Raw genomic sequence first — 55,888 nt, forward strand, 5'->3', positions numbered from 1 at the left:
CGCCCCCGGCAAGATCGGGACGATGTGCGGTAGCGCTCGGCGGCAGCTGGTTACCGTAGACGCGCGAGAAGTTCACGCCCGCCTGTTCGAAGATGGCGCCATCGCGTAATACGCGCGTGCGACCACCGCCACCGGCGGGACGCGTCCAGGCATCTTCTTCGAAACGCGCCTTGCCGTCGATCTGCTCGATCGCCGCGCAAATGCGGTCTTGCAACTCGCGCAGGAACAGTTCGGCTTGGTCGGCTTGCTGGCTCATGGGGCGGTCCGTCGGCGTGCAAAGGCCGCCAGCTTAGCAAGCGTGGCGCGCGGGCCGCTGCGGCGGCGCGTCGCGCATCGCATCAACTCAGTCGTGCGCTGATGCGGCGATGGCCGATCAGACGCGCCCAGCGCATGCCAATATCGATCCACATCAGATAACCCGACTCGGCCAGCAGTCGCACGACGTAACGGCGGTTGAGCACCAGCCGCGCTTCGGCGGCGACCGGCACACTGCGAAAACCCAGCCGTTGCGCCAGCAGCTGGCAGCGCGCGAGATGGTAGCGACTGGTCACCAGCGCGACCGGCGGCAGCACGCGAGCCACGGGACCGTCTTCCTGCAGCAGGCTGCGTGCATGGCGCAGGTTTTCCAGCGAATCGACCGAGGCCTGTTCCAGCTGCATCACCACGCCCGGCGGCAGCTCGTGCTGCTCCAGCCAGCTGCGTCCGGCGGCCGCCTCGCTGATGGCCCCGCCGCTGCGTCCGCCCAGCAACAGGACGTGTTCGGTGTGGTGCGCACGCATCAGCGCCAGCGCGCGCAGCAGGCGGGCCTGATAGTCCTTTTCGGGCGCGTCGCTTACCAGCCGCCGACCGAACACCAGTACGGTCATCGGCTGTCCCGGGGCGACCGGGCTGCGCGCCGCCACCCGCCATACATGAACGAGATAGCCGACCCACACCAGCCCAAGACTCAGGGTCACCGCGGCCACCATCACCACGAAGGCGTGCAGTACGTCCCGGTCGCTGAGATAGCGCCAGGGGCCACGCTTCAAGGGGGCGGTGATCGGCGGCACGGGGCAGGGCACGGAGGGTGGACGGCGCAGTGTCCCACGGGGACCGGCCGGGCGTCGTGCTCAGCCGTCACGCCAGGCGTAACTGGCGGTCAAAAAGGCGCTGACAAACATGAACGCGATCCAGCGTGGCGGCTGTCCAGACTAGGAAATGTTTCAGTCGCTCGTTAGGCTCGCGCGATGTCAGTACCGATCCAACCCCTTGCCGTAAGTGCCTATACGGTCACTTCAGCGCTCGGCCAAGGTCTCGAAAGCCATCTCGCCGCCCTGTCTTCCAGCCATGGTGGCCTCCGTGAAAACGACTTCAGCAGCGCTCCCCTGGCGTGCTGGATCGGCCGTGTCGATGGCGTCGAAGAGGCTGAGCTGCCCGCGGCGCACGCGTCGTGGGAATGCCGCAACAACCGCCTGGCCTGGCTGGGGCTGCAGCAGGACCGCTTTCTCGAACAGGCGCTGGATGCACGCCAGCGCTACGGCGCCGCGCGCGTCGCGCTGGTGCTGGGCACCTCCACGGCGAGCATCGGCGCCACTGAGGAGGGCTATCGCCACCTCGATGCCGACGGCCGGATGCCGGCGGAATTGCGCCGCCCGCTGATCCACGCGCCCCATTCGCTGGCCGGTTTCGTGGCCGAAGCGCTCGGGCTGGAAGGCCCGTGCCTGACCGTTTCCACCGCGTGCTCGTCCAGCGCGAAAGTGTTCGCCACGGCCGAGCGGCTGATTCGCCTTGGGCTGGTGGACGCGGCCATCGTGGGCGGCGTGGATACGTTGTGCGACAGCGTGCTGTTTGGCTTCAACGCGTTGGAGCTGGTGTCGCCCGAACCGTGTCGTCCATTCGACCAGGCGCGTCGTGGCATCTCCATCGGCGAGGCGGCGGGCTTCGCCTTGCTGGAACGCGTGGGCAACGCGCCACACGCACCGCGCCTGCTCGGTTACGGTGAATCGAGCGATGCGCACCATATGTCGACGCCGCACCCGGAAGGCGTCGGCGCCGAGCTCGCACTGCGCGACGCGCTTGCGCGCGCCGGCTTGCGTGCTGAGCAAGTGGACTACATCAACCTGCACGGCACGGCGAGTCTGAAGAACGACGAAGTGGAAGCCGCCCTGATCGCACGCGCCTTTCCATCGAGCACGCGCGCCAGCTCCACGAAAGGTTTCACCGGTCACACGCTGGGCGCCGCAGGCATTCTCGAAGCGGTGTTCGCGCTGCTGGCGATCCGCCACAACATGGTTCCCGGCAACCTTGGATGCACCGATCCGGATGAAGCCTGCGGCCCGCAACTGGCGCTGCAGAGCGAGCAGCGCAGCGTCAACGTGGCCTTGAGCAACTCGTTTGGATTTGGAGGCAATAATGCCTGCCTTGCCTTCGGGAGGGCGCGGGCATGAGTGCGCTGCAGGTCCACGTGGAAGGCATTGGCCTGTGGTCGCCGGCGTTGGGCGATTTCGCGGCGCTGAAGGCGCAGCTGCAGGGCTTGCCGATAGCCGCACCGGCTGCACGCCCACCGGCAGCGACCCTGCCCGCCAACGAGCGACGCCGTGCACCCGAGAGCGTGCTGCTGGCCGTCGAAGTGGCGGGCCAGGCGGTAGCCATGAGCGGCCGCGCGGCGAGCGAACTGCCTTGTGTGTTCGGCTCCGCCTATGGCGACCAGCTGATTTCCGACTATATGTGCGCCACCCTGGCCAGTGCGCCGGCCGAGCTGTCGCCCACGCGCTTCCATAATTCCGTGCACAACGCGCCGGCCGGCTATTGGACGATTGCGACCGGCTGCCAGGCGTCATCCAGCGCGATTTCCGCGGGTCGCGCCAGCGTCGGCGCCGGCCTGCTGGAAGCGGCCACGCTCAGCCTGACGGAACAGCGCGCCGTGCTGCTGGTGTGCAGCGACATCGCCGGCACCGGTCCGGTCGGCGAGATGAGCGGCACGCGCAGCTCGTTTGGCTTTGCGCTGGTGTTGTCGCCCACGGTCACGGCGGGCACGCTGGCGAGCATGGCCATCGAGCTCGAACCCCACGCCGACCATCCGCTGCGGCCCGCACCGGCGACGGGCGCGTGGTACGAAACCAATCCGATTGCCGCATCCGCCTGGCCGCTGATGCAGAATCTCGCTACAGGCCACGGTGACTGCACCCTGGCCGCCGCCGAAACCCTGGCGTTGAGGGTTGTGCTGGAGACACTTGCTTGAATACGTCCGCTGCCCGTTGGTGCGTGCTGATTCCCTGCCTCAATGAAGAGGCGGCGATCGGCGAAGTGGTCCAATCCGTGCTCGCGCTGGGCGTCCCGGTGATCGTGGTCGACGACGGTTCGGACGATCGCACGCCCGAGATCGTGCGCGAGCTGCCGGTGACCTTGCTGCGCCATCCGCAACGCAGCGGCAAGGGCGAAGCGTTGCGCACGGGTTTCCGCGAAGCGCTGCGGCAGGGCTTCGATGCCGTGCTCACCATGGATGGCGACGGCCAGCACCTGGCCGACGATATTCCGCGCATCGCGGCGGCGGCGCAGCGCTATCCCAATCACATCGTCATTGGTGCGCGCCTGCTCCAACGCGAACAACAGCCGAAGGGTCGCCGCCGCGCCAATGGCGTGGCCGACTGGGGCATTTCGTGGGCCTGCGCGCAACCGGTGGCCGATACGCAAAGTGGGCAGCGCTGGTACCCGCGCGGCGCGCTCGATCTGGTTGATCTGCCGGCGGAAAATTTCGTGTTCGAAGCGGCCATCCTGATCGCCGCTTCACGCGAGAAAGGCATGGGCGTGGTGTCGGTGCCGATCGCATCGCGTTACCAGGGCGAATTTCGCATCAGCCACTTCAGCCCGTTCCGCGATGTCAGCCGCATCACCTTCTACACGATGGGGCAGATTTTCCGCCACGGCGATGTGCTGGCCAGTTATCGGCGCTCGCGCGCCTCGCGTCCGGTGGTGTTCGACGTCGCGGTGACCTGATCGGGCATCGCCGTTTCAGGCCATGCCGCCGTTGACGCCGATCACCTGGCCGTTGATGTAGCCGGCGGCGTCGGAACAAAGAAACGCCACCAGCGCCGCGACCTCTTCGGGTTTGCCGGCGCGTTGCGCCGGGACGATTTCGCGAATGCGCTCGGGTGGGAATTGCTCGCCGATCATGCGTCCTTCGATCACGCCGGGCGCCACCACGTTTGCAGTGATGCCACGTGACGCCATCTCGCGCGCCAGCGAGCGCGTAGCGCCATGCAACGCGGACTTGGCGGCCGCGTAATTCGCCTGGCCGCGATTGCCCATCTGCGCCGCCACCGAACTGACCGAGACGATACGGCCGAAACGCGCACGCGCCATCGGCAGCAGCAGCGGCTGGGTGACGTGGAAGAAGCCGTGCAGCGATACGTCGATCACGCGTCGCCATGCATCTTCGGACATGCCGGCCAGCGGACTGTCCTCATGAATCCCGGCGTTGTTCACCACCGCGTGCACCGGCCCGTCGATCAGCAAGGTCTCCAGCGCATGCCGTGTGGCCGCTGCGTCGGTCACATCGAAGGCTACTGACTGCGCCGCACCGCCGGCGTCGCGGATCGCGGCGGCGACGTCATCGGCGCGAGCCAGGCCCGTATTGGCGTGCACGATCACGTGATAGCCGCCTGCCGCGAGCGCTTGCGAAATCGCCGCGCCAAGATCGCCGCTGCCGCCGGTCACCAGCGCGCGACGGGGAGAGTGGAGCTGGGTCATGGCCGCCTCGGCATCAGGGAAGAGGATGAATGACGGCAGCGCGACCGCTCACCAGCAAGCGACCGCCCTGTTCGACGCGAAAGGCATATTGTGCGCCTGCATCGTCAGCGTAGAGGCTTTCGGCATGGACGTCCAAACGGCCTTGTGCAGGATCCACCCATTCGATCGCCAGCGACACATCGCGCAGACTGACCAGACGCCCAGGCCGCGCCGCGTTCGCGCCGCGTTCGCGCGCCAGCAAGGCGCCATGCACCGCCATCGCCTGCGCGCCGTATTCGGCCAGATGCACGGCATGCAGGCCAGCGCTACCGCGAAGTGGATGGTCCGCCAGCGCGTGAGTCTCGCTGATCGCGTGGATGGTCGTCTCGTTCCAGGCCACCACGGCGTCGAGCAGACACATCGCGCCCTGGTGGGGAATGAGGTGGGCCCAGTCAGTCTTGGCGAGCATGCGGTGCCATCAGGATCGAAAGGCAGAAGTGAAATGCCACGCCCAGGGCGACGGTGAGGCCGATCGCGCGCAGCACGGGGATGGTGCTCCAGGCCAGCATGCCGAACACCAGCAAGGCCGACAACACGCATACCAGCGTCGCGTGCAGCGTGCGGCGCTGTTCGGCCGCATCGCCCGTATCGCGTTCAAAAAACAGCGCGTAATGCAGGCCCAGACCCGCGGCCAGGATCAGCGCGACCAGGTGGAAGAGCGAAATCTCCACGCCCGACACGCGCTCCACTGCGAGCACAAGGAACGTGGCCAGTGTCATCGGCGCCAGGACGTGCCAGGCGCGCCGCACGCTGCGCAGCGCCACCACGATGGCAATGACCAGCAGCACGGTGGCGCCGAGCAGCGCGTGGAGAATGCGCGCGCGGTAATCCACTACCAGCGATTCGGCTGCGCCCTTGAGATCCAGCAATCGCACATCGCCGCCGCTGTCGCGCGCGAGCGCCTGCAAGGCATCCACATCGTGCACACCGCTCAGCGTACCCAGCCCGAGCCAGCGCCCGTCGCGCTGCATCAGCATCGCGGAGACGCGCTGTCCCAACGGCGACGAAGCGAACTGTTGCGGCGTCAGCAAGGGCAGGCTGCGCGCTTTCTCCACATCGTTGACGAAGGGGTCGAACAGACCGGCCTGGAACGGCATGCCCTGTTCGGCCTCCGCCAGCGCACGGGTCAGCGTCTCGCGATCGGGCAAGGCTTGTTGGCGCGCGCGCTGCACGGTCGCGCTGGGCAGATAGTGTGAAGGCAGTTCCACCGCATCGACGGCGTGGCGCGCGACCATGGCGTCGACGGCGGGCTCCAGTTTTTCCGACAGCGCCAGCACGCCTTGTTCGTCCGGCGCCTGCAACACCAGCAGATAGCGCACATCCGGCGCGCCCAGCGCCTCGCGCAGTCGCGCGTCGCGCAGCAACAGATCACGCGGCAATGGCGTCAGTGCCGACAAGTCGTTCTGCCAGAACGGACCCTGAGCGAACACCAGCATCAGCACGGTGGCCGCGGCCACCACCAGAGGAATCCAGCGTGGGCGCGGCAAGCGGTCGACGAATCGGCGCGCACGGATCAACCAGCCCATCTCGGCGACATCGCGCACGCGCTCTGGCAACAGATACGGCAACAGGTAGCGCGTACTGAAGCCCGCCACCAGCAGGCCTGTTACGGTGAACACGGCCAATTGCTGCAGGCCGCTCACACCGGAGGCAAAGAAAGCCGCATAGGCAATGCAGGCCGAAGCGATCGCCGTCAGCAACAGCGGCCACAGATCGCGCACGCTTTGCACGGCGTTCTCGCCGGCGCGGCGATGGCTCAGCACACGTATGGGATATTCCTGGGCCACGCCAAGCAGGGTGAAGCCAAACGCGAGCGTGATGCCGTGTACTTGCGGAAACAGCAGCACCAGCGCGGCAATGCCCGCCAGCGCGGCACTGGCGATCGGCAACGCAGACAACAGCAACGAACCGATGCTGCGATACGCCAGCAACAGCAGCACGATGAAACCCACGGTGGAGATGCGCCCAATCCACTCCGCCTGCCCGCGCGTCTGCTCGCTCGCCACGACGCTGAAGTAGCCCGGCCCGCTGACCACCAGCGACCCGCCGGCGTGATCGGGCAAGGCATCGAAGGCGCGATGGATGCCATCAATGGCCTGCGACTGCGCATCCGGATCGAAGCCTGCCGACCGCGTCAGCACCAGCAGCAAGGCCTCGTGCTGCGGCGAAAACCACACGCCCTGCACGAGCTCGGGCGACTTCGGCGGCGACCAACGCTCGGCCAGCTTGAGCACTTCCAGCGTGGGGTCGCGCGGCAACAAGCCCTTCAGCAGCGAGGCCGCGGGCGACGACAAATCGTCCAGGCGCTGTTCCAGCTCATCGCGCAGATACGGGGTATCCATGCGCTGATGATCCAGCGTGGACGAGAGCAGGTAGCGATAGGGCAGCAGGGCATCGTCGAGTGTGCCGATGTCGAAGCTGCCGTTGAGCACCTGCGTGTAACGCTGATCCTTGCGCAGCGTCACCGCCAGTTGCTGGCTCAGTGCAGCCAGTTGCTCATCGGACTTGCCGCTGATGGCGAGCAGGAGCAGACGCGAACCCGGCCCCTCGCCCACCTGCTCCATCAGCAGGCGCTGATCGGGCGTGGTCGGCGCAGGCATGAAGCTGCGCAGATCGGTGCTCACCGTGAGGTGTCGCGTAACGAACAGGCCAAGCACCGCCAGCGTGGCCAGCCAGAGCACCAGCAAGGTCACGCGGCTGCGACGCACGCTCAACTGCCCCGGCAGAGTGCGGTGAGTGCGTCGCGCGTAGGCGCGGTCGGCATCTTGACGGCGTAGTCGCCGAGCAGGTCGATGGCGATGTCGCCATCGGCTTCCTGCATGCGCATGCAGTGCGGCTCGTTGCCGCTGCCGTCGATATCGATGCGGCTCACTGTTTGCGCGAGTTTCGCGTCGCGCGGCGTCAACGTCAGCGTCCAGTGATCGGCGCCATCGGCGCTGTGCTGCACGGTGAATGCCTGTTCGAGGCGCGATGAATCGCCGCCCAGCAGGGCCACGAAACTGTCGAGCAGCAGCTGCAACTGCGGCGCGCGCTTCAAGGAGAAACTGCGCGGCGAACGGCCTTCGCGCTGCTGCGTCACTTCACCGTCGCCGATGGTCGACACTTCGCGCGTGGGATGTTCAACCGTGCGCTCGAGCTTGTCGCCACCCAGCCAGGCCAGCTGTCCGGAAACCACCAGCGGCTTGTCCAGCATCTTCATGAAGCGCGCTTCGGCAAACGCCGTGCGGGCAGGCGCCGGGCGGCCGAGCGAGGCCACCAGCGCGCGTGCCGTGGCGGCGTCTTCAGGCGCCGACGCGTTCGCGTTCGTGTTCGCGCACAGCGACAGCGTCAGGGCGCACAGCAGTGTCCACGTCTTGCTGCCAGAAGTCATAGAAGTTGAACCAGTTGTAGGGGGCAACCCGGATGTAGTGTTCCACGCGACGGGCGAAGCGGGCGATCACGGCGTCCAGCGCCTGCGCGCGATCCTGTCGCGGAATCTCGATGCGGTCGGCGAACGGCTCGAAAATGAGGCGATAGCGGTTGCCGCCTTCATACAGCCCGAAACACAGCACCACTGGCACGCGCAGACTGTGCGCGAGCAGCCAGGGACCGACCGGAAATGGCGCGGGCTCGCCCAGCAACGGCGTGCGTCGCAGCACTTCGTGTTCGCGTCCGCGATCGGCCAGCAGCGCGACCATGGCGCCTTGCTGGCAGGCCTCGGACATTGCCAGGGTGATCGAGGTACCGCCGGCAGAGGCATCGATGACACTGGCGCCCACCTCGGGTGCGAGCGCTTCGAGCAGCTGGGTCAGGGCCGGCGTCTTCTGCTTGTCCAGCACCACGCGCAGGTGGGTATCGGGACGACGCGCACTGAGCGCACGCAAAGCCTCGAAGCTGCCCTGGTGGGTGCCGAGCAGGAGCACGCCGCGACCTTCGGCAAAACTGGCCTCGAGCTGCTCCAGGCCCTCCACCGTCACGTCGAAATCCTTTTCGCCGCGGGCGAGCAGGAAGACACGATCGAGCATGGTCGAGGCGAAGCAGTGGATGTGCTTCATTACATGCCAGGGCGTGATCGGCTTGTGCAGCACGCGCTCGAGGAAACGGCGCGACGCTTCGCGCTCGGGGCCGCGGCGCCAATAGAAGTAGAGCGTGATCGGATACAGGATCGAGCGGGCGACCGGTCGGCCGCCATACAGCGCGATGGTGCGGATCAGCCAGATGGCGAGGCGTCCGCCGCCCTCAGGTCGACTCTGCCAGTGTTCGCTCATACCGTTCCCTCGACGGAGCCGCGCGCGAGCAGATCGTCGCCGCGATGAATCTCAAAACGCACGCGGCCCTGGGCTTCGGTAAGCGCAATCCGCGCCTCCTGTTCCGGCAGGAGTGGCGCCACAAACTTCGCTTCCAGCACGCGCGCCAGTCGCTGGCCACGCCAATCGCGCAAAGCCAGCGCGACCTGCTCCAGCAGCACGACGCCAGGCACCAGCGGCGCACCGGGGAAATGACCCGGCAGGCAGGCATGATCCGCGCCCACCAGAAACACGCGCTGAAAGGCGGCGTGACTCATGGCGAGACCGAATGATCGCCGCGCACCAGCGCCGGCCAGCGCGTCGCTATGCCCATGGCCAGCTCGTGAAAGCGCGGATGGTCCACATGGCGCAGATGCCAGCGGCGGAATACGTTTTCCAGCAGGAAGGCGCTGGCAATCAACACATAACCGCCCACGTGCACATAGGACTGCGCGATTCCCGCTGGCACCGGCCACGGCGAGGTCACGCCCAGCGAGCCAAGCAGGCCGCCCGGCTCCGCACACAGCAGCAACACGGCCAACACAACGGCCTGCGCTGCCGTGAGCAAGGTCCAGAACCAGGTGAGGTGGCGCGCATATGGCGCAATGCCCGGCACAGCCAGTCGCTCGGGACCTTCCAGTGCTTCGATGAAACGCGCGATCAGCGGCGTCTGGCCTGCACGCAGCGTGCGGCCAAACAGGGACGCCAGCAGGACATTGATGCCAATCGGCACGCATTCCAGCAGCAGCCCCACCATGCCGTGCAGCCACAGCCAAGCCATCACCGCCAGCGTGCCCAGCCACACGATCCACGGCAAGGCGCGGCGGGTGGTCAGCGCAGGGATCATCAACACGGTGAGCAACAACGCGCAGGCTGCCAGCGAGAAGCCTTGCCGATGCGTAAGCACGCCAGCCATCGCCAGCACCGGATAGCCGAACATCAGCGGCATCCAGCGCCGCGACGTCGATTTCGGTGGTGCTGCGTTTGATGACGACATGGGTTGCTCAGCCTGCATGACAACGAAACGGCCTGGACCTGGGTCTGCCGCGTGCGCGATACATCATGCCCGATAGTTCTTAAACGGCGCGCTGCCGTTCAATGTGCTCGGAGAGGGTGCGCAGGCTGGTGAAAATCTTGCGATTCTCGGGATTATCCGAGCGCAGCTGGAAGCCGTAACGCTTGGACACGGCCAGCGCAATTTCCAGGGCGTCGATGGAGTCCAGGCCCAGATCGCCGCCGAAAAGCGGTGCATCGGGGTCAATCTGGTCGGCCGTGACGGTTTCCAGATTGAGGCTGTCCACGATCAGCGTAGCCAGTTCGTGTTGTGCGGTGCTCTGCTCGGCCATGCCGTTTCCGTACCCGAATTCTTGCGTCTCTCCCCCAGAGCCGCAGGCCGGGCAGTGTACCATAGCGTCCCAGAGTCTCCGGTTGGATGCCCATGGTTCAGGGTTGTGAAAACGTCAGGCCGGCGCTGCGTCGCGCGCCGCAGGTGTCCTACCGGTGGGTCGATCCGGATGCGGTCTTGCAGGACGCCGGCACACTGGCGGTGTTTGGCTTTGGCACCGGCGCGGCGGGCAGCGCCGATCCCCGCTCGCTGCGGGTGGACCTGGAAATCTTCGACGCTCCCACGCCACTGGAGATCTGGCAGGTCGATGGGCCTGTCACGCAGGGGCGTGTGGGTGAGTTGCAATGGTCGAGCGGTGAGGGCTGGCTGTTCGCCGCCATCACGCTGGATGAAAGTCTCCATGGCAGATTGCGCGCCACGGCGGCGACCGCCTACGCGCAGCTATGCGAATTCGTCGCCACGCGCCGCGAACGTCACGTGCAGCGCGTCTGGAACTACCTGGTCGACATCAACGAAGGCGCAGGCGACACCGAGCGCTACAAGCAGTTCTGCGAAGGCCGGGCCGAGGGCATGGCCGGCTTCTTCGCCGATGGTTTTCCCGCCGCCACCGCGATCGGCCACCATGCTTCGGCGCCGCGCCTGCAGGTGTACCTGCTGGCCTGCGACGAGGCAGGTGAACGCGTGGAGAACCCACGCCAGGTCAGCGCCTGGCGCTATCCGCGCCAATACGGCCGCACGCCACCCAGTTTCGCCCGGGCCATGGCGCTGCCGGCGCAGGACGCACTGGCCATCTCCGGCACCGCCGCCGTGGTGGGCCATGCCTCGGCGCACGAGGACGACCTGCTCGCCCAGCTCGACGAAACCCTGGTGAACCTCGAAGCCCTGCTGTCCAGCGCCAACATGCCAGCCGGCTTCGACACGCAGTCGCCGCTCAAGGCCTATGTGCGCCACCCGACGGATGCGCCAGTGGTACGTGAATTCCTGCAGCAACGGCTGGCCGGTGTGCCGGTGCTGCTGCTCCATGGCGATATCTGCCGCAGCGAACTGCTGGTGGAGATCGACGGCTGGCGCTACGCCTGAGCGGCGTCAGCTCTTCCATCCGTCGGGCGAACGGCAGGCAGGAAACGCCTGGCGGAATCCTTCCACCATGAACCTCGCCAGCGCGGACTTGGCCGTGGGCAGGGCCGCATAGACATCGGAGAGCGCGAGTGCGCCGCGACCCGATTCCAGCGCCGACACGGGAACACTGCTCAGCACCGCCGCGTGTACGGTCAGCCCGCCAAGGCGATAGCGGAACAGCGCCGTGCAGTCATCCGGGCGGGACTGCCAGGTCATCACTGGATTGGTCTGGCCCAGATAGATCGGCGTGGCGTCGTGCTTCGCCGCCAGTTGTTCGCCCGCGCCCGGCAGCAGGGCTTCGGACTCCTGCAGCAGGCATTCCTCGCATGCCGGAATCACCGTGTAGCTGACCCAACCGGAGCTCGCACCTTCCGGCGCAGCGAACGTGTAGTGGGCGTTAGCGTCCACGCCGATGGTGGCGCGCTGCACGCGCCAGCCCTGGGGTACCGCCATCCAGCCTGCCACATCGCCGTAGAACCACTGCACGGCGTCCTTGGAAGGCGCCGGCGAAGACGGCAACGCAGGCAGTTTCGCCGGGTCTGGCCGGGTCCAGTCGCCTACGCCCGAATGCACGTCGATCAGCGTGACGGTGAGGCCGCCTAACGGAACCGTGCGCAAGGCGTAGTCGGTTCCCGCCGCCGAGCGGGTTTCAGGTGTGCCGGGCAACTCGCGCACGCCCGCCGCCGCATGAACCTGCGGCCCGATTGTCCACAGCAAAGCCATGGCGACCATCGCCATCGCGTGTCGGAACCGAAAGCGCATGTCCACCCCCTGTTGCGTCAGCGGGTAGCAGCTTATACGCGGGCACCCGCAGCAGGCGAGTCAGACAAAAGGCCGGTGTGAGGCCCTCTCGCTTCCCGTCGGAACTGCGCAGCGCGCCTGCCCGTGAAGGCGCGCAGGCAGCCAATCAGGACGCGGACTCTTTCGCGTAGACCGGATCGAGCTGCTTCAGGAACGCGTACACCTGGGCGTTGATATACGGATTGGCCCGCCCGCTGTCCTGATCGATGATCGCCTTGCCCCTGAACGACATCGTCTTCAACAAGCGCCCGGTGCTTGCATCGAACACATGCAAGGTCGCGCTGTAGCTGATCATCGGGCGCATGCTGCCGCCGCCCATGGGGTTGGCCGGCGCGGACAAGTCGGGCACGTAGCGCATGGTGATGCGATATGGCTGCGCCTGCTCCTCAGCGGGCGATGGCGTGCCCGTCATAAAGGCGCGATTGTCGGACGCCACCGTTTCCAGCGAGACATGCCGGTCGTCTGCCCAGCGATCGAAGGCGCGCTCAACGATCGCGCAATCGACCGTGTTGCTGGTGCATGCCAGGTAGGCGTGAAAGCGTGGCGCGTCCTGCGCGCCAAACAGCTGCACGGGTGCATCGCCGCTGGGCGCGCTGGCGCAGGCATTCAACAGCAAGACACCGAGCAAGCTACCGATCGAGATACCGATACGCATGACTACTCCTTGGCTAGCCTTGGGGAACCGCAACGCAGCGGCCATCGATCACGACGGCTTGGTCGGTCGCTTCCAGCCATGCAGGGTCACCTGCTTGGCGCGTGCGATGGTCAGCTCGCCGGCAGGCGCTTCCTTGCCGATCACCGAACCGGCGCCGATCGTCGCGTCCTCGCCGACGGTCACCGGCGCAACGAGCGCGCTGTTGGAACCGATGAAGGCACGGTCGCCAATCACGGTGAGATGCTTGTTGGCGCCGTCGTAGTTGCAGGTGATGGTGCCGGCGCCGATGTTCACGCCGCGGCCGATCAGGGTGTCGCCCAGATAGCTCAGGTGATTGGCTTTGCTGCCCTCGCCGAGTATGGCTTTCTTGGTCTCGACGAAATTGCCGATGTGCACGCCCGCCGCCAGCTCCGTGCCCGGCCGCAGGCGCGCAAACGGACCGATCGTGCAGGGCCCGTGCGTCACCACGCCTTCGAGGTCGCAATGCGCCTGCACCACGGTGCCGCTGGCGAGCTTCACGTCCTTGAGGCGCGTAAATGGGCCGATCTGCACGTCATCGCCGAACTGGACATCGCCTTCGAGCACGACGTTCACGTCGATCTCGACATCCATGCCGGCGCTGACCTTGCCGCGCACGTCGATGCGCAGCGGATCGGAAATACGCACGCCTTCCAGCGCCAATGCCTTGGCGGCACGCGAACGGTATTGCGCCTCAAGTTCGGCGAGCTGCCAGGGATTGTTGGCGCCGGCGGTTTCGAATTCGTCTTCGCATTCCACGCAGGCCGCCGCCCGGTTTTCGCCGGCCGCCATGGCGAAGATGTCGGTGAGGTAGTACTCGCCTTGAACGTTGTTGCGATCGAGTTTGGACGTCCATCGCTTCAGGGCCACGGCATCGGCCGCCAGGATGCCGGTATTGATCAGGTTCATCGCCCGCTGCGCGTCGTCGGCATCTTTTTCTTCGACCACGGCGCGCACGAAACCGTTGCCGTCGCGAAGCACGCGGCCATAGCCGTGAGGATGGGTGACTCGCGTCGCAAGCAGGCTCACCGTGCCTTCGGCCCGCACCAAGGACTCCAGCGTCTGCGTGCGGGTGAGCGGCACATCGCCGTAGAGCACCAGCACGGTGACGTCGTCGGGCACTTCGAGCAATGCCTCGCGCACCGCATGGCCGGTGCCTAGCCGCTGCGACTGCAACACCCAGTGCAGGTCGTCCAGTCCCTCGAACGCCGCACGCACCTGGTCGCCGCAATGCCCGTAGACCACATGGATCGCCTTCGGCTGCAGTGCGCGCGCCGCCTCCAGCACGTGGGCAAGCAGGGGCCGGCCGGCCAGGGGCATCAGCACCTTGGCCTTCTTCGACTTCATGCGCTTGCCCTCGCCGGCGGCGAGAACGATGACGTGCAACGGCGTGGTCTTGAGCATGGGATCCAACCTGTCCTTGACTAGCGGCGGAGGATAGCAGCCGAGGCTCAGTGCCCTAAGGCCCTGAGGATGTAGAACCTATGGCTATGGCAGGGCGTGTTTGGCCGCGCTGGCATCGGCAACCGGCTCGCCGTCTTTCCAGGCGAAGCGGAACACATAGTCCAGACTGAAGGGGCGCGTCTCGCTGCTCACTTCATGACTGTTGCCGTTGGCGTCCGCGGCCCACTGGCTGAAACGCAGCGGCTCGAACGTCCATTGCATGGCGGTCTCACGCACGGCCTGATCGAACAGGCGGACCTGCGCATCGGCCTGCGCTTCATCGGTGATGCGTACCTCGACCACCTTGCCTGCTTCGTTGACGACAAGCGTGGCCTCCACCTCCTGTGGCGGCAGGCGCTGACCGAGCAGGGCGGCCGGGTACGGCGGCGAGGGATGATCCCAGGGAATCGCCCCGGTAGAGATCTCACCCATGGCGAGCTGGTAGTGCTGCATATCGTCCTTGGCCAGGGACCGATACGAGGTGTCACCTTCAGTGGACGGCTTGGTCGAGGTGGCGTGAGGTACGTTCGCGCACCCGGCCAGCGAAGCGATCAACGCGACCAACAGGAACCTTGGGAACCTGTGCCAATCAGCTTGCTGCTTCGCATCCATGTCGTAGCCCCTCGCTGTCGAGTAGCCTCAGCATAAACAAAAACGCCGGCCCAGGGCCGGCGTTCTGCGGGGTGCTACCCGGGCAAGCTTGCTCAGTGCTTGAGCGTCTTGCGCATGCGCTCCAGCGCCTGCAGCTGGGTGATGGCTTGCGCCAGCTTGGCCTGCGCCTCGGCGATCTCGACTGCGTCGGTGCGATTGGCCAGGGCGTCTTCCGCTTCCTGCTTGGCGCGCTGGGCGGCCGCTTCATCCAGGTCGGAGGCACGTGCGGCGGTGTCGGCCAGCACGGTGACGACCTGCGGCTGCACTTCCAGGATGCCACCGGACACCCAGAACTGCTGACGCTCGCCATTGGCCAACACCACGTCCACGTGGCCGGGCTTCAGGCGGGTGATCAGCGGCGCATGGCGGGGCGCGATGCCCAGTTCGCCCATCTCGCCGGTGGCGACCACGAGCTGCGCGTCGCCGGAGAAGATCTCGGCTTCGGCGCTGACGATGTCGACACGGAGGGTATGACTCATGACGGTATTCCGGTGCGTTCGGTGAAAAGCAGACGATGCTGTGTGGAGCTAAGTGAAGCGCGGCTCGCGCGCTTCACCGTGTGATGCCTCACAGGGATCAGGCCGCCTTCTTGGCGCCCATTTCCTCGGCCTTCTTGATGGCCTCGTCGATGCCGCCGACCATGTAGAACGCCTGCTCCGGCAGGTGGTCCACGTCGCCGTCCACGATCATCTTGAAGCCGCGGATGGTTTCCTTCAGCGGCACGTACTTGCCCGGCGAGCCGGTGAACACTTCGGCCACGTGGAACGGCTGCGAGAAGAAGCGCTCGATCTTGCGGGCGCGCGACACAGCCTGCTTGTCGTCTTCGGACAGCTCGTCCATGCCCAGGATCGCGATGATGTCCTTGAGCTCCTTGTACTTCTGCAGCGTGCCCTGCACGCGACGGGCCACGTCGTAGTGCTCGGCGCCGATCACGTTCGGATCGAGCTGGCGGCTGGTGGAGTCCAGCGGATCCACGGCCGGGTAGATACCCAGCGAGGCGATGTTGCGCGAAAGCACCACGGTCGCGTCCAAGTGGGCGAAGGTGGTGGCCGGCGACGGATCGGTAAGGTCATCTGCGGGCACGTACACGGCCTGGATCGATGTGATCGAACCGGTCTTGGTCGAGGTGATGCGCTCCTGCAGCACGCCCATTTCCTCGGCCAGCGTCGGCTGGTAACCCACGGCGGACGGCATACGGCCGAGCAGTGCGGACACTTCGGTACCGGCCAGCGTGTAGCGGTAGATGTTGTCCACGAACAGCAGCACGTCCTTGCCCTTGCCCGACGCGTCCTTCTCGTCGCGGAAGTACTCGGCCATGGTCAGGCCGGTCAGTGCCACGCGCAGGCGGTTGCCCGGCGGCTCGTTCATCTGGCCGTACACCATCGCGACCTTGTCGAGAACGTTGGAGTCCTTCATCTCGTGGTAGAAGTCGTTGCCTTCACGGGTACGCTCACCCACACCGGCGAACACGGACAGACCCGAGTGCGCCTTGGCGATGTTGTTGATCAGCTCCATCATGTTCACGGTCTTGCCCACGCCGGCGCCGCCGAACAGGCCGACCTTGCCGCCCTTGGCGAACGGGCACATCAGGTCGATGACCTTGATACCGGTTTCCAGCAGATCGCTGGCCGCCGCCTGGTCGTCATAGCTCGGAGCTGCGCGATGGATGACCCAGCGATCCTGCTCGCCGATCGGGCCCGCTTCGTCGATCGGGTTGCCGAGCACGTCCATGATGCGACCGAGCGTGGCCTTGCCGACCGGCACCTTGATGCCTTCGCCGGTGTTGCGCGCCACGAGGCCGCGCTTGAGGCCATCGGTGGAACCGAGGGCAATCGTACGGACAATGCCGTCACCCAGCACCTGCTGGACTTCCAGCGTGATGTCGGTGCCGTCGACCTTCAGCGCGTCGTAAACCTGCGGCACCTGATCGCGTGCGAACTCCACGTCGATGACCGCGCCGATGATCTGTACAACTTTGCCCTGACTCATGGATGTGCTCCGGATGGATCTTTTAGTGTCTAGTGCGGCGCCGCTATGCGTCGCCAAATTTAGGTCTGGATGGCGTGCGGCTTAGACAGCCGCCGCACCGCCTACAATTTCAGAAATTTCCTGCGTGATCGCGGCCTGACGAGCCTTGTTGTAAATCAGCGTCAGTTCGCCAATCACCTTGCTCGCGTTATCCGACGCGCTCTTCATCGCCACCATGCGCGCGGCATGTTCGCTCGCAAGGTTTTCCAGCACGCCTTGATATACGATCGACTCGATGTAGCGACCCATCACGTGCTCGAGCACGGTGGCGGCATCGGGTTCGTAGATGTAGTCCCAGTCGTGCTTGTGCTCGAGCTTGAAGCCCGCTACCGGGTAATCCGGCGAAGGGGACGGCTCGCTGGCCACGACGCCCATTTCCTCGGCAACCACGCCCAGCGGCAGCAGCGCGTGCACGGCCGGCTTCTGCACCATGGTGTTGACGAAGTCGTTGTGGGCCAGGAACACGCGATCGACCTTGCCCGCGAGGTAGCCGTCCACTGCGACCTTGATCACGCCCACCAGATGGTCGAGCTTCGGCTTCTCGCCGAGATGGCTGACGCTGCCGATCAGGTTGATGCCCTTGAGGCGGCGGAAGAACTGGACCGCCTTCTGGCCGATCGCCACCACATCCACTTCGACGCCCTTGTCCTGCCACTCACGAATAGCCGGCAGCAGGCGACGAAATAGGCTGGAGTTCAGGCCGCCGCACAGTCCGCGATCCGTGGTGATGACCACGTAGCCAACGCGCTTGACCGTCTCACGCTCCTGCAGGAAAGGATGGCTGAAATCGGTGTTGGCCTGGGACACATGCGCGATCACCTTGCGCATGGCGCGCGCATAAGGGCGCGAGGCCTTCATCAGATCCTGCGCCTTGCGGATCTTCGAGGCCGAGACCATTTCGAGCGCGCGCGTCACCTTGCGCATGTTCTGCGTGCTCTTGATCTTGGATTTGATTTCGCGTCCGCTTGCCACGTTTGCCTCAACCTGTTGGGTGATTGCGATCCCGGCCCATTCGGCCGGAGTGCTGTACAGCCGCACCTGTGGCGGCTGTACACCCCTTATTGCTTACCAGCTGCCCGTCTTCTTGTACTCGTCGAGCGAGGACTTGAAGGTGGCTTCGATGTCGTTGTTCCAGTCACCAGAGGCGACGATCTTCTTCATCAGTTCGCCGTGGTTCTGGTGCATGAAGGCGTGCAGGCCCTTCTCGAACGGCAGCACCTTGTTGACCGGCAAGTCGTCGAGGTAGCCCTTCTCGGCGGCGTACACCGACAGCGCGAGTTCGGCGATGGAGAGCGGCGAGTACTGCGCCTGCTTCATCAACTCAGTCACGCGCTGGCCGCGGTCCAGCTGGGCGCGGGTGGCCGGGTCCAGGTCCGAGGCGAACTGCGCGAACGCAGCCAGCTCGCGGAACTGCGCCAAGGCCAGCTTCACCCCGCCGGACAGCTTCTTGACGATCTTGGTCTGGGCGGCACCGCCCACGCGCGACACCGAGATACCGGCGTTCACGGCCGGGCGGATACCCGCGTTGAACAGGTCGGTTTCCAGAAAGATCTGGCCGTCGGTGATCGAAATCACGTTGGTCGGCACGAACGCGGACACGTCGCCAGCCTGGGTTTCGATGATCGGCAGCGCGGTCAGCGAACCGGTCTTGCCCTTCACTTCGCCGTTGGTGAACTTCTCGACGTACTCCTCGGAGACGCGGGAAGCGCGCTCGAGCAGACGCGAGTGCAAATAGAACACGTCACCCGGGTAGGCTTCGCGGCCCGGCGGGCGCTTGAGCAGCAGCGAGATCTGGCGGTAGGCCACGGCCTGCTTGGACAGATCGTCATAGATGATCAGCGCGTCTTCGCCGCGGTCGCGGAAGTACTCGCCCATGGCGCAACCCGAGTACGGCGCGATGTACTGCAGCGCGGCCGACTCAGAAGCGGAAGCCACCACCACGATGGTGTTGGCCAGCGCGCCGTTCTCTTCGAGCTTACGCACCACGTTGGCGATCGACGAGCGCTTCTGGCCGATGGCAACGTAGATGCACTTAATGCCGGAGTCTTTCTGGTTGATGATCGCGTCGATGGCCAACGCGGTCTTGCCCGTCTGGCGGTCGCCGATGATCAGCTCGCGCTGGCCACGGCCGATCGGGATCATCGAGTCGACGGACTTGTAGCCGGTCTGCACCGGCTGGTCGACCGACTTGCGCCAGATCACGCCTGGCGCGACCTTTTCGATGGCCGAGCTGGTCTTGGCGTTCAGCGGGCCCTTGCCGTCGATCGGATTGCCCAGCGAATCGACCACGCGACCCAGCAGCTCCGGACCGGTGGGCACTTCGAGGATGCGGCCGGTGGTCTTGGCGGTGTCGCCTTCGCGTAGGTGCTGGTATTCGCCCAGCACCACGGCGCCCACCGAGTCACGCTCGAGGTTCAGCGCCAGCGCATAGGAGTTGCCCGGCAGTTCGATCATTTCGCCCTGCATCACGTCGGCCAGACCGTGGATGCGCACGATGCCGTCGGACACGCTGATGATGGTGCCTTCGTTACGTGCTTCCGCGCCGAGCTTGAACTGCTCGATGCGGGTCTTGATCAGTTCGCTGATCTCGGACGGATTCAAGGTGGAGCTGGACATGGGTCGATATCCTGAGATTTGAGTCTTTTTTGAAGAGCCAGCCAACGCTGACATGGCGCTTCGCGAAACGGACTTCGCTTAAATTCTTTAAACCGTCAGCGCGCGGGACATGCGCGCCAGACGACCGCGGGCCGAACCGTCGATCACTTCGCTGCCGGTATCGATCACCACGCCACCCAGCAGCGAGGCGTCGACCTGGGTTTCCAGTTCGATCTCGCGCTTGAAGCGACGCTTGAGCGACACCTTCAGCTGCTCAGCCTGGGCAGCATCCAGCGCAAACGCACTGGTTACCTTCACCAACAGCTGCGATTCGGATTCGCGCTTGTACTGTTCGAACAGCGCGGCGATTTCCGGCAGCAGCGCCACGCGACGGTGCTCGGCCAGCTCACCCAGGAAACGGGCGAACGGCGCGTCGGCAGCCATGCCCTGCGGCAGGTGCAACGCGACCAGCTGGTCCGCCGTGACGCGCGGATCGTTGCCCAAACCGGCCACGCGCGAGTCCCTTGCCACTTCCGCGGCAAAGGCCAGCGCCTGCGCCCATGCGCTCAGCGAGCCGGCCGCATGGGCTACCTCGAAGGCGGCACGCGCATACGGACGGGCGAGGGTGATTGCCTGTGCCATGGCTTAGATCTCGGCCGCGAGCTGGTCGAGCATCGCCTTGTGGGCGTTGACGTCGACTTCGCGCTGCACGATTTTCTCTGCGCCCTGGACAGCCAGACGGCCGACCCAGCCGCGCAGTTCTTCGCGCGCACGCTGCTGCATGCTGACGATTTCCTCGCCAGCCGCAGCCTTCAGGCGGCTCGCCTCGGTCACGGCTTCGGCGCGAGCCTTGTCCACGATCTGGTTGGCCTGCTGCTGGGCACGCTCGATGATCTCGTTGGCCTGCTGACGGGCCTGCTTGATCTCGACGGCCACCTTGGCGTCGGCGTCCTTGAGTTCGGCGCGCGCCTTTTCAGCGGCGGCCAGACCATCGGCAACCTTCTTCTGACGCTCTTCAATCGCGTGATTGAGCTGCGGCCAGATGAACTTGGTGGTGAACCAGACCAGGATGGCAAAAGAGACCATCTGGCCCAGGAAAGTCAGATTGATATCCATGAGCTTTCCAAATACTCCCGAACACGTTGAAGTTGACGTGAAGTCGCGGCTCTAGATCCGCCGCGACACCACATAACCCGCTCCGATCGGCCTCGCGGCCAAGCGAAGGCTTAGTGCAGGGCGCTGATCAGCGGGTTCGAGAAGGCGAACAGCAGCGCCACGGCCAGGCCGATGATGAACGCAGCGTCGATCAGGCCTGCGAGCAGGAACATGCGGCCCTGCAGCAGCGGCACCAGCTCCGGCTGACGTGCGGCGGACTCAAGGAACTTGGAACCCATGATGGCGATACCCAAGCAAGCGCCCAGAGCGCCGAGGCCGATGATGATGCCGATGGCAATGGCGGTCAGGCCCTGCACGTGTGCGATGAGTTCCATGGTGTTCTCCTGTGAATCGATAACGGGTTGTTGGTTAGAACAAGAAAGATGAAGCGAAACTTGGAGTAAAGCGAACCTTAGTGATGCTCACGCGCCGTCGCGATGTACACGATGGTCAGCATCATGAAGATGAACGCCTGCAGCAGGATGATCAGGATGTGGAAGATCGCCCACACCGAGTTGAACAGCACGCCCGGCAGGAAGCTGATCCAGCCCGCGAACAGCCCCGCGATCAGCATGAAGACCAGCTCGCCACCGTACATGTTGCCGAACAGTCGCATGGCGAGCGAGACCGGCTTGGACAGGTATTCGATGACGTTGAGCGCAAGGTTGAACGGCATCAGGATGATCTTGACCACCATATTGTCCGCATGGAACGGCGCGGTGATCAGTTCCCAGCCAAAACCGCCCACGCCCTTGGCCTTCATGCCGTGCGCGAGCACGATGAAGAACACGGCCAGGGCCAGGCCCATGGTGGTGTTGATGTCGGCGGTGGGCACCCAGCGGAAGGAGGTGTGATGCGCGGCTTCGGCACCGGCGAGGCTCTTGACGGCAAAGCCCGGCGCATCCAGCGGCAGCAAGTCCATCGTGTTCAGGAACACGACCCACATGAAGATGGACAGCGCCAGCGGGGTCACCGTACGGCGATCGCCGTGGAAAGTGTCCTTCACCTGGGTGTCGACGAACTCCACGATGATCTCGACGAAGGCCTGGCCCTTGGACGGCACGCCCGAAGTCGCCTTGCGGGCCTTCAGCCAGAACCAGAGGCAGAACAGGGCACCCAGCACAAAGGACACGACGAGCGAGTCGACGTGGATCTTCATGAATGCGCCATCACCCAGACTCACCGTGTAGTGGTGAAGGTGATGCTGGATGTACTCAGTTAGTCCGCCCTGCGGCTCGCTTGCCATGTGTTAGCCCTTGAATCTGAACGCCAGCAGATTTATTGCGTAAGCAGCCACCAGCCCCGTGATGGCAGCTAGTGGCGGTAATTTCCATTGACCCAGGATCGCGATCAGCCCTCCGAAGATCACGATCCACTTCAGGACCAAACCTGACATCACGTGCCACACGGCCGTGCCTCCCCCACCCAATCCCTTGAAGGAGCGCCACGCCAGCAGCGCGGATCCCAGCGCCACCAGTGCGGCGCCTGCAGCGGCCGCCAGCGCTTCGCGAGGCCCCTGCATCAGGAAAGTGAGACCGACGGCCACCGCCACGGCGAGCTGCAGCAAAATCATGCGCAGTGCCAGACGACGACCGGAAGCAAGACTGTTGATCACGTGATGTTCCCGCGCGGCTTCGCTCAAGGCGGCACCGAACCAGCTGCGGGCCACGGTCCAATCCCAAAAAGTATATCAGCGAGGCATTTACAGCGACAAGCCGCGGCTGACGCGACATCTTGTCCGCAGGCCGATCTGTTCACAAAACCGGCAGGCATCGTGAGAACTCACGAATAGAAAAAGGGCCGGACAACCGTCCGGCCCTTAGACGCAACTGGGGGGAGGAAGCGCTGCGTCGCTAAGCGGTTACTTGGTGACAACAGCGGCAGCGGCGGCCTTCTTGGCGGCGGCGACCGGAGCGGCCACGGCGTCATTGGCGGCCAGCTGCTGCTCCTGCACGAGCGCGCTGAGCGACTCGGCGGTCTTCTGCGTCACGGCGATGATTTCCTGGGTGACGGCCACGGCGCGCTCGGCGTTCTCACGGCCGGCGGCAGCTGCCTTTTCCCAAAGAACGCGGAAACCATCGATATCGCGGGTCTCGAGGGCGCCGCTGAAGAAGTCAGCCGCAGCTTCCGACTGCTTTTCCAGCGCGCGGATCTGCAGTTCGGCGACCTGCTCCAGACCCTTGAAGGCCACCGACTGTGCCTTGAAGGCGCTATCGGCGAGCTGCTTGGCGTAGGCGAAAACCTGCGAGTTCAGTTGCTGCGTCATGACTTGAGTCCCTCGACGGGATTAGGGGTAGTGGCGACTACTCTACCAAGTCATTTTGTGCGTTGCAATATATTTTTCCTTAACGCGAGCACGTGTCACGAAAAATTCAACATTACTAATCTATTACATTCAAACGCCCGCTTATTGCGCCGCGTCAAAAGCTGTCACGACTACAACTGGCGCCTGAGGTGCAGGTCTCATGCACCACCACCTTGTCCAGGCCCGGCAGAGCCGGCTGCAGGCGCTTGAAGATCCAACGGCACAGTACTTCGCTGGTCGGATTCTCCAAACCCTCGATGTCATTGAGGTAGTGATGATCGAGCTGGTCATACAACGGCGCGAAGGCCGCCTTGACGTCCGCGAAGTCCATTACCCAGCCGAGCGTGGGATCGGGCTCGCCTTCGACGTGGATCTGGACGCGAAACGAGTGTCCGTGCAGCCGCGCGCACTTGTGGCCCGGCGGCACGTTCGGCAGGCGGTGAGCTGCCTCGATATGGAATTCTTTGAAGATATGCATGCCGCCATTCTAGCGCCTGCGGTTTACCGCCACTCCAACGCGGACCGGCCGATGCGCGACAGGAGTCGGAGCGTCGGGGACTGACTCTGCCCGTGGCCCGCGGAAAAAGGCCCCGGAATGCCGGCCAGGCGGGTTTTGCGCAGACTGCGACCTCTTAGCGAGGGGCATCGCAGTCGTGCCTGCGATTCCGGGAGGCGGCGTGCGCTCCTCCACGAAAACCTCGCCGCTCGCGCGGCGAGGGTGTTGCAGGCTTTAAGGCGAGGTGTAGGTGACCAACACCGATGCGGCGGCCACGTCTTTCACGGCCAACAGGCGGATGTAATAGGTGGTGGCCTGCGGCGCCGGCACCATCACCACTTCCGCATTGCCCGGTCGTTGCGAGCTGAAATCCGCACCCGAGCCATTCGTCGCCGGCGCCTGGCCCGCCTTCACGAACAGACTGGCATCGCCGGTGCCGCCGAGTAGGCGGATCGAGAGGTTCTTGGCGCCGGCCGGCACAGGATCGCATACAGAAGCGAGGCGCCAGCCGCCACCTGCTTATCGCTAGAAGCTCCCGCACGTCAGCATGCCCGAGCGCTGAGAAACACTCGGGCATGCTCATCGCCTTAGTCGAAGAGCGATGACGTCGTACCAAGCGCATTTCCACCAACATCGATCATTGAATTGCCCATCATGGGAAGCCCGTTAGCAGGATTGATTAGCGGCCCTTCAAATTCACAAGCGAATATGCGAGATCGACTTGTCTCCGGGTCACGCGATACCTGACGAACCGAAGAGGCATTCGGCTTGACGCCGTACTGACTCAAATAAGTGCCATGGCGTTTGTCATCGCCTCGCGGAGCCGAGCCCAAAGGGACCTTGAATGCGGATCTCCCGCTGGCGCACTGCTGAGCGACTGCACATGGCGTATGGCCAGCGAGATTTGGCGGTGCTGGTAGAAGGCATCCACGTCTTCTCCATCGGATCGCCATTGGCGGTCATTGAGCAACCGTTGCCTTGCCTGCGCAGGCAGAAGGGGACGATGACCCCGCTTCATGATCGCAATGGCATCTCCATGACCTATCGAATCTAGCGTCCCGAGCGGGGGTGTGCAGAATTTTGTGTAACCGGGGTTTGGGTTACCGCCGAGGAAGTCGTTCCTCGAATTGGATCGTAAAGCGGTTCAATGCAGCCTTCCAGTCGCGGATCGGCAGCGTCCATTTCTTGCTGATGTTGCGCAGGGCCAGGTAGAACAATTTCACCAAGGCTTCGTCGCTCGGGAATGCACCGCGATTCTTGGTCAGCTTGCGCAGGCTCATGTTGACTGACTCGATCGCGTTGGTGGTGTAGATCACCTTGCGGATCTCCGGCGGATAGTCGAAGAACGGAATCAGCCGCGGCCAGTTACGCCGCCACGACTGCCCGATCGGAAGGTACTCCTTATCCCACTTCGCCTCGAACTCGCCGAGCCGTTGCTCGGCCTCCTCGGCGGTGGCGCAGGCATAAATGCGTTTGAGGTCAGCCGCCACCTCCAGCCGCCGCTTCCACGATACGTAGTTCAGGCTGTGCCGCACCATGTGCACGATACACAGCTGCACGGTGGTGTGCGGAAAGACCGCTTCGATCGCTTCGGGGAAGCCCTTGAGGCCATCGACGCGGGCAATGAAGATGTCCTGCACGCCGCGGTTGCGCAGCTCCGTCACCACCTGCAGCCAGAACTTGGCGCCCTCGGTTTGCGCCAGCCACAGGCCCAGCACCTCCTTCTCGCCGGCTATCGTGACGCCGATGGCCAGATACACCGCCTTGACCCGCACCGCGCCCTCGCGCACCTTCACGTGGATGCAATCCAGGTAGACGATCGGATACACCGGGTCGAGCGGCCGGGCTTGCCATGCCTTGACCTCATCGACCACCGCATCGGTGACCGTGGAAATCAGGCTGGGCGACACCTCCGCCCCGTACATTTCTTCCAGATGCGCCTGGATCTCGCACACAGTCATGCCGCGCGCATACAACGACAGGATCTTGTCGTCGAAGCCGGCCCAGCGGGCCTGGTGCTTGGGAATCAGCTGTGGCTCGAAGCTACCGTGCCGATCACGAGGGATCTCGATCGGCAGCTCGCCGAACTCGCCCTTGATGGTCTTGCGGCTGCGCCCGTTGCGCGTGTTGCCGGCCACGTTGGCGACCGGTTCGTGCTTGTCGTGACCGAGGTGCTCGGCCATCTCCGCTTCCAGCGCCCGCTCGACCAGCAGTTTGGTCAGCTGTTTGAGCAGGCCGTTCTCACCGATCAGGTCTTCGGGCTTCTTGTAGTTGGCCAACAGGCTGCTAAGCAGCTCGTCGGGTACCTCGTGCTTGCGTGGACTCATGGTGTCTCCGGGTCAGATGGCAGTGTCTTGCCTGTATCCCGTTTACACAAAATCTAGGACACGCCCGACCCCGGGTGAAGGTGGATGGCGACGCCCCGTTCTGTGCAAAACCTCGCTTGAAGGGCTGGTCGTCTAATCGCTGCTCGTGGCCGTCCACGACGGACAGTGAGAACGGCACCCTTTGTCTAACCGTCCATCCTGGACGATGTAATCCGTTGCGTGGCCATGCACGAGCGCGCTGTCACGCGGGCGCCGTGGGCGATCTGCGACCTATTGGTGCTGCGTGATATCGAAGCGACGACCCTCAGAACCCTTACTTGAGCAGGGCGGGGCTGAATAGCCGCTTCGTCGCCCTATCAAAGTGAATGCCTCGCGCACCGTCCACGCTGGACCGCCGGCACGCCTACTTTGTAGTCAGGACACTCCCTTCCGAGGAAGGTGAGATTTGTGCCATGTCCTCGGACACGAACACATACATGGACATTGCTCACTGCCCTCCAGATGGAGTGCCACGTTTGGTGCCGGCACAAGATTTCTCCCGTCCGTCCATCGTGGACAGATGGGTTCCGCCTTGCGGCACAACAGGTTTATTCCAAACGACGCGCGGATGGGGGGGGTTGCGTCAATTCCGGCTCATGGTCTTGTGGCGAGACATCGGCAGGCACTTCTTGCTGCCGGTTCACTGACTTTGACAAGGAGTGCATTCGTGAGAGCTACTTCCAACGATCGGCGATGGCTACACGTCGTCGACTGGATCCTTCGGACCGGGTGGCCGACGCGGACCCGGGATCATGCCCTCGCCACCCGGGTCTTTGACGCGTGGTGGCAGGCCCCCATGCCACACGAACCGATCCCGACATGGCCACACCGAAAGACATGGTGTAAAGCACTGCGAAAGGCCTTTGGATCGGTTCATAACTCGGAAGCCTCGAAGCTTCTTTGCGTTCTCTTCATCGCCGTATTCGAGGCTCATATTCGCTCGCGATGGGCCGATGACACTTCGCACTGGCGAATGAATCGAGCGCCTCCAGCTTGATCGTCTGTCGATCCCCTTTACCCGCGCCCTACCAATTAATTTCAGCTTTCAGGACTTCTTCTCATGCACACGAGCCCCATTCGTTTCGATCGTCACTTTTGGATCTGCGTTGCTATCGGCATGCCAGTCCTGTGCGCAGTGATCTTTACGCTCGCCGTGGCCGGCTGGTGGGTCGAGGGTTTCCCCGAGGCCATTGCGCCTCGCAATTGGGCGATCCACCCCATCATGATATTTGGTCTCGCTCTTCTAGGTAGTGTCGCCACCGTCCTTGTGCTGGGTTTCTTGGGGGTCGTGTGCTGGGTGGCATTTGCTATCGGCGCACAGGTCATCGACCTGGCTCGGCGGCCGCGCGACGGGTCGAGGAAGTTCCGCGGCGATGAGCCCAAATAGTATCGGGGGACCGACTCTCGAGTTATGGCAAACAGAGCATCGCGGCTGGAAGCGCCTTTGGACCTGCATACCTCTCTATGCAGGCCAAAATCTCGGGTAGATGTCGCCTTACCGTTCCTGCGGCATGCCCCCAAGATCGCTTCTCTAGACCGCCGCAGGCGGCGCGGCAATCGGAATCGTACTCCGCTGCAACAGGAGCATTGTCAAATGCTGTTCGCCATAGCCATGCTTTCGCGAGTGCTCCCTGATCTTTCGCAAATTGGCGTAGCCAATTCCGAATATGATCGCCACGCTCCGATCAGAAAACTTCAAGCGTGACCATGCGCTGCCATTTCCCATAGTCAAGGGAAGGACGTGCCCATAGGAAGCGACCGTCGTCATAAATTTGCTGTGACCCCGTCCAGCCCTCAGCCTCACCTGATCACCCAGTCTCAGGGGACCCTTGACCTCGCCCCCCATCCTTGTCGCCAGCGCGACATTCGGAACAATGCACCCTTCAGCATCACGCGCCGGCACGTGAAGTGCATTCAACTCTGTACATACGTCCGTATGGCGCAGCCAATGAGGTCGTGCATCAGGGTTTCCAACCGACCAACGCAATTTTGCACTCAGTAGCGCCGCGATGCGGGAGCGACTCAAAGGATCCGTGTTGCCACGTGCCGTCGCAAAAAGTGACCAGTCGCGCGGCTTGACGGATCCGCGTAGCTTTTCTTGCTCGTACACCCAGTCGGCCAGAATGCGCGTCTCAGACGCCGTCAGCTTCTTATGCATGTCAACAGCCCGAGTAGCGCTGAGGGATTTAAGCGTCCCAAATCTGGACTTCCGGATGAAAAGCATGGAGCACTTTTCCCCGAGGTAGAGGTCGACGATACGCCTACCCAAGACTTCGCCAATGCGAGCTCCGGACCTTCGCATTAAAATGAGGGTGAGTAGAGTCGCCTTGAGATAGCGTGACAACTCAAAATCTCGGCTCCTCTCCGCGTCATCGATATCGTCGGTGAATGCGTCCAGAGCCGCGGTGTACTCCGTATCGGTCACAATATTCGCATCCACGTTCGCCATGGATGAGTGACCTGCAAGCACCTCGCCGGCATCTAAGCGAGGCATCTTGCAGTGGTCCTTGAGGTATGAATGGAAATACCAAAGACACTTCCGCACGTCCTCCTCCATGGAGTCTTTGGCACTGTCGGCAATGGCTTCATAAAACGAAAGAAAATCTTCCTCATCCCAGTCACGTAATCCGTTGCGTGGTCCAAGAATCGTAAAATACTTTGCGGCCTGACAGACGTACTTGCAGATAGTGGCTCCCGCAGGATCGGATTTAAAAGGCGTGCCGTGGGTATATAGCCTGATCGCGTATCCGGCCACAAGATGAAGCGCTTCGCTCCTATGGCTGACCTTTTCCTTAAACTCACGTAGCTTTTCCACCTCTGTAAGCGGCTTGCGATTTGCGGCTACTTCCTCTAGCTCCTCTCTACATTTTTGATCTTCCGTCTTGGGTCGAACGATCGCTGCCAACTCCTTCCTAAGATCCCAAATCTGTGCATCGGAGCACGCGCGGGATCCGTCGAAATTAGGCTCCTCATTGACCTTCTCGGGCTTGCTTACCGCAGCGCACTTGGGAGGCCAATGGTCAGTGAGGGCAGCCATGCGGTCCGGCGTCAACGATACGGCCTTGATGGAGCGATTTCTAATCGCCCGAAGCGTCCCAGAGAGCTCGAACCGGCTTGATATCCGCGCGGCCAATAGCAAGCACTTCAACACCTTACCCCTGGTCGGCCGAATCTGATCGGGAAGTTCACGGGAAAGCCACTTCCCGAAATCAGTTAGCACGCTATCTCCCACCCGATGGCCACTCTCATAAAGGCGGGTGATCAACGCGGCGTTAACCCCCGAAAAGACGGCCACCTGGGGCAACCTGTCTTCGTCATCAAGGGGTAGAAGAAGGGCATCACTTAGCTTTCTGGAACGGCGCGCCTTGGCCACACCCCTGGCAGTTGCCTCCAGTTCCTTCGGATCGGTGACGTAGTCAAAGAGCACCAAGCCAAGAAGCAACCAATGCAGGATCGCCGTGCCATCGGCGCAGTTTGAGAGATGCTCAGCCACCGCGGTGCAATACCAACGTCGCAGGAAGAGAATCTTGGAATGTTCGCCAAGCATGCCCACTGCGAACGGGCTTGGCTCGGCATACATCCGAAAGATGCGCCTGCGATCCGTACAGACCCAACGCTCGTGCTTTTCGCCTTCCAGTATCAACTTATGCAGCGTTTCGAAAGTCCATTCCAGATGATCAGCATCACGCGAATGACCCGCTATGATCTCGGCCCGTATCGTCGCCATGAAGTCGCTGTCCAGGCATGGCTTTCCCTGACTCTTCTGCAGGCTGATGACATGCGCCTCCAGTATGGATTGCACCTTTTCCTCGATTTTTGGCAATGCCTTGGCCCGTCGACTCCACCAAGCAGGTAGACGATCAGGTACACGACTCCACTCTTGCTTGGTGACAGACTTCTCCAAAGTATGTAGCTTCCGGCTCAGCCGACCTGGATTTAGATCACCGAGTTCATCGAGACTTTTCTGGCCCAGGCCTCTCACGTGCTTCCACCCATCCGCAGTCAACCATCGATCCAGGGCGGATCCTACGACTTGGTCAAACTCAAGCGGACAGGTGGGACTATCGATGCCAAAGACTTGCCCTAACTCGACGTGTTCAAGGTAAGCTGCCACGAAATCGGCTGGACACTGCATTTCCCGAAGTTTCGTAGCAGCGCGATGGCGAAATGCATTTCCCGGCAATGTGAAGCGTTTCAGGTGCTTCTTGAGCGATTTCCGCCCATATTTTTGCGTCCCTTTAAGGGGATAGACGAACTGCAAGAGGGGCACCTCGCCCGCCAGGGCCTGATTGGCATACTCAAGGACATGCTTGGGCAGACGCTTCAATGTGGTGAGTGCATCCAGGTGCGATCGAAATGCTTGGATTTGCTTGACGACCAGCGGGCAGAGGACGATACGGCGCGCGGAGTGCGCCACATCTACCACCTTATCCGCAAGGACAATGAGCCCTGAGTGCAGGCACATGTCGCGTAGAGTAATTTCACCGACCGTACCCGCACTGCGTGTCGCGAGAGCGGCTTCCAGCATCTTTCCCACATAAACGGTCATGCGGTTATGGCAATCCAAGATCGCCTGTACCGTTCCGCGAATCAGCGCGCTTGATCGATTGAGACCATAGGCCAGGTCGCCAATAAGTTGGCGAACGTATTCGTCTCTCATGGACAACTTGGAGCCTATAAGGACATCCTTGTCCCGATTCTTGGATGTCGCCATCGGGGTTAGCCCCAGGCGGGACATAGCTTGATCAAAAACCGACTGGAGCGCCGATTGCGGGACGGTGTAATACGAGCCGCCGACCGGGGAAAGGTGGAGTTCGCTCCCGGTAATGAACTGCGTCACGGTCAGATCGTTCGTTTTTGCAAAGACCTCCAAAGGCAGGACGTCACGTAAGGGCCTCGCCGCCAGACGATGTACACCCGTTGGGAAGCGAAGCCCGTCGCAGAGCCTGGTCTGCGTCTTGTTTTTGCCAACATGCTTGGGAAAGAGCTTTAGGGGGCCATGACTGATGTCAAAGGCCTGGAACCTGATCCAGTGCTTCAGGAGGGTCAGGCACTCCATGGGAAGCATCAGTACCACCATGCCTTGCACCACGTGAAGGTGGGCTACGTCGCCTGACTTTGGTTGGTATCGTCCGTTGACGGAAGGAATTTTGCGAATCAGTTCGCCATGGGGCGTAATAGAGACAGCGTCTTTCGCAAGAAATGCCTGCTCCTTCGTTGCCAGCTGTATCTCAAGTACTGATTTGACTGAGAAGGTCCCTATCAGCATGAGAAGAAGTTCCAGGCACGCCCTAAGCTTTTCTTTCTTCCGCTCCCTCGCCGCCTGTTGACCTGCAGCGAATATCCCTGCGAGGGCCCGCTCCGCCTCCTCTATCGTCAAGACGTCGCATCTGTCAGGGACGGACAGCCAGTCCTTTTCATTGCGAAGGTATATAAAGGCGCGTCGGTATCCTAAGTTTGGGTGTGCAGCATCAATGTTGGCCGTTACTTCCGACTCGGGAGCCAGCAAGAGGTCGACGTGCTGGAGGTCTTCAGGCTGGCGTGGCTCATCGTGATCGTCACGCTCCGGAGACTCCGGTACGACGCGAACTACCGTTCCGCCACCAGGTATCTTCCGGGTACGAAAGCGCTTTTCTGCAACCTTGCCAAAGCCGCTCGCTTTGCGCTCCCGCTTAGCAGCTTGCTGATCAGCATCTTTGCGGCGCCTGTCGGAGGGTAGTTCGAGCGTTAGTTCCTCTGATGGCTCTGCTTCCGAATGGCCCCACGTCTTCTGCACAAGTAGAGCGGAAGCAAGCAGGGCCTCCCGCACCTCTCTAGATAGCGATGCGTGGATCTTGAGAAGGGCCTGCCACTCATTGAAGACGACTGACGGATCGTAGAATGTCAGGCTTGAGACCACCTGCGCGGTGGCTGCGTCGGTGCTTGCGGTGATGCCCGAGAGCGCGAGACATCCGTGGGTATCGAGACTGGCGTCCCCCTCGGCCTGCATGGTCGCAATGGTCGCAAGCAGCGCGACGTCCCGGACTGCTTGGAACCCAACAGAAACACTATTGCGTGGCTCGAGTGGGTCAGGGAAGCCTTTCTTTCTGTGTTGCGGCTTATAGGCCATATTCAGGCACCTACGCGCCTCTGCATAGGACCAAAAGTACATGTCGAAATTTGCGGATTCCACGAGGAAGCTCGCTTGCGGGGAACTTGGCAACCAGGGGAACTTCAACGCAAGTTCATTGAGAGCGAGTGCTTTGATTTCCCATGCCAGGTAGTTCGTTGCACCCGTTGCACTCAGGAGATCCAGATAGGCCTCAATCGCGGCGTCGGGCAGGCCCCGCTCCCTGAGGCGAGGTGCGAGCGCTTCTTTTTGATTCTTTTCCACACGAGTACCAGTGCGCACGACCGAGCGGCGTGCATTCGCGCGCCGCGGTGGCGGACGCGATAGGTACTTTGATGGCAGAAATTTCGACCCATGTTCGTAAACATGGAGATAAACCGGGGTCGTCGGAGATCCGGCTACTTTTTTGTCAGTCCGGGACGGACAGAGGGCTAATTAGCGCCTCGTGGACTGCAGCACCATCCTTCCCGAGAGAGTGCCCTTGCGCAACATGCGTTCCGTGATCGCATGTAGATATCGCTGAGATAAGGATACTCAATGCCAAGCCCGATGAACATATGCGCCTGCTCGAACGCGGTCAATCTCAAACTGGTGACCGACCTGGTGATTGCATGCGAGGTCGTCTAACCATGGCGTCGATTCGAGTTCGACCGGAGACCGGAAAGCTCTACCTCGACTTCTACTACAGAGGGGAGCGATGCCGCGAGCAGACGTCGTACATTGATGTGCCGGCGGACCGTCGGCGTGCTGAGGCGCTATTGCGAAACCTCCAGGCCGCCATGGAGCAGCATGACTTCCGCTATGGCGACTTTTTCCCGGACAGCCCCAAGGCCTGCACGTTCGACGGTGGCATCTCGCGAGAGAACGGCCGTTCACCCCTCTTTCGGGACTTTGCGAATACATGGATTGCCGAAATGACGCCGCAGTGGAGCTCCATCCATCTTCGGACGGTCCGTGAGGTCATGGCGAAGAACCTCTTGCCGCGATTTGGTGCGATGCCCGTTGCTGCCATCACACGTGCAGAGATTCTGGCGTTCCGGGCTCACCTGGCCACGCTCCCTGGCTACAAAGGGGTGCTGAGTCCCAGCCGGATCAATAAGATCCTCTGCTTCTTGCGGCAGATGCTCAACGAGGCCGCCGCCCGCTTTGAGTTTGCACCGACATTTCAGGGTATCAAGCCGCTAAAGATGAAGCGCTCGGATGCGAAGCCATTCGACCTGAGGGAAGTTCGAATGATTCTCGACGCTGTCAGGCCGGACTACCGCAATTACCTCATCACCAGGTTCTTCTCAGGGCTTCGGACGGGCGAGATCAACGGCCTTCGATGGGTAAACATCGACAGGAAACACGGTTTGATCCTTGTCCGCGAAACCCTCATCACGGGCAAGTTAGAGGAGGGCGCGAAGACCGAGCGTTCCTCGCGAGATGTGCCCATGCTTCCCATGGTCCGCGCAGCTTTGGAGGTGCAGTGGGCGTCGCGGGATCCGGCTTGTCCCTGGGTCTTCCCTACGCGCAATGGCTTGCCCATCGACGCCAAGAACTTCAATAACCGTATCTGGCTGCCGCTGCTGCAAAAGCTCGGACTGCCTGCGCGACGCCCCTATCAGACCAGACATACAACAGCCACGTTGATGCTTGCCGCAGGCGAAAATCCCGAATGGGTGGCCTACGTATTGGGGCATGCGAATACGCAGTTGCTCTTTCGCGTCTACTCGCGATTCGTGCCGAACCTTACGCGAAATGATGGCGCCGCCGTCGCCAAGTTACTCGAAACTCATCTCGAACCCAGTTCAGGCGAGTCGGTCGCCGCCGTGCAGGACCTCAGAGACGTTTGCCGCCAGTGAAAAGGCAGACCGTATCTTCTGGCGCAGTCCCCAGGTGCTCGACATAGGTGCGCGTCCGCCTTGCCCAGTCAGCCCATTTGGCCGCAGGGCCCGTGAAGGATGCCTTTCCTTCCGCCGTACCGTCGGTGCAGTCCTCGACAATGTGTGCAACGACGTCCACGAATCGGACGCAAACTTCGGTCCGGTGGCACATCCCAGAGCGAGCACTGTAGCGGTCAGTCCATGGGCTTCGGCTATAGATTTGCCGAAAAAATGGGAGCCCTCATCGAAAGGGGGCAACATCGCCATTTTCCCCCTTGGGGGCTGTGAACGAAGGGCGCCGGGATGCCCATAGCGCCTCACGTGTCAGTAAGTCGCCTAAAGCGCCGTCGATGAAACCGCAGCTGGCGCCTCATGGGATGAGACTCAGCCTTGCGAGCAGCCAGCTTTACGTAGCTCAGATAGCTTCTATGCCCAGGCGGCGCGTGCTCCGTATACAGAAGAACGAGGCTCTTTCGGCGCTGTTGGAGTATCGGAGTGCCTCCATCTAGCGCCTTGGCAAGCTTGTGCAGCTTCACATTTGCGCGCATCTTCGCGTAATACCGGGCGATCCCTGACGGTCGCAGGAGTGCGCGCACGCCATCGAAGGTGAGCCCCAGGTATTGGAGTGGCTTATCCTGCGTATTCCGGTTGAACTGAACACCGATTCCGGTTAAGTGTGAGCACACCGCTGGTGCTGATCACCGCGATGCTGTTCTTCAACCTGGGTAACCCGGAATGTCCGCTTGGGATCCGGCCTGTGTGAAAACACCCCGTAAGCGAACGCACCGATCCTAGCGTCATACCAAGCCGGAGTGTCGCATGAAGCGATTCGTCGAAGGGGTGGATCGGTCGCAGAGCGTGCTGTTCCCAGAACGGCTGGACGAGTACATCGACGAGGACAATCCCGTTCGCGTCGTCGACGTCTTTGTGGATGAGCTGGATCTCGGCGAGCTGGGTTTCGAAGGGTCACGCCAGCCGTCACGGGCCGCCCCGGTTATCACCCGGCGACGCTGCTCAAGATCTATATCTACGGCTATCTCAACCGCGTCCCTTCCGGCCGTCGACTGGAGCGCGAAGCGCAGCGCAACCTAGAACTGATCTGGCTGACGGGTCGTTGCGCGCCCGACTTCAAGACCATCGCCGCTTCCGCAAGGACAACGGTCCGGCCATCCGCCGCGTATGCAGCCAGTTCGTGCTGTTGTGTCGCCGGATGAAGCTGTTCACCGAGGCGGTGGTCGCGATCGACGGCAGCAAGTTCAAGGCGGTCAATGGACGTGATCGCAATCTCTCCGAGGCCAAACTCAAGGCGCGCCAGGCGCAGCTCGAGAACAGTGTGGCGCGCTACCTGGCGGAGCTGGATCAGGCCGATCGCGAACCCGGCCGACTACCGGAAGCGCGCGTGGCCCACCTGACGCAAAAGCTCGCCGCGGTCCGTGAGCAGATGCAGCAGCTCGACGGTTTAGGCGAGCGCATGCGCCAAGCGCCGGATCAACAGCTCTCGCTGACCGATCCCGATGCGCGCTCCATGGCCACGCACGGTCGCGGCTCGGGCGTCGTCGGCTACAACGTGCAGGCCGCCGTCGATACGCAACACCATCTGATCGTGGCCCACGAGGTCACCAACGAGGGCCACGACCGCCATCAGCTTGCCACCATGGCCGGACAGGCGCGCGAAGCCTTGGGACACGAAGCACTCACCGCGCTGGCCGATCGGGGCTACTACAAGGGCGAGGAAATCCTTGCCTGCGAACAGGCGGGCATCACGCCACTCGTGCCCAAGACGCAGACCTCCTCCAGCGCCGCGGCCGGACGCTTCACCAAGGAGGATTTCCACTACGACGCCGACACCGATAGCTACCGGTGTCCCGCCGACAACCTGGCCACGCGGCGCATGAGCACGGACGAGAACGGCAAGACGATCCACGTCTACTGGTCATCGGCGTGTCCGACCTGCCCGCTGCGTGCAAGCTGCACCACCAGCCGTTATCGTCGCCTACGACGCTGGGAGCACGAGGCGGTGTTGGATGCCATGCAAACGCGCCTCGACGAACACCCCGACGCGATGCGCGTACGACGACAGACCGTCGAGCACACCTTCGGCACCCTCAAGGCGTGGATGGGCTACACCCATTTCCTCACGCGAACGTTGCCGCGCGTCGCGACAGAAATGAGTTTGCAGGTGCTGGCCTACAACATGAAACGGGTGATGAAGATCCTTGGCGTGAGGCCGTTGATGCAGGCCATCATGGCCTGATGGCGTCGCTTCGCGTCGGCGCCTTTTGACGGCACGACGAGCGAAGCAACAAGGCTGTGGTCGCCATCGGGCTTACGTTTTCACACAGCCTCGGTCGGAAGCAGACCTTAGCCTGAGGCCGACCCGTGATGCTTGGCGGCCCATTCGCGAACCTTAACCCAAATGGCATCCGCTCCTTTAGACGCCTCAATCAGCCGCAGGACGCTCGGATGTTCGGACGCGCCCAAGCGCATTAGCGCTAAGCCGGCTTCGTAGGGCAGGTCTACGTCAAATCGTGCAGCAGCAGGTTGCTCCACGCAATTGGGCCTTACTCAGGCTGGCGAAAACGACCGACACAAACGGCGAGATCACCCGGAGGAAATTCCTCACGCGCTTGGCGCATGTCGTTTAGGACCCTGCCACTTAAAAGTTTGCAGAACATCCATAAGTAACTTGTGGAGTCGCTGCATCGATTCGGGCGACACGTCAACCTCACCGAAATGCCCGTCGGACATCGTCGAGCCGTACCTGGAATCGTTGAGGGAGTCGAGGATAAGCACCCCTCCGGGCGCATTGACAATGTTGTTCGCAATTGGCTTGAGATCAATCGGTTTGGGATTCATTCCCGCACCAAGACCTCGCGAGCGGTCTTCGAGATGTTGGGCCGTGTTGCGGACGCCCCTTAGGTCCGGGAACTCCACAGCCATTTGCTTATGGATCTCCGCCACTGCCTCAGGCACGCCGTCTTCCCTTGCCAGTACGCCTAGAAACTTGTCGAAAGCGTCCAGAGCATAGAGAAAAGCTCGCGCATAGATAAATGGCAACTTGTGTTCGAATTCACGTGGAACGCTGCCATTTGACCATTTCTCCTGCTTGAAGATAATCTCGGCTTCAAATGTGAGCGCTTCCCATTGCTCGCGGGAGGCGCACGCTCCCTGCTCCTGTTCCAGCGAATGGAAGATCTCAGACCGACGTTGCGAGTCGCGCTCCCAGCTCTCTCTGTCCGCGAATCTGGAATGAAGAGCTCGCGAGTTGGCGAAATGATTCAGGGCAATATTGGCCTCAAAAAACTGCGACTCAAGATGGCTAAGCTGTTGTTGAATTTTGTACGCGCGTTCTCTTTCGCCGCAGTCGAGCCAAGTTCCCGGCACCACAATCTCAAACACGAACATGCCAATCCTCTGATGATTCACCAAGCGTGAAACCAGATGCCCACCCCGTGAACAATCGCGACGGGAAAGAAAATAGCGCCCGCAATGAGAAACCCCCACTTGGCGGCGGTAAAGCAGACGTAAAGGTGAGTGAACCACGCGGCCAGACTCGTGATGAAGAATCCGACCCAGATCAGCACGCCGAACACAGACTCGCCGCGCTGGTAGCGCGCAGGTGTGTAGCCACGCATTTATTTCCCCTGTCACAGACGTGTCGCGACTTTTATCACGAACCGCGCGCATTTCAGCTATGACAAAAGTTAGACGCTCTGCCGGAATTGTGCTCTGGGTTGTCCCAGCAGTTGCCGCGCCGGCTCATGCTGACCTCTAGGCCGTGTTCGCGACAGAAGCGACGCCAGTCGTCGCTGCCTTACTGGACGTCCTGGTCCGAATGGATACCGAAGCAGGCGGGCTGCGATCAATAGAAGTCCGCCCTACCTCTTCGGTAGCTTTCGTATGCCGCGGCTGTCTGTTCGCTGTTCGGGGCTTTGTATCTAAACTCGTGCCCGGGGTCGGATCGTACTTGCAACGCTTCGCGGCCCGCTGCGCCGACGTAACGGCGTTCCTAGAACGAAACCTGCGCCCGCATCTCGAAGATGCGCGGGTTCACCTGGAGGTTGCCGCGATCGCTGAAGGCCCATACGTAGTTCGCCTGCAGCTTCAGATGCTCGCCGAGGTACCAGTTCGCGCCCAACGTCCAGTCGTGCTCCTTGCCACCGGTGACAGCACCGTCGTTGAGGCCGAGGTCGCTGTAGCGCACAGCCAGTTCCACCGCACCCCACGGCCCCTCGGAATGGATGTCTTCCTCGTCACGGCTGTTGTAACGCCGGTTGCCGACGTTGCCGTCGCTGTAGTGGCGGGCCTCGCCGGTAAGCGTCCAGGTGCCGAACACGTAGAACCCGCTGGTGTTGTAGTCGGGTTGGCCGTTGTAGCGCCCGACCCTGGCCCGGAGGTACTCGCCCTGTACGGACCACGGACCTTCGATCCACAATGCTTCGAAGCCTTGCCTGTCCACGCGCTTGCTGTAGGCAAGCGTGCCGGAATCGACCAGCCGCACGGGCGTCAGGCCCGCCTCGGGGCGCGCACGCAGGCGCGCGTCGGGCGGCACCGTGCCTTCATCGGCCCAGTCCAGCATTTCGCGTGAGGCTGAAAGGCCAAGATGCAGCACCTCGCCGGTCTCGTTGAGTGGCACCCATGCGGCACGCATCGCCCAGGTGTGTCCCGGGTTCTCGCCATCGAAGTCCTTGCGCCAGAAGTAGTCGCCGAAGTTCAGCACGAAGTGCGGCTGTGCCCACCCCCAGTCCACGCCTGCGCGCCGCCCCTCCCAGATGGCCTGCGTGGGCAAGGCGGTTTCGAGGAAGGTCGTGGCGGCGGAGCTCGCCGCGCCTTCGAAACCCACCGGCGTTTTCGAGTAACCGAAGCGGAAGTTGCCGAGGTCGGTGCCCACGATGCCTTTGCTGCGAAAGCGCAGGAAAGTATCGGACCATTGGTCGGACTGGTAGTCGTACTGGACGATGGCGTCGTACACACCCGGCTTGCGCAGGTACAGGCCAAATTGCTTGCGCCGGTTGGTGTTGGAGTCCTCGAACATGCCGGCGCCGTTGGAGAACTGGTTGAAGTCGTACTGGTAGAGCACGGCCAGGCCGAAGTCCGTGCCATCAGACGCGGTTATGTGGGTGGGCCAGTTCTCGTAGAGGCTGAAGTCAGCGGCGCTGACAGAAGGCAACACGGCGAGTGCGAACAGGCCGGTCAAGCCAAGCACCCCCACGCTTGCCCGCGTATCCCGATCCTTCACGCGCCACCTCCGATCGAGTGATGGCCATGCTGATCAAAGCCCTCGGCGCCTGGACATCGCCGTTATGCATGGCCACGCATTTGTGACAGTTTGGATCGAAAACCCCGGGCGCGCTATCGACTCCAGGCCGATGATTGCTTTCGTCTTCCCTGGCTGGGCAGATCTACTTGGCATGTGCCGCGTAAAACTACAGTCGCACGAATGCGGTTTGAGTGTGCAAGCTTCGATGAGTGCCGCAAGGCTTGGGCCGAGATGAATGAGTTTCAGGTGTCCGTATTTGGACTCCTCCCCTTTGCAAAGCCCCGGCCATGGAACAAGACGTACAGCACGCGGTGGCCAGGATTTGCCGCGAAACGAACGTTCCCTTTGAAACCTCCGGACCGGAGGCGTATCAGGATGGCGCCACATTCATGTCCGCAGAGGAATTCGAGTTCGCCGCCAATGGCCACAAGGTCGGGGTACTAAGTGGCTTCTATTTCTCGAAGTTTGGAAGGCTTGTGTTAGCCACTCGTAACGATGGAAAAAGCAAAGTGCCGCCGGACCTATGGGAGGAGCTTCTCGAAACCCTGTGTTCCGACTACGAATTCCGAATCGTCGACAATGGGCTGCTAGAGATGCCCTATGAAGGTGTCTTCGACGCTTACCGGTGCCCCACTTGGGCGGGGCGGTTTTTCTGCCCTTGGTACTCGCATCCTCGGTCGGGTGCCGCAAAAGCCTGGAGCTGAGTACACAATTGATATGCCCGTTAGATCCGCTCCCGACCCGGAGCAGGCCGCAGCTTGGCGATGGATTCAGAGGATCGCCCTGACGCATCCTTGCCGCAGCATTAACAAATGAGCGACCAGGATAGTTGCTTGCTCTCGAGTAGCGCCCGAACCCAAGGGGCTGAGATGCTATTTCCTGCCTCGTCAGCATTGGTGACGTTTGTCGCGCTCATCGTGGCCGCGCTGATTGGCGTCGGCGTAAGACAAGTGTTGCCGGAGGAACATAAGGCGCAGGAGACGGTCCAGCTTGTCCAGCTTTTGAATGGCATGCTGGTCACCTTCGCGGCACTCATGCTTAGTCTGTTGACTGCCTCAGCCAAGGCCAGCTTCGACACTGTCACGGATGACTTCCATGTATTTGCATCGGACCTGATCCAGTTGGACACCACACTTCGGTCGTACGGTGCCGAAGGTGATGCGGCACGCGCACTTTTGCGCTCCTATGCAGCAGCGGCGACTGCCTGCACGTGGCCACATGAACCGGCTCCGCCAGGTAATTACTACCCAAAGGACGTGAGTCCCAAAGATGCGACGGATGATTTGGATGATGTACGCCTGGACCAACTTCTGGTTGAGGCGGGCGGAGAAATCCGTCGGCTCAATCCAATCGACGCCTCCCACCAAGCACTACGAAACGAAGGGCTCGAACAATTTTCCCGCGCTATGAGTGCTCATTGGAAATTGATGGAAGAAGCCCACAGCTCCATCTCGATACCATTCTTCCTCACCCTGGCCTTCTGGCTGTTTGTGATATTCCTAAGCATAGGCTTGATCGCGCCACACAACGCGCTGGCCCTCGTGACGATTGGGTTGGGAACCATCTTGCTTGCCTCGGTGATCTACATAATCGTCGATTTCGACACCCTCTTTCGCGGCCTGATCATTGTTCCAAGCCAGCCCATGCGTGATGCAATAAGCCACTTGACCGTGGGTGTGACGTGACGATGGTCGTTGCAGAGACTGAGCATCGAATATTGTTCTCAAGGACAAATAGGAACAATCGTCCGGTGTGACGTCTGCCTGCGAACCGAAGCGGAATCATAGTTGGGGTGCTTCATCGTGGGCGCTCCCTCACATTTGGAAGTTCAACAAGGCCGGCACTTAATCCGCATCGAAACTGCGTATGTACGTTTTCCTGGTGTCGAGGGGTGGATCGGCTCTTGGTCCGTTTACATCTCGGCCGTTCGGCCGGGAGATGTGCCGTTACGATATGGCGACAGCGACATCCAGGAATCTGAGCTCATGGCGCTCGGCGCGGCAAAGATTGTCGCGACACTGGTAGCCGGCTCATTGGAATGAGTATGGAACCGCTCGCCGACATTCGACGGCGGACCGGCGACCACTCAGACACGATTCGTGGTTGCAGCCGTTTCAGACGCGTCTTTGCATCACCTGATGAAGTTTTTGTGAAGGCGTTGCCGCGCGACGTGGAAGAGTAGAATCAGTTCTCGCATAAAGGCAGGAGGTCCCCGATGTCCGACCAGGCCGATGACGCGGGTACGATCCAGGTATTGCTCGAACGGTTGGTGAAGTTCCGGCTACCTCGGACGCTCGCGATAAAGCAGCGAACCGACAACGGCGAACGCCTAACTGACTCTGACCTCGAATTTTTGAAAAATGCGCTCAAAGATGCCCAGGAGGCAGAGAAGTTCGTTGTGCGCAATCCGGAGTTCCATACATTGGGTGCGCGGATCGCCCAGCTCTATAGCGAAATCATCAACAAATCCCTCGAAAATGAGAAAAGCGTGCGGTGAGGCGCGCGCGTACTTCGTCTCCGACGGCGCGGTGACTCCATCACGGAGGTTCATGGCGCATGTGAAACCAATGATCCCTCCACTGGGCTCACATCCTCGTCGACCTCGATCATTGGTCGAAGATCGTGGTTGAGACGGTACATCGCGACCGCTGGGGGAGTTGTCTGCTGGCGTGCGCAACCCCAGTTCGGTGATCCATGTTTGCGGACGTTGTTTGAAATGCCCTCAACGAAGCGCGTGTACTTCAACCTGGAGATGGCGAGTGAGTGGTTGAAGATCACGGCAGGCGATCACAACCCACCGTGGAGCAAACGACATGAAACGCGACGAACACGACGACGCGGCTGGCGCAAAGACGGAAAAGTTAAAGCGGAAGGAGTACGAAGCAGAGCTAGAGAAGTTGCACGTCGAGCTGGTCAAGCTGCAGCTGTGGGTGGTCGCTAAGGGGCTCAAGGTTTGTTTGGTCTTTGAAGGGCGCGATACGGCGGGCAAGGGCGGGACGATTAAGGCTCTGACAGACCGGGTGAGCCCTCGGGTGTTTCGGGTGGTGGCATTGCCTGCGCCGACGGATCGCGAGAAGAGCCAGATGTATATGCAACGCTATATGGAGCATATGCCGGCCGCAGGGGAGGTCGTGATCTTCGACCGCAGCTGGTACAACCGTGCGGGCGTTGAACGTGTCATGGAGTTCACCGCGGAAGCAAAGGTGCGCAGGTTCCTGCAGGTTGCGCCGCTCATGGAGAAAGCAATCGTTGAGTCGGGCGTTGTCCTTCTGAAGTATTGGTTGGAAGTCAGCGAAGCGGAGCAAGCCCGGCGACTGAGGGAGCGAGCGAACGATGGACGCAAGCTCTGGAAGCTCTCGCCGATGGACCTGAAGTCGTATGGCCGGTGGTACGACTATTCGCGAGCTCGGGACGAGATGTTCGCCACGACCGATACCCCGTATGCGCCGTGGTACGTGGCGCGGACAGATGACAAGCGTCGCGGTCGTCTCAACGTCATTCGACACTTGCTCGACAAAGTTCCCTATAAGGAGCTGCCGCGCGAGAAGATCAAATTCCCGAAGCGGCAGAAGCGCGGTGATTATGTCGAGCCGGACTATCCATTCAAGTACGTCAAGGAACAGTACTGACCGCAGGTGGCGATCGTTCATTACTGACCTTCGAACTGCTCCCTTCTGCAAAGGACAAGGCATGAACGGCTGGCAGCGTTGGCTACCCGGACTGCAAATCGCCCGCCAATACAAAGCGGCCTGGTTGCCGCACGACGTCATGGCCGGCCTCGTCCTGACCACCATGCTCGTCCCGGTGGGCATTGCCTACGCCGTGGCTTCAGGTGTTCCAGGCATCCATGGACTGTATGCCACCATCGTCCCGTTGCTCGCCTATGCGATCTTCGGCCCGAGCCGCATTCTCGTGTTGGGGCCGGATTCTTCACTCGCCGCTGTGATTCTGGCGGTTGTGCTTCCCTTGTCTGGGGGCGATCCGATACGGGCCGTAGCGGTCGCCAGTTTGATGGCGATCGTTTCCGGGCTGGTGTGTACATTGATTGGCGTTATGCGCCTGGGGTTTGTCACGGAGTTGCTGTCCAAGCCGATTCGCTATGGCTATATGAACGGTATTGCGCTCACCGTGCTCATCAGTCAGCTACCTAAGTTGCTTGGTTTTTCCATCGACAGTGCCGGGCCGCTGCGCAACCTCGTACGGATCGCCCAGGCGATTATTGAAGGCCGGGCCAATTGGACCGCCTTCTTTGTTGGTATCGGCACCCTCATCGTTATCTTGGTGCTCAAGCCCTGGAAGCGGATCCCCGGACTCCTGATCGCCGTGGTGGGCGCCACGATCATGGTCGGTCTGTTCGGCCTGGCCGACAGCGCGGGAGTCAAGGTACTTGGTCCGCTCCCGCAGGGCCTGCCATCGTTCGCCATGCCGTGGATCGGTGTGGCTGATCTCGGCCAAGTGGTGATCGGCGGCTGCGCCGTGGCCATGGTGGCCTTCGCCGACACCAGTGTCTTGTCGCGCACGTATGCAGCCAAGACCCGCGCTGTGGTCGATCCCAACCAGGAAATGATCGGCCTGGGCGTCGCGAACCTGGCGGCGGGGCTATTCCAGGGATTTCCGATCAGCAGCAGTTCGTCGCGCACACCCGTCGCCGAAGCCGCGGGCGCGAAGACGCAGCTCACGGGTGTGGTGGGTGCCTTGGCGGTGGCGCTCTTGCTACTACTGGCACCGAACCTACTGAAATACTTGCCCAGCAGCGCCCTGGCGGCGGTGGTAATTGCCGCCGCGATCGGTTTGTTCGAGTTTGACGACCTGTACCGTATCTTCCGCATCCAGCAGTGGGAATTTTGGCTTTCGATGGCTTGCTTCGTCGGCGTGGCAGTTCTCGGAGTTATTCCGGGCATTGGCATCGCAATCGCCATCGCCGTCATCGAATTTCTGTGGGACGGCTGGCGTCCGCACTACGCCGTCATGGGCCGAGTGGACGGCATCAGGGGCTATCACGATATCAAGCGCTATCCAACGGCGCGTCTTATTCCCGGTCTGATTCTGTTCCGATGGGACGCGCCCCTCTTCTTCGCCAATGCCGAGTTGTTCCATCAGCGCATATTGGAGGCGGTGGCGCAATCGCCAACAGCGACGCGGCGAATCATCGTGGCCGCAGAACCGGTAACCAGCATCGACGTAACTTCAGCGGACATGCTGGCCGAGTTGGAACGGTCCTTGCGCGAATCAGGCATTGAACTTCGATTCGCTGAGATAAAAGACCCGGTGAAGGAAAAGCTGGAGCGCTTCGGGCTGCTCGATAGTTTTGGCACGCTCCATCCCACCATTGGCGCCGCTGTCGATGCCTACCTTGAGGAACATAGGGTGGACTGGAAGCCGTGAAGAGACGTGGTCCTTCTAGAGGGCATTCTCCTGAAAATGGGTGTCACCACTCGTTCATCGGTAGCCAAAAAAGTCTTTCATCGAGGCAGAAATGCAGCACGGCGATTCAAATAATGGCATTCCTCTCCAGACTCTGACATTGCGTGATGGCCGGACGGTTTACGTGCGGACGATACAAACGAAAGATCAGGGCATTCTTGACGATGCTTTTCGCAAGCTCGGCAATGAGTCGCGCTATTCGCGTTTTTTTGCAACGGTGAGCGACGTACCGGCCCATATCCTGCGGCCCGAGGCGCCATCCCCACAAGGCCACGTCGTGGCGCTGGTTGCGCTAAGCAACGCAGCTTCTGGAGAAATCATGGTCGGCGGTACTCGCTACGTGACCGATGCAACGGGTGAGCGCTGCGAATTTGCCGTCACGGTTGCCGACGACTGGCGTGGTCTTGGACTTGCCCGTCAACTGATGGAGCAGCTGATCAACACGGCGCGCGCACGTGAGGTTCGTCAGATGGAGGGCGCCGTGTTGGCCACCAACACGAGCATGCGCGCGCTGGCAAAGCGACTTGGCTTCAAGGACAGCGTTTATCCGGATGACTATTCGCTGCGGCGCGTCACCCTGGATCTGTAAAGGGTTTTCGACGTACCGGATGAGACACCCTCGCTCATCCTCTTCGTATCGGCATGTTCGCAGAAGGGCGATCCGGTCAGTTGCGTGCCGCATAGTGACCTGCCAGAGATGCGTTCCCTGAAGCTTCATAGGCCGGACGACGATGTGGACTGCGGCCGGTTTCACGGACACCGAGTTTAAGTGGCATGATGAAATCGGTGATGGTCTATGGGAACACGAAAGACATTCAGTCGCGACTTCAAGCTTGAAGTACGCTCCTCGCCTGCGCGGCACCGCTTCGCGACTGCTCATACGTTGCGAGGCGCGGCCACTAACATTGGCGCACTGAAGGCCGCAGATCTTGAGCATGCATGCAGAGGCGTCGACCGACTGGCTGAATCTCTCGCTTGCCAAAGTAGCATCGACCCTTCGTCCGATCATCGACCATCTAGCGGCGGAAGACACATCGGCAACAAGCGAGACCGTGTGGTCCTGTCGGAAGAAAAGATGGCGAATAGAAGCATAAAGAGAGCCACTTCGCGTCATATTGTCCGCTGAACCACGCGTATCGTTCGCCGTACATCGAATGATCTCGCTGTTCAGTTACAACGTGCCCATCAAGGCCTCGCTTGGAACTTCTTGGTTGCCTCCATTCCGTAGCTGTATGATGGCCACCGTTTGCCTCGATCCGCAGTTTTCGCGTGCGTGCTCGCTGGTTCCGGCAATCCATGCAGCGATTCCAGCTGTTGAAGCGGACTCCGCCACACTTGGCGCAAGCTTTCGCGGCCGATCGATCCATGTGTCAGTGGCCCATGCTTTCATTGGCGGGTTGCAACTTGGCGTCGACAACCCACGCGACTTTGCTCGGGCATAACCAATAGCCGCGGATTTTCCGGCCGGTCAGCCCCACGGTGTTGACTTGCCCATCCTGTGGACCACCGACTGCTACCGCGCGTACGCCGCAACCATGCAGCACTAGAGCCTGGACCATCGATTTTTCGTCCTCAATGTAGTCTGCTGCCGAGGCATCGTTCCCCTTGCCGATTGGATGAACGGCATAGCCATAGCGGCCATCACGGGCCGAGATTTTCCGCGGTACGCGCCGATGCCCATTGACGTCAATTAATGCAAAAAACGATTCGGACGTGTTGTGTGCCATAAGTGCGCTGCATCCCATTCAGAAGTGGCACATCCTCCGAGGCGCAAGAACTTGCCGCAAGTGATTTCTTCAGAAATTTGGGCTAGCTCTTGGTGCCAGGAGAGCGTTTGCAGAACGGCAACGTATCCGAGAACTGGCTGGGAGGTAGGCTTGCCATGCTCCCACTTCGCTCCCACAATGCTCCCACCTCACAGCCTACGGGCTCCGTAAGGCCTTGATTCTTGGTGACTGGGTTCGAATCTTTCGAATCCTAGTCTCCCAGCCAACATCAAGGCTCCGCTTCGGCTGCCCTGTTTGTTTTGGGTGTGTGTAAGGAGTTCAAGGCACGCGGAGTTCGTCCCAATACCGACGGAAATGCTCCCGCGTCGCTCCCACCTGACCCGCAATCGCGACATCTTTTATCGCCGCCGGCGGAACCCTCTCTCGCACATCGGTGAAGTCGCAGTATTGCTTCGCAAGGACCGCTATCGCGAAGGCCTGCACAATGTCGCCAATTCGTTAGCGAGCCAGGACCACTTTGGGAGGATGAAGTGAGAGGTCTGCCCAGATCCGGACCGATGAGCAATCTCCTCAAATACTGGGCCGCGAACGCACGGCACCGTATCCGCCCCTCGAAACCAATGGCGAATAGACGTGGTTGCGGCCGGGCCATCAAGGCGGGCCAATTGGACCAACGACCGGAAGTTTTGGGCGACTAGGGACCGGCACGATCGGTCTGAAATGAGGCCAGAAACGAGGCCAGAAAGGCCTTATTTTGGCGCGAAATTGAGCCTCATGCCAAAAAGTTGTCACTCGGATTTGTGACGTCCCCGTCCGGGCACATTCAGGGCGCAAAAAGAACGGCGCCGAAATTCGCGGCTTGGGGCTGCTCGAAAAAAACCGTCGCAGAATCAGCGTATTAGGGAAACAATTGCCCGCGCGATCAGGAACTTAGAAGTTCGAAGGGGGCATTATTTTATGGTGGCTATGGGTGGACTCGAACCACCGACCCCAGCATTATGAGTGCTGTGCTCTAACCGGCTGAGCTACATAGCCTTGGGTGCCGCCCGCCAGGGTTGTCGACGTGAGGTCGACCAGGCAGGGCCCGGCAGTTTAGTTGTCAGCGCCTTCCGGTTCAAGGGGGCCGGTTGCCCCCGCTTCCTGCGCTGTGCTTGAATCGACTCCGAGCCGCGGTGGTTTCCTGTAGTCCGCCGTATCCGCCCGGCTCCAGGAGGCAACATGATCGACGTCGATGGCTATCGTCCGAATGTGGGCATCGTTCTGCTGAATGCGGACGGCCGGCTGTTCTGGGCGCGCCGCGTCAATCGTGATGGCTGGCAGTTCCCCCAGGGCGGCATGCGCAGCGACGAGACGCCGCTGGAGGCGATGTACCGCGAGCTGGAAGAGGAAACCGGCCTGGCCGCGCACCATGTGGAAGTGATCGGCGTGACCCGCGGCTGGCTGCGCTACCGCCTGCCCAGCCGCTATGTACGCCACCACCAGCACCCGACCTGCATCGGCCAGAAACAGGTGTGGTTCCTGCTCCGCCTGGTGGGCAGCGAGGAAGCGCTGCGTCTGGATGCCTGCGAGAAGCCGGAATTCGACCATTGGCGCTGGGTGGATTTCTGGTACCCGGCCGCCCACGTGGTCAACTTCAAGCGCCAGGTCTACGAACGCGCGTTGCGCCACTTTGCGCCGCTGGTGGAGACCCTGCTGAGCGTCCAGCTGGGTGACCTGCCGCACCGCGACGGTCCGGACGCGGGCGATACCCCCCGCAAGGGCAAGGCCGCGGCCTGACGGGCCGCCAGCCGACTCGCCCATAGCCGATGCCCAGGTTTGCCCACGGCAGAGCGGTATTTCGCCCGCTTGCCTTCTTCACCAACCCTGATGGCAGCTGAATCACCCCGCCGGGAACGGCACGGGTTCTGAGTTGACAATCATTCGCATTTGCGTTCCCATATGTGCCATGTATATCTGCATGTGCAACGCCGTCACCGACGGCGACATCCGCCGGGCCGCCAGCGAAGGCGTCCATCAGTTCGCCGAGCTGCAGGCTCGCACGGGCTGTTCGGACTGCTGCGGTTGTTGCGAACAGGAAGCGCGCGCCACCTTGGACAAGGCGGTGCAGCACGTCATGTCGACGCTGCCAGTAGTCGCCATCGCCTGACCCGGCACCCCACAGATCTCCCCCGAAACGCGCGGCATTAGCTGCGCGTTTTTGCATGCGCAACTCTTAGTCATTCTCGTTCCGACATGGCTGAAAAACTCGCCGTATAGTCGCCCTCTGCGCTGAAGGAGACTTCCCATGAAGGGCGACGCGAAAGTTATCGAATTCCTCAACAAGGTCCTCTACAACGAGCTGACCGCGATCAACCAGTACTGGCTGCATTACCGCATGTACAAGGACTGGGGCTACGACGAGCTGGCGGAGCACGAGAGGAAGGAATCGATCGAGGAGATGAAGCACGCCGACAACCTGGTCGAGCGCATTCTGTTCCTCGACGGGCTGCCGAACCTGCAGCACCTGGGCAAGCTGCGCATCGGCGAAAACCCGGTGGAATGCCTGCAGGGCGACCTGGACCTGGAAATGGCCGCCGTGAAGGATCTGCGCGAAGCCATTGTCCACAGCGAAAGCATTGCCGACTTCGTCAGCCGCGACCTGTTCAAGAACATCCTGCATGACGAGGAAGAACACATCGACTGGCTGGAAACCCAGTTCAGCCTGATCAAGGACCTGAGCGCCGAGCGCTACCTGCAGTCCAAGATCGACAGCTGATCGGCCATTTGGCACCCCCGGAACGGCGAGCAAAGCGTGCCGCCGTTCCTTGACGCTTTCTACACAGCGGGGCTATACCTTGGCCTTTCCCCCGGATAGCCAAGCATGGCTTCACGCCCACCGCCGCGCTTCGTGGTACGTCCGCACGACGCGTCCGTCGGGCGGCGCCGCGCGTTGTGGCTAGGCGCAGCCTGGCTGGCCAGCCTGGTCATCGTCGCCCTGGTGGTGGGCGGCCTTGCCCACCGCGCCACCCCGGCCGCCAATGAAGCGCGCCAGCTCAAGGCGCTGACCCAGCAGAACGACGACCTCCAGCAGCAGGTGGCCAACCTGCAGCGCGCGGGCCAGGTAGCCGACATCGCCACGCGCTCGTTGCGCAAGACGCTGGGCGAGCGCGAAGAGGAAATCAGCGGCCTGCGCGCCGACCTGGGCTTTTACTCCCGCCTGACCGGCGGCGATGCCCAGCGCGAGGGACTCAAGGTGCAGGAGGTACGCCTGCAGCCGGTGGACAATTCGCACGCGTGGAACCTCACGCTCAGCCTCACCCAGAATGCCAAGCGCGGTGACGATGTCACCGGCAACGCCAGCGTGAGTGTCGAGGGCCTGCGCGGCGACAAGGTGATCCAGCTCGACTGGTCGGCGCTGGGCGACAACGCGCAGCGCGACGGCATGCCTTTCCGCTTCAAATATTTCCAGCAGCTGCAGGGCACCATCGTGTTGCCCACCGATTTTCGGCCCACCCGCCTGATCATCAAGGCCCAGCCAGCCGGGGACGACCCGGTCACCCGCGCGGTCGCCTGGGGCGAGGCGCTGTCGGGCCACCTGACACCGACCCAAGGGGAACAAGATGCTCAACCGTAAGCGCAGCGAGCGCGCACCCAACAGCCACGACACCAGCCTGATCGCCCGCGGAACGGTGGTCCACGGCGACGTGCGCTTCAGTGGCGCGCTGCACCTCGACGGCCAGATCGTCGGTTCGGTGCTGGCCGATGAAGCAGGCGCCGTGTTCACCTTGAGCGAGAACGGACACGTGCAGGGCGAGATCCATGTCCCCCATGCCATCATCAACGGGCAAGTGAGGGGCGACATCCATGCCAGCGACCGCCTGGAACTGGCGCCCGAAGCGCGCGTGATCGGCGACGTTCACTACAAAACGCTAGAAATGGCCGCCGGCGCGCAGGTCAACGGGCGGATGAGCCACCAGGCCGCCGAGCTGACTCGCGAGCTGCCGGCGCCGTCGATGCGGGACGCCGAAGCCGTACCGGCCTGATCGCGGTATCCTTGCGTACGCGTTGTCGCATCCCCACTTGAGCATCATGGATACCGTCGTCTCTCTCCCCATCGTTCCCGATTACCGCAGCGCCGGCTCTGCCCTGGTGTTTACCGAGGCGGCGGCCCGCAAGGTGCACGAACTCATCCAGGAAGAGGGCAACCCGGAGCTGAAGCTGCGCGTGTACATCACCGGCGGCGGCTGCTCGGGTTTCCAGTACGGCTTCACTTTTGACGAAGCCCAGGCCGAAGACGATTTCGCGATCGACCGCGAGGGCGTCACCCTGCTGGTCGACCCGCTGTCCCTGCAATACCTCACCGGCGCCGAGATCGACTACTCGGAAAGCCTGAGCGGCTCGCAGTTTGTCATCCGCAATCCCAATGCCAAGAGCACCTGCGGCTGCGGCTCGTCCTTCTCCACCTGAGAGTCGTCACGGCATGGATCGCATCACCTTGGCGCGACCCAATACTTTCGCGGGACTCAGCCTGATCCTTGATCGCGTCGCCGAACGGCGCGACGAAGGCATGTGGGTGAACGAGCTGGGCGCATCCGAGAACGCGCGCTACCTGCTGATCGACCCGCTCGGCCAGACCTACCTGTTACCCGATAGCGACACGCTGCGCTGGCTGGACAGCGCCGAGCGCGAGCGTCTGCTTGGCGACATCAAGGCCAGCTTCATGGGCCTGGCGGACGAGCAGCCGCGTTTCCTGCTGGCGATCGACGAGGCGGAACGTGCGGCAGCGCTGGAACTGGCTCTCGGTGCCCGCCGCGGCGGCCTGCGCGATATCGGCCTGTTGCTGCCCGCCGACGAAGCGGGTCTGTTCGCCTACGCCAAGGGTCTGGTGCACTGGCAGCGCGAAACACGACATTGCCCTTACTGCGGCTCGCCGCTGGTGCTGGTGGCGTCGGGTCATCGCGCGCAGTGCACCAATGCCGAATGCGGACGCGTGCATTTTCCGCGCACGGATGCCGCCGTCATCGTCATCGTGGAACACCAGGGCGCCTGCCTGCTCGGTCGCCAGGCCGGCTGGCCGAAGGGCCGTTATTCCACGCTCGCGGGCTTTGTGGAACCTGGCGAATCACTGGAAGATGCGGTGCGTCGCGAAGTGGCGGAAGAATCCGGCGTGACCGTGGGCGAGGTGCACTATCACTCGTCGCAACCATGGCCGCTGCCGCAATCGCTGATGGTGGGTTTCACGGCAAAGGCGCTGTCACGCACCATCCGCTTGCGCGATCAAGAGCTGGAAGAGGCTCGCTGGTTTACGCCGCAGGACATCGTCGACGGCATCGCCGATGGCAGCTTCCTGCCTTCGTTGCCGCTGTCGGTGTCTTACCGATTGCTCGAGCACTGGCTGCGCCAACAGGCGGGCCTAGAGCTCGATGAGTTGGTAGCACAGCGCAAGGGCTGAGGTTTTCCGGACCTCCCTGGCGGTCGTTCCGGCCTGCGCCGCAATGACCAGCAGCACGCCCGGCTGCGTACCCACTGACCCGTCACAGCGTTGTCCTACAATGCGCCCATCGACCGGGAGTAACGCGTTCATGGCTGTCAGTTTGCTATCTGCACTCATCGCACTTGGCCTGGTGCATGTCATGCCGCAGCTCGCGCACTGGCGCGGCGACGGCGGCTTCCGGCGCTGGGTGGCGCAGCTGGGTGACACCAGCGGTCCGGCGCGCGTCGCGGTGACCCTGGGCGTGCCGGTGGTGCTGTGTCTGATCGCGATATGGCTGATCGACCTGTTGCCGGGCAGCGATCTTTTTCGCCTGATCTTTGCCCTGGTGGTGCTGTTGTACTGCTTCGGTCCGCACGCGTACGAAGCGGATCTCGAAGCCATCATCAAGGCACCCGACCAGCCGTCACGCGAAGCCGCCGCCCAGGCGTTGTCGGACGACGGCGAGCCGGTGGCCTGGAATGCGCTCGCACTTGGTGAAGCGACCGCCTATGCCGCGCTGCGCCGACGCTTTGGCGTGCTGCTGTGGTTCTTCCTGCTCGGTCCTGCCGGCGCACTGCTTTATCGCCTGGCGCAGACGCTGGGCCGTGACCAGACCCTGCGCCTGGACACCGCTGCGCGCCATGCCGCCCGTGCCTTCGCCAACGTGGCCGACTGGCTGCCGGCGCAGCTGATGGTGTTTACGCTCGCCCTGGTTGGCCATTGGGATGCAGTGATTGGCGCGTGGAAGCACTGGCACCAGCAACAGCCGCCCAACCGCTGGTACGTGGAAGGCCCGGGTTTCCTCGGCGCTGCCGCGCGTGCGGATGTGCAGGTGGATATCGAAGCAGGCGACGGTTACGCCGAGGAACGCATCGATACGCTGGCCGAACTCATCCGCTTGCGCGGCGCCTTGCTGCGCGCACTGCTGGCGTGGCTCAGTGTCGTGGCCCTGATCGTACTGGCTGGCTGGATGGGCTGATCAAGCGGGCGATCGCACGGGACCGGTGCGATCGCCAAGCAAGCTGTCAGGCGAAATCGCCACGCAGCTCTCGCACGCGAGCCTCCAGCGTGTCCAACTGCACGTCCTGAGGTGAATAGGGCGTACCGGCGACCAGTTCCACGCGAGCGCGGAAGCGTCGCGGCAGGCGCGCTCGGTGCAACATCGAATCGCGCCGGCTCCACACACTGCCCCACAAACCGCGCAAGGCCAGAGGCACGACCGGCACGGGGCGTCGCTCCAGAATGCGCGCGACGCCAGGCCGGAACGGCGCGATGTCGCCGTCCTTGGTCAAGCCGCCCTCGGGGAAGATGCACACCAGCTCGCCATCGGCGAGTGCGGCATCCACTTCGTCATAGGCGCGCTGCAGCACGACCGGATCTTCCTTCTGTCCTGCAATCGGGATCGCCTTGGCCGTGCGGAACACGAACTTCAACACCGGGATATTGAAGATCTTGTAGTACATGACGAAGCGCGCGGGCCGGCGCAGATTCGCCATCAGCAGCAACGGGTCCATAAAGCTCACGTGATTGCACACGAGCAGGGCGGGACCTTCCTGCGGAATGTTTTCCAGTCCGTCGACGCGCACGCGGTACAGCGTATTCACCAGCACCCAGGTGATGAAACGCATCAGGAATTCGGGAACGATGGTGAAGATGTACGCCGCCACCAGCACGTTGAGCAGCGCGGCGGCGAGGAAAATCTGCACGGCGGTGAAACCCAGCGCACCCAGCGCCAGCCCGAAACCCGAGGCCAGGCAGATAAACAGCGCGTTGATGATGTTGTTGCCCGCGATCACGCGCGACAGCCGGTCGCGCGGCGTACGCGCCTGCACGAAGGCGAACAGCGGCACCACGTAGAAACCGCTGAAGACGCCGATCAGGGTGAGATCCATCACCACGCGCCAACTGCCCGCGCCATGGATGAAACCCAGCCAGTCCAGGCCATGCGTGGTCGCCAGATGCGGATGGGCCAGGTAGAGATCGACGCCAAATGCCGTCAGGCCGAATGCACCCAACGGCACCAGGCCCACTTCCACGCGGCGTCCGGACATGCGTTCGCACAGCAAGGCGCCGACACCCGTGCCCAGCGAAAACAGCGTAAGCACCAGCGTATTGACCGAACCGTCGCCACCCAGGTTGAGGCGCGTGTAATTGGGCAGTTGCGCGATCAACACGGTGCCGAAAAACCAGAACCAGGAAATGCCGAGCACCGCGTTGAACACGCGACGATCCTGCTTGGTGATGCCAAGCACGCGCATGGTTTCGCTGGCTGGATTCCAGTTGAACACGAGATCCGGCGCCGTGGCAGGTGCTGGCGGAATGCGCCGGCTCGCGAGATAGCCAAGCACCGCGATGAGGATGGTGGTTCCGGAGGCGGCGATGGGCCCGTAGCCCGCAATCAACATCAGCGAATTGCCGGCGATCATGCCGATCAGCATCGCCAGCTGCGTGCCCATTTCCACCAGGCCGTTGCCGCCGACCAGTTCTTCCGGCTTCAGCGCCTGCGGAAGGATCGCGTACTTGATTGGACCGAACGTGGTCGAGTGCAGCCCCATCAGAAACAGCACCACCAGCAGCAAGGTGGTGTGGTGCGTGTAGAAGCCGACTGCGGCGATCGCCATGGCAGCGATCTCGAACAGCTTCACATAGCGGATGATGCGCGACTTCTCGTATTTCTCCGCCAGCTGCCCGGCCGTGGCCGAAAACAGGAAGTAGGGAAGAATGAACAGGGCCGGCGCCAGATTGGTGTAGAGCGACACCGTCTTGTCATCCAGCCCCATCTGGAACGCCACCAGCATGACCATCGCGTTGCGGAACGCATTGTCATTGAACGCGCCCAGCGCCTGCGTCCAGAAGAATGGCGCGAAACGTCGGCTTCCCAGCAGGTTGAATTGGCTCATGCGCAGCTCGGTGGCGTGGTGTCCTTCACGCGCGGAGCATAGCAGCGGGGACATCACGCACGGACGCTCGTCGGCGTCTGCATCGGGAAGCGGTGACGACCGGGCGTCGACATCGCTTCCGCTCGCTTTCTGGCATGCTCCGTTGCGTCTGCGGGCGCCGGGATCGGCTCGTGTCGATATCGGCGCCGATGGTTCGTCGGATAGGTAACTCCTCCAACACGGATAGTCGTCATGTCGAGAGTTCGCGTGCAAAGTTTTGCCGTATCGCTGGATGGTTACGCCGCGGGACTCGCCCAGGATCTTGAGCATCCGCTCGGCGTGGGTGGCCTGGGCCTGATGGAATGGGTTTTCCCCACCCGCATGTTCCAGCGCATGCATGGCGACAGCGGCAGCGAGGGCGAAACCGGCATTGACAACGACATGGCGGAAAAGGGCTTCGCGAACATTGGCGCGTGGATACTTGGCCGCAATATGTTCGGCCCGGTTCGTGGCCCATGGCCTGATGACAGCTGGAAGGGTTGGTGGGGTGAGGAGCCGCCGTATCACGTGCCGGTGTTCGTCTTGACCCAGTACGCACGCGCACCGCTCACCATGGCGGGTGGCACCACGTTTTATTTTGTCACTGATGGCATCGACGCCGCACTGGAACAGGCACGTGTCGCCGCGAACGGCCAGGACGTTCGCATCGGTGGCGGTGTGTCCACGGTGCGCCAGTACCTGCAGGCGCGCCTGATCGATGAGCTTCATCTGGCCGTGCGGCCGTGGTTGATGGGTCGTGGCGAAGCCTTGTTCCAGGGCCTGGATCTGCCTGAGCTCGGTTACCAGGCGGTGGACAGCATCGCAGGCGAACGCGCCACTCACGTCATCCTGCGTCGAGAGGATCGATAGCAGACGTCGAAAAAGGCGCGACAGGTTCGTCGTATGGATGAAGGTCCCACCGCGGACCGTTCTTCCCTGAACAGGAGTCCCAGGCATGACCACCGGTACCGTTACGCTCCACCGTGTCCTTCGCACTACGCCCGAGAAGATCTATCGCGCCTTCCTCGATGCCGACGCCATGGCGCGCTGGCTCCCGCCCAATGGCTTCACCGGCAAGGTGCAGCATCTGGATGGCAAGGTCGGCGGCACCTATCAGATGTCGT

56 protein-coding genes, 1 tRNA gene and 1 pseudogene (2 of these 58 cut by a window edge) are annotated in these 55,888 nt (G+C 62.2%); 24 read left to right on the plus strand and 34 right to left on the minus strand.

Annotation, left to right across the window (positions count from 1 at the left end):
- Both hemF and AC1DE1_RS06155 read right to left on the minus strand, forming a co-directional pair.
- On the minus strand, positions 1-256 hold the beginning of the coding sequence (gene hemF, locus AC1DE1_RS06150; RefSeq protein WP_477178983.1) for an oxygen-dependent coproporphyrinogen oxidase. 647 nt of this gene lie to the left of the window's left edge; only the first 256 of its 903 coding nucleotides appear in the window; its start codon is at positions 254-256; its stop codon lies off the left edge, out of view.
- A gap of 82 nt (positions 257-338) precedes the next feature.
- Complete coding sequence (locus AC1DE1_RS06155) at positions 339-1,028, minus strand: YdcF family protein (protein WP_477178984.1); 690 nt, start codon at positions 1,026-1,028, stop codon at positions 339-341.
- Between the two features lie 198 nt (positions 1,029-1,226).
- On the opposite strand from AC1DE1_RS06155, the gene AC1DE1_RS06160 reads away from it, so the two are divergent.
- Genes AC1DE1_RS06160 through AC1DE1_RS06170 form a run of 3 tightly spaced genes read left to right on the plus strand, consistent with a single transcriptional unit; the run spans position 1,227 to position 3,975 of the window.
- On the plus strand, positions 1,227-2,426 hold the full coding sequence (locus AC1DE1_RS06160) for a beta-ketoacyl-[acyl-carrier-protein] synthase family protein (protein ID WP_477178985.1): 1,200 nt from the start codon (positions 1,227-1,229) through the stop codon (positions 2,424-2,426).
- Complete coding sequence (locus AC1DE1_RS06165) at positions 2,423-3,220, plus strand: beta-ketoacyl synthase chain length factor (RefSeq protein ID WP_477178986.1); 798 nt, start codon at positions 2,423-2,425, stop codon at positions 3,218-3,220. The genes AC1DE1_RS06160 and AC1DE1_RS06165 overlap by 4 nt, the downstream gene beginning before the upstream one ends.
- Positions 3,217-3,975, plus strand: a complete 759-nt coding sequence (locus tag AC1DE1_RS06170; RefSeq protein ID WP_477178987.1) for a glycosyltransferase family 2 protein — start codon at positions 3,217-3,219, stop codon at positions 3,973-3,975. The genes AC1DE1_RS06165 and AC1DE1_RS06170 overlap by 4 nt, the downstream gene beginning before the upstream one ends.
- 15 nt (positions 3,976-3,990) lie before the next feature.
- Here AC1DE1_RS06170 and fabG read toward each other — a convergent pair whose 3' ends face one another.
- From fabG to AC1DE1_RS06210, 8 genes are all read right to left on the minus strand, one after another.
- The gene (gene fabG / locus AC1DE1_RS06175) at positions 3,991-4,728 is read right to left on the minus strand and encodes a 3-oxoacyl-ACP reductase FabG (RefSeq protein ID WP_477178988.1); all 738 of its coding nucleotides are present in this window, start codon (positions 4,726-4,728) and stop codon (positions 3,991-3,993) included.
- Between the two features lie 13 nt (positions 4,729-4,741).
- Positions 4,742-5,176, minus strand: a complete 435-nt coding sequence (locus AC1DE1_RS06180) for a hotdog family protein (RefSeq protein WP_477178989.1) — start codon at positions 5,174-5,176, stop codon at positions 4,742-4,744.
- Positions 5,160-7,475: an MMPL family transporter gene (locus AC1DE1_RS06185; RefSeq protein ID WP_477178990.1), complete on the minus strand. Its 2,316-nt coding sequence runs from the start codon at positions 7,473-7,475 to the stop codon at positions 5,160-5,162. Before AC1DE1_RS06185 ends, AC1DE1_RS06180 begins: the two co-directional genes overlap by 17 nt.
- A gap of 2 nt (positions 7,476-7,477) precedes the next feature.
- Complete coding sequence (locus AC1DE1_RS06190; protein WP_477178991.1) at positions 7,478-8,137, minus strand: LolA-related protein; 660 nt, start codon at positions 8,135-8,137, stop codon at positions 7,478-7,480.
- Entirely contained in the window at positions 8,049-9,014 is a 966-nt protein-coding gene (locus AC1DE1_RS06195) for an LpxL/LpxP family acyltransferase (protein ID WP_477178992.1), read from the minus strand. The genes AC1DE1_RS06190 and AC1DE1_RS06195 overlap by 89 nt, the downstream gene beginning before the upstream one ends.
- Positions 9,011-9,310 carry an ApeI family dehydratase gene (locus tag AC1DE1_RS06200; protein WP_477178993.1) on the minus strand — a complete coding sequence of 100 codons (300 nt, stop codon included), beginning with the start codon at positions 9,308-9,310 and terminating at the stop codon, positions 9,011-9,013. Before AC1DE1_RS06200 ends, AC1DE1_RS06195 begins: the two co-directional genes overlap by 4 nt.
- Entirely contained in the window at positions 9,307-10,029 is a 723-nt protein-coding gene (locus tag AC1DE1_RS06205; RefSeq protein WP_477178994.1) for a COG4648 family protein, read from the minus strand. Before AC1DE1_RS06205 ends, AC1DE1_RS06200 begins: the two co-directional genes overlap by 4 nt.
- Positions 10,030-10,108: 79 nt before the next feature.
- A complete protein-coding gene (locus AC1DE1_RS06210; protein WP_046971235.1) occupies positions 10,109-10,378 on the minus strand; it encodes a phosphopantetheine-binding protein in 270 nt (89 codons plus the stop codon).
- Positions 10,379-10,470: 92 nt separating this feature from the next.
- Between AC1DE1_RS06210 and AC1DE1_RS06215 the strand changes: the two genes are divergently transcribed.
- Positions 10,471-11,457 (plus strand): chorismate transformation FkbO/Hyg5 family protein, encoded by a 987-nt coding sequence (locus tag AC1DE1_RS06215; RefSeq protein WP_477178995.1) that lies wholly within the window; start codon positions 10,471-10,473, stop codon positions 11,455-11,457.
- Between the two features lie 6 nt (positions 11,458-11,463).
- Here AC1DE1_RS06215 and AC1DE1_RS06220 read toward each other — a convergent pair whose 3' ends face one another.
- From AC1DE1_RS06220 to AC1DE1_RS06295, 16 genes are all read right to left on the minus strand, one after another.
- The gene (locus tag AC1DE1_RS06220; RefSeq protein ID WP_477178996.1) at positions 11,464-12,258 is read right to left on the minus strand and encodes a DUF4850 domain-containing protein; all 795 of its coding nucleotides are present in this window, start codon (positions 12,256-12,258) and stop codon (positions 11,464-11,466) included.
- A 145-nt stretch (positions 12,259-12,403) separates the two neighbouring features.
- A complete protein-coding gene (locus AC1DE1_RS06225; RefSeq protein ID WP_477178997.1) occupies positions 12,404-12,952 on the minus strand; it encodes a hypothetical protein in 549 nt (182 codons plus the stop codon).
- A gap of 48 nt (positions 12,953-13,000) precedes the next feature.
- Positions 13,001-14,374 carry a bifunctional UDP-N-acetylglucosamine diphosphorylase/glucosamine-1-phosphate N-acetyltransferase GlmU gene (glmU, locus tag AC1DE1_RS06230; RefSeq protein WP_477178998.1) on the minus strand — a complete coding sequence of 458 codons (1,374 nt, stop codon included), beginning with the start codon at positions 14,372-14,374 and terminating at the stop codon, positions 13,001-13,003.
- 84 nt (positions 14,375-14,458) lie between these two features.
- Positions 14,459-14,977: an energy transducer TonB gene (locus AC1DE1_RS06235; protein ID WP_477178999.1), complete on the minus strand. Its 519-nt coding sequence runs from the start codon at positions 14,975-14,977 to the stop codon at positions 14,459-14,461.
- 140 nt (positions 14,978-15,117) lie between these two features.
- On the minus strand, positions 15,118-15,543 hold the full coding sequence (locus AC1DE1_RS06240; RefSeq protein ID WP_441601957.1) for a F0F1 ATP synthase subunit epsilon: 426 nt from the start codon (positions 15,541-15,543) through the stop codon (positions 15,118-15,120).
- 97 nt (positions 15,544-15,640) lie between these two features.
- Entirely contained in the window at positions 15,641-17,053 is a 1,413-nt protein-coding gene (gene atpD / locus AC1DE1_RS06245) for a F0F1 ATP synthase subunit beta (protein ID WP_477179000.1), read from the minus strand.
- An 81-nt stretch (positions 17,054-17,134) separates the two neighbouring features.
- The gene (gene atpG, locus AC1DE1_RS06250) at positions 17,135-18,064 is read right to left on the minus strand and encodes a F0F1 ATP synthase subunit gamma (RefSeq protein ID WP_477179001.1); all 930 of its coding nucleotides are present in this window, start codon (positions 18,062-18,064) and stop codon (positions 17,135-17,137) included.
- Positions 18,065-18,157: 93 nt separating this feature from the next.
- The gene (gene atpA, locus AC1DE1_RS06255; protein ID WP_477179002.1) at positions 18,158-19,708 is read right to left on the minus strand and encodes a F0F1 ATP synthase subunit alpha; all 1,551 of its coding nucleotides are present in this window, start codon (positions 19,706-19,708) and stop codon (positions 18,158-18,160) included.
- Positions 19,709-19,795: 87 nt separating this feature from the next.
- Positions 19,796-20,329: a F0F1 ATP synthase subunit delta gene (locus tag AC1DE1_RS06260; RefSeq protein ID WP_477179003.1), complete on the minus strand. Its 534-nt coding sequence runs from the start codon at positions 20,327-20,329 to the stop codon at positions 19,796-19,798.
- Between the two features lie 3 nt (positions 20,330-20,332).
- Positions 20,333-20,803 (minus strand): F0F1 ATP synthase subunit B, encoded by a 471-nt coding sequence (locus AC1DE1_RS06265; RefSeq protein WP_477179004.1) that lies wholly within the window; start codon positions 20,801-20,803, stop codon positions 20,333-20,335.
- Between the two features lie 110 nt (positions 20,804-20,913).
- On the minus strand, positions 20,914-21,177 hold the full coding sequence (gene atpE, locus AC1DE1_RS06270; RefSeq protein WP_046971224.1) for a F0F1 ATP synthase subunit C: 264 nt from the start codon (positions 21,175-21,177) through the stop codon (positions 20,914-20,916).
- A gap of 77 nt (positions 21,178-21,254) precedes the next feature.
- Complete coding sequence (atpB, locus tag AC1DE1_RS06275) at positions 21,255-22,088, minus strand: F0F1 ATP synthase subunit A (RefSeq protein ID WP_477179005.1); 834 nt, start codon at positions 22,086-22,088, stop codon at positions 21,255-21,257.
- 3 nt (positions 22,089-22,091) lie between these two features.
- Positions 22,092-22,511 (minus strand): hypothetical protein, encoded by a 420-nt coding sequence (locus tag AC1DE1_RS06280; RefSeq protein WP_477179006.1) that lies wholly within the window; start codon positions 22,509-22,511, stop codon positions 22,092-22,094.
- Between the two features lie 192 nt (positions 22,512-22,703).
- Entirely contained in the window at positions 22,704-23,108 is a 405-nt protein-coding gene (locus AC1DE1_RS06285) for a phasin family protein (RefSeq protein ID WP_477179007.1), read from the minus strand.
- A 154-nt stretch (positions 23,109-23,262) separates the two neighbouring features.
- On the minus strand, positions 23,263-23,625 hold the full coding sequence (gene queD / locus AC1DE1_RS06290) for a 6-carboxytetrahydropterin synthase QueD (RefSeq protein WP_477179008.1): 363 nt from the start codon (positions 23,623-23,625) through the stop codon (positions 23,263-23,265).
- Positions 23,626-23,877: 252 nt separating this feature from the next.
- On the minus strand, positions 23,878-24,123 hold the full coding sequence (locus AC1DE1_RS06295; RefSeq protein ID WP_477179009.1) for a PPC domain-containing protein: 246 nt from the start codon (positions 24,121-24,123) through the stop codon (positions 23,878-23,880).
- Between the two features lie 364 nt (positions 24,124-24,487).
- Between AC1DE1_RS06295 and AC1DE1_RS06300 the strand changes: the two genes are divergently transcribed.
- Complete coding sequence (locus tag AC1DE1_RS06300; RefSeq protein WP_477179010.1) at positions 24,488-24,697, plus strand: hypothetical protein; 210 nt, start codon at positions 24,488-24,490, stop codon at positions 24,695-24,697.
- A 46-nt stretch (positions 24,698-24,743) separates the two neighbouring features.
- On the opposite strand, the gene AC1DE1_RS06305 is transcribed toward AC1DE1_RS06300, so the two are convergent.
- Entirely contained in the window at positions 24,744-25,970 is a 1,227-nt protein-coding gene (locus AC1DE1_RS06305; RefSeq protein ID WP_477179011.1) for an IS256 family transposase, read from the minus strand.
- Between the two features lie 1,099 nt (positions 25,971-27,069).
- On the opposite strand from AC1DE1_RS06305, the gene AC1DE1_RS06310 reads away from it, so the two are divergent.
- Complete coding sequence (locus tag AC1DE1_RS06310; RefSeq protein ID WP_477179012.1) at positions 27,070-27,396, plus strand: hypothetical protein; 327 nt, start codon at positions 27,070-27,072, stop codon at positions 27,394-27,396.
- Positions 27,397-27,540: 144 nt separating this feature from the next.
- Here the strand turns inward: AC1DE1_RS06310 and AC1DE1_RS06315 are convergent, their stop codons facing one another.
- Positions 27,541-32,382, minus strand: a complete 4,842-nt coding sequence (locus tag AC1DE1_RS06315) for a hypothetical protein (RefSeq protein WP_477179013.1) — start codon at positions 32,380-32,382, stop codon at positions 27,541-27,543.
- A gap of 293 nt (positions 32,383-32,675) precedes the next feature.
- On the opposite strand from AC1DE1_RS06315, the gene AC1DE1_RS06320 reads away from it, so the two are divergent.
- Both AC1DE1_RS06320 and AC1DE1_RS06325 read left to right on the plus strand, forming a co-directional pair.
- A complete protein-coding gene (locus AC1DE1_RS06320) occupies positions 32,676-33,962 on the plus strand; it encodes a tyrosine-type recombinase/integrase (RefSeq protein ID WP_477179014.1) in 1,287 nt (428 codons plus the stop codon).
- 840 nt (positions 33,963-34,802) lie between these two features.
- A pseudogene (locus AC1DE1_RS06325) lies at positions 34,803-36,237 on the plus strand (IS1182 family transposase).
- Positions 36,238-36,602: 365 nt separating this feature from the next.
- Here the strand turns inward: AC1DE1_RS06325 and AC1DE1_RS06330 are convergent.
- The 3 genes from AC1DE1_RS06330 to AC1DE1_RS06340 form a co-directional block, all read right to left on the minus strand.
- Positions 36,603-37,388: a hypothetical protein gene (locus AC1DE1_RS06330; RefSeq protein ID WP_477179015.1), complete on the minus strand. Its 786-nt coding sequence runs from the start codon at positions 37,386-37,388 to the stop codon at positions 36,603-36,605.
- Positions 37,389-37,405: 17 nt separating this feature from the next.
- A complete protein-coding gene (locus AC1DE1_RS06335; protein WP_477179016.1) occupies positions 37,406-37,618 on the minus strand; it encodes a hypothetical protein in 213 nt (70 codons plus the stop codon).
- A 374-nt stretch (positions 37,619-37,992) separates the two neighbouring features.
- Positions 37,993-39,222, minus strand: a complete 1,230-nt coding sequence (locus AC1DE1_RS06340; protein ID WP_477179017.1) for an OprO/OprP family phosphate-selective porin — start codon at positions 39,220-39,222, stop codon at positions 37,993-37,995.
- Positions 39,223-39,530: 308 nt separating this feature from the next.
- On the opposite strand from AC1DE1_RS06340, the gene AC1DE1_RS06345 reads away from it, so the two are divergent.
- The 6 genes from AC1DE1_RS06345 (at position 39,531) to AC1DE1_RS06370 (ending at position 45,256) form a co-directional block, all read left to right on the plus strand.
- Positions 39,531-39,947: a hypothetical protein gene (locus tag AC1DE1_RS06345; protein WP_477179018.1), complete on the plus strand. Its 417-nt coding sequence runs from the start codon at positions 39,531-39,533 to the stop codon at positions 39,945-39,947.
- Positions 39,948-40,112: 165 nt separating this feature from the next.
- On the plus strand, positions 40,113-40,928 hold the full coding sequence (locus AC1DE1_RS06350) for a bestrophin-like domain (RefSeq protein ID WP_477179019.1): 816 nt from the start codon (positions 40,113-40,115) through the stop codon (positions 40,926-40,928).
- A 530-nt stretch (positions 40,929-41,458) separates the two neighbouring features.
- Positions 41,459-41,740: a hypothetical protein gene (locus AC1DE1_RS06355; RefSeq protein ID WP_477179020.1), complete on the plus strand. Its 282-nt coding sequence runs from the start codon at positions 41,459-41,461 to the stop codon at positions 41,738-41,740.
- A gap of 316 nt (positions 41,741-42,056) precedes the next feature.
- Positions 42,057-42,872, plus strand: coding sequence for a polyphosphate kinase 2 (gene ppk2, locus AC1DE1_RS06360; RefSeq protein WP_477179021.1), 816 nt, complete (start codon positions 42,057-42,059; stop codon positions 42,870-42,872).
- Between the two features lie 61 nt (positions 42,873-42,933).
- A complete protein-coding gene (locus AC1DE1_RS06365) occupies positions 42,934-44,628 on the plus strand; it encodes a SulP family inorganic anion transporter (RefSeq protein WP_477179022.1) in 1,695 nt (564 codons plus the stop codon).
- 91 nt (positions 44,629-44,719) lie between these two features.
- Positions 44,720-45,256 carry an N-acetyltransferase family protein gene (locus tag AC1DE1_RS06370; RefSeq protein ID WP_477179023.1) on the plus strand — a complete coding sequence of 179 codons (537 nt, stop codon included), beginning with the start codon at positions 44,720-44,722 and terminating at the stop codon, positions 45,254-45,256.
- Positions 45,257-46,037: 781 nt separating this feature from the next.
- Here the strand turns inward: AC1DE1_RS06370 and AC1DE1_RS06375 are convergent.
- Entirely contained in the window at positions 46,038-46,394 is a 357-nt protein-coding gene (locus tag AC1DE1_RS06375; protein WP_477179024.1) for a hypothetical protein, read from the minus strand.
- Positions 46,395-47,352: 958 nt separating this feature from the next.
- Positions 47,353-47,429: transfer RNA gene (locus AC1DE1_RS06380), tRNA-Met, on the minus strand.
- 183 nt (positions 47,430-47,612) lie between these two features.
- Between AC1DE1_RS06380 and AC1DE1_RS06385 the strand changes: the two genes are divergently transcribed.
- The 8 genes from AC1DE1_RS06385 (at position 47,613) to AC1DE1_RS06420 (ending at position 52,825) form a co-directional block, all read left to right on the plus strand.
- A complete protein-coding gene (locus AC1DE1_RS06385; protein ID WP_441601933.1) occupies positions 47,613-48,170 on the plus strand; it encodes an RNA pyrophosphohydrolase in 558 nt (185 codons plus the stop codon).
- A 169-nt stretch (positions 48,171-48,339) separates the two neighbouring features.
- On the plus strand, positions 48,340-48,540 hold the full coding sequence (locus AC1DE1_RS06390; RefSeq protein WP_441601932.1) for a (2Fe-2S)-binding protein: 201 nt from the start codon (positions 48,340-48,342) through the stop codon (positions 48,538-48,540).
- 138 nt (positions 48,541-48,678) lie between these two features.
- Positions 48,679-49,149, plus strand: coding sequence for a bacterioferritin (gene bfr / locus AC1DE1_RS06395; RefSeq protein ID WP_204634695.1), 471 nt, complete (start codon positions 48,679-48,681; stop codon positions 49,147-49,149).
- 105 nt (positions 49,150-49,254) lie between these two features.
- Entirely contained in the window at positions 49,255-50,007 is a 753-nt protein-coding gene (locus tag AC1DE1_RS06400) for a DUF6776 family protein (RefSeq protein WP_441601931.1), read from the plus strand.
- The gene (locus tag AC1DE1_RS06405; protein ID WP_441601930.1) at positions 49,994-50,416 is read left to right on the plus strand and encodes a bactofilin family protein; all 423 of its coding nucleotides are present in this window, start codon (positions 49,994-49,996) and stop codon (positions 50,414-50,416) included. The genes AC1DE1_RS06400 and AC1DE1_RS06405 overlap by 14 nt, the downstream gene beginning before the upstream one ends.
- Positions 50,417-50,462: 46 nt before the next feature.
- Positions 50,463-50,840, plus strand: coding sequence for an iron-sulfur cluster insertion protein ErpA (erpA, locus tag AC1DE1_RS06410; protein ID WP_441601929.1), 378 nt, complete (start codon positions 50,463-50,465; stop codon positions 50,838-50,840).
- Between the two features lie 13 nt (positions 50,841-50,853).
- Positions 50,854-51,825: an NAD(+) diphosphatase gene (nudC, locus tag AC1DE1_RS06415; RefSeq protein WP_441601928.1), complete on the plus strand. Its 972-nt coding sequence runs from the start codon at positions 50,854-50,856 to the stop codon at positions 51,823-51,825.
- A gap of 130 nt (positions 51,826-51,955) precedes the next feature.
- Complete coding sequence (locus AC1DE1_RS06420; RefSeq protein WP_441601927.1) at positions 51,956-52,825, plus strand: beta-lactamase induction protein; 870 nt, start codon at positions 51,956-51,958, stop codon at positions 52,823-52,825.
- A 46-nt stretch (positions 52,826-52,871) separates the two neighbouring features.
- Here AC1DE1_RS06420 and AC1DE1_RS06425 read toward each other — a convergent pair whose 3' ends face one another.
- Positions 52,872-54,746 carry an MFS transporter gene (locus tag AC1DE1_RS06425; RefSeq protein ID WP_477179025.1) on the minus strand — a complete coding sequence of 625 codons (1,875 nt, stop codon included), beginning with the start codon at positions 54,744-54,746 and terminating at the stop codon, positions 52,872-52,874.
- Between the two features lie 231 nt (positions 54,747-54,977).
- Between AC1DE1_RS06425 and AC1DE1_RS06430 the strand changes: the two genes are divergently transcribed.
- Entirely contained in the window at positions 54,978-55,634 is a 657-nt protein-coding gene (locus AC1DE1_RS06430; protein WP_477177787.1) for a dihydrofolate reductase family protein, read from the plus strand.
- An 85-nt stretch (positions 55,635-55,719) separates the two neighbouring features.
- On the plus strand, positions 55,720-55,888 hold the 5' end (the start) of the coding sequence (locus tag AC1DE1_RS06435) for an SRPBCC family protein (protein ID WP_477177786.1). The gene runs 278 nt beyond the window's last position; only the first 169 of its 447 coding nucleotides appear in the window; it begins with the start codon at positions 55,720-55,722; its stop codon lies beyond the right edge, outside the window.

This window comes from Dyella sp. 05T440 (genome assembly GCF_056395965.1).

Excerpts from the sequence above, each read along its gene's own strand:
- AC1DE1_RS06160 (WP_477178985.1), top strand. The coding sequence starts at position 1,227 with ATGTCAGTACCGATCCAACCCCTTGCCGTAAGTGCCTATACGGTCACT.
- AC1DE1_RS06165 (WP_477178986.1), top strand. The coding sequence starts at position 2,423 with ATGAGTGCGCTGCAGGTCCACGTGGAAGGCATTGGCCTGTGGTCGCCG.
- fabG (WP_477178988.1), bottom strand. The coding sequence starts at position 4,728 with ATGACCCAGCTCCACTCTCCCCGTCGCGCGCTGGTGACCGGCGGCAGC.
- AC1DE1_RS06180 (WP_477178989.1), bottom strand. The coding sequence starts at position 5,176 with ATGCTCGCCAAGACTGACTGGGCCCACCTCATTCCCCACCAGGGCGCG.
- AC1DE1_RS06190 (WP_477178991.1), bottom strand. The coding sequence starts at position 8,137 with ATGACTTCTGGCAGCAAGACGTGGACACTGCTGTGCGCCCTGACGCTG.
- AC1DE1_RS06195 (WP_477178992.1), bottom strand. The coding sequence starts at position 9,014 with ATGAGCGAACACTGGCAGAGTCGACCTGAGGGCGGCGGACGCCTCGCC.
- AC1DE1_RS06200 (WP_477178993.1), bottom strand. The coding sequence starts at position 9,310 with ATGAGTCACGCCGCCTTTCAGCGCGTGTTTCTGGTGGGCGCGGATCAT.
- AC1DE1_RS06205 (WP_477178994.1), bottom strand. The coding sequence starts at position 10,029 with ATGTCGTCATCAAACGCAGCACCACCGAAATCGACGTCGCGGCGCTGG.
- AC1DE1_RS06210 (WP_046971235.1), bottom strand. The coding sequence starts at position 10,378 with ATGGCCGAGCAGAGCACCGCACAACACGAACTGGCTACGCTGATCGTG.
- AC1DE1_RS06215 (WP_477178995.1), top strand. The coding sequence starts at position 10,471 with ATGGTTCAGGGTTGTGAAAACGTCAGGCCGGCGCTGCGTCGCGCGCCG.
- AC1DE1_RS06220 (WP_477178996.1), bottom strand. The coding sequence starts at position 12,258 with ATGCGCTTTCGGTTCCGACACGCGATGGCGATGGTCGCCATGGCTTTG.
- AC1DE1_RS06225 (WP_477178997.1), bottom strand. The coding sequence starts at position 12,952 with ATGCGTATCGGTATCTCGATCGGTAGCTTGCTCGGTGTCTTGCTGTTG.
- glmU (WP_477178998.1), bottom strand. The coding sequence starts at position 14,374 with ATGCTCAAGACCACGCCGTTGCACGTCATCGTTCTCGCCGCCGGCGAG.
- AC1DE1_RS06240 (WP_441601957.1), bottom strand. The coding sequence starts at position 15,543 with ATGAGTCATACCCTCCGTGTCGACATCGTCAGCGCCGAAGCCGAGATC.
- atpD (WP_477179000.1), bottom strand. The coding sequence starts at position 17,053 with ATGAGTCAGGGCAAAGTTGTACAGATCATCGGCGCGGTCATCGACGTG.
- atpA (WP_477179002.1), bottom strand. The coding sequence starts at position 19,708 with ATGTCCAGCTCCACCTTGAATCCGTCCGAGATCAGCGAACTGATCAAG.
- AC1DE1_RS06260 (WP_477179003.1), bottom strand. The coding sequence starts at position 20,329 with ATGGCACAGGCAATCACCCTCGCCCGTCCGTATGCGCGTGCCGCCTTC.
- AC1DE1_RS06265 (WP_477179004.1), bottom strand. The coding sequence starts at position 20,803 with ATGGATATCAATCTGACTTTCCTGGGCCAGATGGTCTCTTTTGCCATC.
- atpE (WP_046971224.1), bottom strand. The coding sequence starts at position 21,177 with ATGGAACTCATCGCACACGTGCAGGGCCTGACCGCCATTGCCATCGGC.
- atpB (WP_477179005.1), bottom strand. The coding sequence starts at position 22,088 with ATGGCAAGCGAGCCGCAGGGCGGACTAACTGAGTACATCCAGCATCAC.
- AC1DE1_RS06285 (WP_477179007.1), bottom strand. The coding sequence starts at position 23,108 with ATGACGCAGCAACTGAACTCGCAGGTTTTCGCCTACGCCAAGCAGCTC.
- queD (WP_477179008.1), bottom strand. The coding sequence starts at position 23,625 with ATGCATATCTTCAAAGAATTCCATATCGAGGCAGCTCACCGCCTGCCG.
- AC1DE1_RS06300 (WP_477179010.1), top strand. The coding sequence starts at position 24,488 with ATGCGGATCTCCCGCTGGCGCACTGCTGAGCGACTGCACATGGCGTAT.
- AC1DE1_RS06305 (WP_477179011.1), bottom strand. The coding sequence starts at position 25,970 with ATGAGTCCACGCAAGCACGAGGTACCCGACGAGCTGCTTAGCAGCCTG.
- AC1DE1_RS06310 (WP_477179012.1), top strand. The coding sequence starts at position 27,070 with ATGCACACGAGCCCCATTCGTTTCGATCGTCACTTTTGGATCTGCGTT.
- AC1DE1_RS06320 (WP_477179014.1), top strand. The coding sequence starts at position 32,676 with ATGCGCCTGCTCGAACGCGGTCAATCTCAAACTGGTGACCGACCTGGT.
- AC1DE1_RS06330 (WP_477179015.1), bottom strand. The coding sequence starts at position 37,388 with ATGTTCGTGTTTGAGATTGTGGTGCCGGGAACTTGGCTCGACTGCGGC.
- AC1DE1_RS06335 (WP_477179016.1), bottom strand. The coding sequence starts at position 37,618 with ATGCGTGGCTACACACCTGCGCGCTACCAGCGCGGCGAGTCTGTGTTC.
- AC1DE1_RS06345 (WP_477179018.1), top strand. The coding sequence starts at position 39,531 with ATGGAACAAGACGTACAGCACGCGGTGGCCAGGATTTGCCGCGAAACG.
- AC1DE1_RS06350 (WP_477179019.1), top strand. The coding sequence starts at position 40,113 with ATGCTATTTCCTGCCTCGTCAGCATTGGTGACGTTTGTCGCGCTCATC.
- AC1DE1_RS06355 (WP_477179020.1), top strand. The coding sequence starts at position 41,459 with ATGTCCGACCAGGCCGATGACGCGGGTACGATCCAGGTATTGCTCGAA.
- ppk2 (WP_477179021.1), top strand. The coding sequence starts at position 42,057 with ATGAAACGCGACGAACACGACGACGCGGCTGGCGCAAAGACGGAAAAG.
- AC1DE1_RS06365 (WP_477179022.1), top strand. The coding sequence starts at position 42,934 with ATGAACGGCTGGCAGCGTTGGCTACCCGGACTGCAAATCGCCCGCCAA.
- AC1DE1_RS06370 (WP_477179023.1), top strand. The coding sequence starts at position 44,720 with ATGCAGCACGGCGATTCAAATAATGGCATTCCTCTCCAGACTCTGACA.
- AC1DE1_RS06375 (WP_477179024.1), bottom strand. The coding sequence starts at position 46,394 with ATGGCACACAACACGTCCGAATCGTTTTTTGCATTAATTGACGTCAAT.
- AC1DE1_RS06385 (WP_441601933.1), top strand. The coding sequence starts at position 47,613 with ATGATCGACGTCGATGGCTATCGTCCGAATGTGGGCATCGTTCTGCTG.
- AC1DE1_RS06390 (WP_441601932.1), top strand. The coding sequence starts at position 48,340 with ATGTATATCTGCATGTGCAACGCCGTCACCGACGGCGACATCCGCCGG.
- bfr (WP_204634695.1), top strand. The coding sequence starts at position 48,679 with ATGAAGGGCGACGCGAAAGTTATCGAATTCCTCAACAAGGTCCTCTAC.
- AC1DE1_RS06400 (WP_441601931.1), top strand. The coding sequence starts at position 49,255 with ATGGCTTCACGCCCACCGCCGCGCTTCGTGGTACGTCCGCACGACGCG.
- AC1DE1_RS06405 (WP_441601930.1), top strand. The coding sequence starts at position 49,994 with ATGCTCAACCGTAAGCGCAGCGAGCGCGCACCCAACAGCCACGACACC.
- erpA (WP_441601929.1), top strand. The coding sequence starts at position 50,463 with ATGGATACCGTCGTCTCTCTCCCCATCGTTCCCGATTACCGCAGCGCC.
- nudC (WP_441601928.1), top strand. The coding sequence starts at position 50,854 with ATGGATCGCATCACCTTGGCGCGACCCAATACTTTCGCGGGACTCAGC.
- AC1DE1_RS06420 (WP_441601927.1), top strand. The coding sequence starts at position 51,956 with ATGGCTGTCAGTTTGCTATCTGCACTCATCGCACTTGGCCTGGTGCAT.
- AC1DE1_RS06425 (WP_477179025.1), bottom strand. The coding sequence starts at position 54,746 with ATGAGCCAATTCAACCTGCTGGGAAGCCGACGTTTCGCGCCATTCTTC.
- AC1DE1_RS06430 (WP_477177787.1), top strand. The coding sequence starts at position 54,978 with ATGTCGAGAGTTCGCGTGCAAAGTTTTGCCGTATCGCTGGATGGTTAC.